This window comes from Rhodopseudomonas palustris (assembly GCF_013415845.1).
Classification (GTDB): Bacteria; Pseudomonadota; Alphaproteobacteria; order Rhizobiales; family Xanthobacteraceae; genus Rhodopseudomonas; species Rhodopseudomonas palustris_F.
Genome location: NZ_CP058907.1, coordinates 3,071,440 through 3,126,660 on the forward strand (window position 1 = coordinate 3,071,440; position 55,221 = coordinate 3,126,660).

Below are 55,221 nucleotides of genomic sequence, written 5' to 3' on the forward strand. Positions count from 1 at the left end.
CCGCGCATGCCCGAGATGAACTCGGACTGAGCGCCCACGTCGTCGCCCGGCCGGTGCAGGCTGCCTTGACGTCAGCCCTGACCTTCTCGGTCGGCGCCGCATTGCCGATCGGAATCGTGCTGCTCGCACCGACCGGATCGACCTCTATGGTCGTGTCCGGCGGATCGCTGATTTGCCTCGCGATCCTCGGCGCCGTCAGCGCCCACATCGGCGGTGCCGGACTGCTGAAACCAACGCTGCGGGTCACGTTCTGGGGGGCTCTGGCGATGGCTGCGAGCGCAGCGATCGGCGCGCTGGTGGGGCACACGATCTAGTATCGTCCTAGCTATTGTCGTCGCCCTGCGCCCTTCCCTTGCCGCCCGGACGATCAGCGGATCTTCTGGGCCGCGGTGAACGAAGGCGGTCGATCACCGCATCTCGAACGATTCCTGATGGAAACGCGACGCCGGCAGTCCTTGCGCCACCATCGCGCGGCGCATCGCATCACCAAATCCGCTTGGGCCGCAAAACCAGACGTCCGCTTGCTTCCATTCGGGCACCAGGGCCGCGAGTTTTTCAAGCGTCAGGCGGTCGCCTTGCGATCCGTCCACGACATGAAAAGCGATCCCCGACTGACGGGCCAGTTGCGCGATCGGAGCGACAAAGCCGGGGTCGGGCGTATCGGTGGCGTAGAACAAATCAACCGGATTGGACTGCCCGCCTCCCACCAGTTGCTTCAGCCGGGCGATGAACGGCGTGACGCCCACGCCGCCGCCGATCCAGATCTGCCGGCCGCTGTCGTCCTCAAAATTGAACCGGCCATACGGCCCCTCCACGACGACGCCCTGCCCCACATGCAGGCTGCCCGCCAGGCTTCGCGTGTAGTCGCCGAGTCCCTTGATCGAGAACATCAACAGCCCGTCATTTTGCCAGGAGGACGAGATCGTGAAGGGATGCGCAGCCTCGGCGTCGTCGAAGTCCACGAAGGCGAACTGACCGGCCTCGTGGCCGCGCCATGCCGTTTCGAGCCGGACGCCGACCTCGAGCATTTGATTGTCGTCGTAAAGCGACAGCGTCGCGATCGTGCCGGATGCCTTTCGCGAACTGCCGATCCGTCGAAACAGCGCAGTCACGGCGGCGACCGTCCCGGCGATCAACAGACACGCCAGCACCAGCCCGAGCGGCTTGGTCCAGTAGCTCTTGTCGATCAGAATGAAGGCGTGAAACACCAGCGCCAGATAGACGAGCGGCATCAACCGATGCGTCCAGAAGAAGTATTTGTAGGGAAACCGTTTCCACAAGGCGATCGCAACCAGGACGACGAGGGCGTAGAGCGCCCACTCACCGACCTCGGCGGCGGGATGCTTCAGATCACGAAACAGATCGAAGCCCAGGGCGGCGTCTTCTTGCGGGTGCGCCGGCTTCGGCGGGAGCGCGACCAGACCGAGCTCCGTGATCCATGACGGCCCCTCGCGCAGCAGCCAGTGCGCCAGCGCAAATCCAAGCGCCGAAATCCCCAGCCATCGATGTAGGCGATAGAACTTGTCGAGGCCTCCCAGCGGCGTTTCGAACCAAACCGGCCGGGCGGCCAGGATCACGCCGACGGACATCAGCCCCAGCGCGAGCACGCCGCAGCCATAAACCAGCGTCGCGCGGGTCTCCCAGAAACCTTGCTGCCATGGGTCGGGGGCCAGGCTGAGGAGCCACAGGCCCGACAGACCACCGATTACCCCGGCGAACGCCACCTTCAATCTCACGGTCTGCATGCTTCGCCTCGATCGCCGCCTCAAAAAGGACGAATAGCGGGCCATCCAGAGGACGCCCGCTATTGCGAAACTGCTCAAGCGATCTTCAGCTCAATCCGAGCGGCGATCGCGATGCCGTTGAAACAACGCCTCGGTGAAGCGCCGCTTCTGCTGATCGTCAAGTGATGCGTACAGCGGCTGAGCGGCATCGGCGAGCTTCTTCAGATTATTGCCGCGTTCGATCTGATCGTCGCCAGTCTTGCGCATCCGCTCGATCAGATCGGTGCTGCCTGTCTCATTGGCGCGCGCGTTCCGCCAGGATTGGCGCTCTTCGGCCTGCTTCCTCCAGACATCGACCAACGCGCCCTGGACGCCCGCCCAGTTCTTGTCCTGCTCCGGCGTGAGACGAAGGTCAGCTTTGAGCTGGGCTGCGCGGGCCGCCGCCTGATCGGTGAGCTGACTTGTGGTCAATTCCACACGGTCGGCGCGGTCAGAGCGATCGCGGGCAATTGCGGGGCCGACGGTCGCCGATCCGATTAGCAAGGCAGCTGTCGCCAGGGATGTGATTGCTTTACGCATAGCGCGTTCCTTTTTTGGAGTTGAGCTTGTATCGATGAGTGCCTGCCGTAGTCTCGGGAAGCGACCAGAGATGTCGCGCCGATCTGCGATCAGAGCTTTCCGAGCAAAAGCAGGATCAGCAGGATGACGATCACGAGCCCAAGCCCCCCGCCTCCGTAATATCCGGTGCCGTAGAAGTGCCCGCCTCCGATCCCCGTGAAGCCACCTAACAGCGCGATGATCAGGATAACGAGAATGATTGTTCCGATTGACATGGTGAGACTCCCCTCTGTGCATTCCGACAGTGTCGGTCGTGGCAGTGCGATCGAGCAGGCGATCAGAACTCACGACCCGTCGACACAGCTCGAATGATCCGATCGAGGATCACTCCTTCACGTCCATGAAGGGCATTACGCGCTCAACAATCAGCACCGTCACTCGCCATGACTCTCGGGGAACCTCATAGTTCCTCAAGGATACGAAATCATCGCAAACGGTATCCGGTTGAATAACTCGGCGACAGCTGCCAGTTGAGGTGCTACCATTCTCGATTAGCGAATGGCGTCCCAACTGAAATGATGGTGGCGATGTCGAGTTTTGCGAACAAGTCCGAACATCAGAGGGTTGCGGAAGCGGAAATCGAGAGCTTTCGGAACGAGCTCGGGCCATTTGTTGTCGCCGCCGAGACGACGCGGATGGCGATGCTCTTCGCTGATGCCGAACGGTCGAATTGTCCGATTATTTTCGCAAACGATAGCCTTCTATCCCTGACGGGCTACGATCGCGACGAAGTCCTTGGACGAAGCTTAGCATCCATGCTGGTGCATGATGCTGATCGCGAGACGCTCGCGCAACTCGCAGGGAAGTTCGGAGGCACCTCCGACAAAGGCGTCGAGTTTCTGTGTCGCCGCAAGGATGACAGCGAGTTCTGGGCCGCCGTCTTCATTAGTCCCGTTCGCGATGAGGCTGGCACCGTCATCCAGTATTTTGCCTCGTTTGTCGATCTGACCAAGCACAAGGAGGACGAAGCCCGCTCCAAAATGCTGATCGACGAGCTGAATCATCGGGTCAAGAACGTTCTGGCGACCGTGCAGGCAATCGTCTGGCAGGCTTTGCGAACGTCGTCCGATCCCAAGACGATTCAGCAAGCAATCGAATCCAGGCTGGTCGCGCTGTCGAGGTCGCACGATCTCCTGACCCGTGAGAATTGGGAAAGCGCGGGCCTCCACGACATCATCGCGAACGCATTGGAGCCATTCGAGAGAGCCGACGGTCTTTCGGGGCGGATTTTCATCGCAGGCGACAACGTACGGTTTCCTCCGAAAGCCGCCTTGGCGCTGGGCATTGTCTTCAACGAACTCGCCACGAACGCCGTCAAGTACGGCGCCTTGTCGACCGACAATGGCGCGCTGCACATCGACTGGAAGACGGTGTCGTCGCCGGAAGGGCAGCGAGTCCTGCTTCAATGGCGGGAAGCCGGCGGTCCGGTCGTGGCAGCGCCCTCGCGCAAAGGTTTCGGTTCGCGCGTCATCGATCGCGTGCTCGCCCATGAGTTGGCTGGTGAGGTTCGGATGGACTTCCTCGCGGACGGATTGATCTGCTCGTGTTCACTTCTGGTCCCGAAGGACGCTGGCTGAACGAGCCGCCCCTGGCGAGCAACTTGGCGTCACCGCGCCATCAGCGCAAACACGCCCCAGCCCAGGTAATCGCGGCCATACCTGGCGTAGCGCTCCGGCGACGAGGTCAGCTCGGCGCGAACATCAGCGGCGAAGTCGTCGTCAGGATTGGCGTCCAGCCATCGGCGCATCGTGAGCCATTTTGCGGCCTCGTACCGGTCCCAACTGTCCTGGCTTGCCAGGACCATTTCGACGACGTCGTAATTCAGAGCGCCGAACGACGCGATCAGGTCTGGCAGCAGCAGGAAGTCGGAAATCGCACGAGCACGGCATCCCTGGGCGACCTCCTCGGTCGTCGGCAATTGCAGCCAGTAGGGCTCGCCGATCAGGATGATCCCTCCGTCTCGGAGGCTACGGGCCAGAAGCTCGATCGTGCCGCTGACGCCTCCGCCGATCCAGGTCGCCCCCACGCAGGCCGCCACCCCGACCGTCTCTCCGGCGACGTAGCCGGCAGCGTTGCCGTGAACGAAGGTGACCCGATCGGCGACGCCAAGCTCACGCGCGCGAAGCTTCGCTTGTTCGGAGAACAGCTGGCTCATATCGATACCAGTGCCAGTGATGCCGTAGTCGCGCGCCCAGGTACACAGCATCTCGCCCGAACCGCTGCCGAGATCGAGGACGCGGGTCCCCGGCTCCATCCGCAGCGATGACCCGAGCGCCGCGAGCTTCTCCGCCGTGAACGGATTGTGGATGCGATGCGCGCTTTCGCTGATGTTGAAGATCCGCGGAATGTCCACGCCAGAAGCTCCTTTGGTCGTTCGGTCTTAGACGCTGGCCCCTCGCCGCTGTCGGCGTCGCGGCACCAAGCCTCCATGTGCAGCGATCCGCGCGTGCGGGTCATTGAGCGACGTCACCGATCAGCAGATCCCGTGGACAGGTAGCAAGACCGAAAGTGGGGTAAAACGTCGCACCGACGACCGGCCGTCACAGCGAGAGATCGCAGGTGCCGTCTTCTTGCTGCCGCCGACGCCGCGAGCACGGGCGTGTCACGGGCTCGATCGCCAAGGGCTTCGTGCGACATTCGGCCCGGCCCTGACCGGCCCGGACTGTTCTTTGAGCGATCGACGCGGCTCATTGGCCTTGCCCCGAGGGCCTTCGAACCCCATAAAATGAATCGTGACGAAGAACGTTGCCGAAAGGGCTGCGGAACGACGAACAGGATTGGAAGGACCGAGGAATGCCGCAGAACGTCTATCTTCTCGCGGTGATCCTTCTCCCGTTCGCCGGCAGCCTGCTTGCGGCGCTGCTGCCGGCTAATGCGCGGAACGCAGAGGCTTGGCTGGCTGCCCTCGTCGCGCTCGGCTGTCTGGCGCTGCTGGTACTGCTGTATCCCGGCACCGAGACTGTGCCGATCCGTTATCAGCTCGAGTGGCTGCCGCAGTTCGGCCTGAACTTCACGTTGCGGCTGGACGGGTTCGCCTGGGCGTTCGCCTGTCTGATCACCGCGATCGGTGCTCTGGTCGTTCTGTACGCCCGCTACTACATGTCGCCGTCCGACCCGGTGCCGCGGTTCTTTTCCTTCCTGCAGGGCTTCATGGGCGCGATGCTGGGCATCGTGCTTTCCGGCAATCTGATCCAGCTGGTGTTCTTCTGGGAGCTCACCAGCCTGTTCTCGTTTCTGCTGATCGGCTACTGGCACCACAACGCCGCGGCGCGTGAGGGCGCGCGCGTGGCGCTGACCATCACCGGCACCGGCGGGCTGTGCCTGTTTGCGGGCGTCGTCGTACTCGGCCATATCGTCGGCAGCTACGACCTCGACGCCGTGCTGTCGGCTGGCGCCGAGGTCCGCGGCGACGCGCTGTACGTGCCGACGCTGATCCTGATCCTGCTCGGCGCGCTGACCAAGAGCGCGCAGTTTCCGTTCCACTTCTGGCTGCCGCGGGCGATGACGGCGCCGACGCCGGTCTCGGCCTATCTGCACTCCGCCACCATGGTGAAGGCCGGCGTATTCCTGCTGGTCCGGCTGTGGCCGGTGCTCGGCGGCACCAATGAATGGCTATGGATCGTCGGCACCACCGGCCTCGCCACTTTCATCGTCGGCGCCTACCTCGCGGTGTTCCAGCGCGACCTGAAGGGCCTTCTCGCCTACTCCACAATCAGCCATCTCGGCCTGATCACGCTGCTGATCGGCCTCGACCGGCCGCTGGCGCTGGTCGCGGCGATCTTCCACATCTTCAACCATGCCACCTTCAAGGCATCGCTGTTCATGGCGGCGGGCATCATCGATCACGAGACCGGTACGCGCGATCTGCGCCGGCTCAGCGGCCTCTGGAAGTTCATGCCGAAGACCGGCGCGCTGGCGATCGTCGCCGCCTCGGCGATGGCCGGCGTGCCGCTGCTGAACGGCTTCTTGTCCAAGGAGATGTTCTTCGCCGAGACGATCGAGACCCATGACGGTTCGATGCTCGACGACGCCTTGCCCTATATCGTCACCCTCGCCAGCATGTTCACGGTGGCGTATTCGCTGCGCTTCATCCGCGAGGTTTTCTTCGGCCCGCCGCCGGTCGATCTGCCCCGCACGCCGCACGAGCCGCCGCGCTGGATGCGGTTTCCGGTCGAGCTGCTGGTGCTGACCTGTCTGGTGGTCGGCATCGTTCCTTCGTTGACGATCGGGCCGTTCCTGCAGCTCGCGGTGCATGCGGTGCTCGGAGCCGCGACGCCGTATTACAGCCTCGCGGTCTGGCACGGCTTCAACTGGCCGCTGCTGATGAGTGTGATCGCGCTCGTCGGCGGTGTGCTGTTGTACCTGATGCTGCGCGAGCCGCTGCAGCAGGGGCTGACGAGCTCGCTGTTCGCCGGCCGGTTCAAGACCCAGCGGGTGTTCGACCTGGTGCTGGTGACCGTGTCGTGGCGCTGGGCGCGCGCGATCGAGCGGGTGTTCGGCACCCGCCGGCTGCAGCCGCAATTGCTGCTGCTGGTCTGCGTTGCGCTGATTGCGGCTGCGGTGCCGGTGCTGACGCGCGGTCTCAGCCTCGCGCCGGTCGCGCTCGGCGGCATCGATCCGGCGCTCGCCGTGGTGTGGTCCGTCGGCATCGCCTGCGCGCTCGGCGGCACCGCAGTCGCCAAATTCCATCGTCTGGCCGCCCTGATCCTGATCGGCGGATCGGGGCTGACGACCTGCCTCACCTTCGTCTGGTTCTCCGCACCCGATCTGGCGCTGACTCAGATCGGCGTCGAGATCGTCACGACCGTGCTGTTGCTGCTCGGGTTGCGCTGGCTGCCGAAGCAGCTCGAGACCGGCGAGATCACCGCCAACCGCAGCGTCCTCAAGCTCGTGCAGCGGATCCGCGACCTCGCGGTCGCTGCAACTGCCGGAATCGGCGTTGCGCTGCTGGCCTATGCGGTGATGACCCGCGCCGCGCCCGACAGCATCGCGCAATTCTTCATGCGCCACGCTTACGCGGACGGCGGCGGCACCAACGTCGTCAACGTCATTCTGGTCGACTTCCGCGGTTTCGATACGCTCGGCGAGATCACCGTGCTGGCGGTGGTGGCATTGACGGTGTTCGCCCTGCTCCGCCGCTTCCGCCCCGCCGCCGACAGCATCGACATCCCCGAGCAGCAGCGGCTGCAGGACGAGCACGACGATGCCGACGCCGATCGCCGCAAGGGCGACACCATCGCCGATTATCTGGCGGTGCCGGCGATGATCATGCAGCTGTTGTTTCCGTTCATCTTCATCGCCGCGATGTATCTGCTGTTGCGCGGCCATGATCAGCCCGGTGGCGGCTTCGTGGCCGGCATCGCGATGGCGGCGGCGCTGATCCTGCAATACATGGCGGGCGGCGCCCGCTGGATCGAAGCGCGGCTGCGCATCCATCCGCTGCGCTGGATCGCCATCGGGTTGCTGCTCGCGCTGTTCACCGGCGCTGCGGCGCTGCCGCTGGCCCGCCCGTTCCTCACCTCCGCCTTCGCCTATGCCGAGATCCCGTGGATCGGCAAGGTGCCGCTCGCCAGCGCGGCGCTGTTCGACCTCGGCGTGTTCTCGCTCGTGGTCGGCGCGACCGCGCTGATGCTGCTGGCCCTGGCGCACCAATCGATCCGCGGCCATCGCCGTCCCTCCGGCGGCCGTGCCGCAACGCCCGAGGTCAGCCGATGGAACTGATCGTCTCACTCGCCATCGCCGTGCTGACCGGCTCCGGGGTCTGGCTATTGCTGCGGCCGCGCACCTTCCAGGTGATCATCGGCTTGGCGCTGCTGTCCTATGCGGTGAACCTGTTCATCTTCAGCATGGGCCGGCTCAAGGTCGGGGCCGCGGCGGTGCTGGAGAAGGGGCAGATCGCCGATCCGCACGCGTTCGCCGATCCGCTGCCGCAGGCACTGGTGCTCACTGCCATCGTGATCAGCTTCGCCACCACGGCGCTGTTCCTGGTGGTGCTGCTTGCATCGCGCGGCCTTACCGGAAATGACCACGTCGACGGCCGGGACCACGAATGACGAGCTGGACCGACCATCTGATCATCCTGCCAATCCTGCTGCCGCTGTTCGTCGGCGCAGTGATGCTGCTGATCGACGAGCGCTATCAGCAGATCAAGGCGTTCGCCAATCTCGCCTCGATCGTGATGATGGGCATCATCGCGCTGCTCTTGATGCGCGCCGCGGATGTCACGACAGCGACCGGCACGGCGCCGATCGCGGTGTACAGGCTCGGCGACTGGCCGGCGCCATTCGCGATCGTGCTGGTGGCGGACCGGCTGTCGGCGCTGATGCTGGCGCTCACCAGCGTACTCGCCTTCGCGTCGACGATCTTCGCGACGGCGCGTTGGCACCGGGGCGGCGCGCATTTTCATTCGCTGATGCAGTTTCTGCTGATGGGTCTGAACGGCGCCTTCCTGACCGGCGACCTGTTCAACCTGTTCGTGTTCTTCGAACTGCTCCTGGCCGCGTCTTACGGCCTGGTGCTGCACGGCTCGGGGCAGGCGCGGGTGCGGGCCGGGCTGCAATACATCGCCATCAACCTCACCGCCTCGGTGCTGTTCCTGATCGGCGTCAGCCTGATCTACGCCGTCACCGGCACGCTCAATATGGCCGATCTGGCAATCCGGATTCCGCAGGTGCTGGCGCAGGACCGAGCTCTGCTGGAAGCAGGTGCTGCCATCCTCGGCGTCGCATTCATGGTCAAGGCCGGGATGTGGCCGCTGTGCTTCTGGCTGCCGACGACCTACGCGGCCGCGGCGGCGCCGGTCGCGGCGATCTTCGCGATCATGAGCAAGGTCGGCATCTACATCCTGCTGCGGCTGTCGCTGTTGTTCTTCGGCGTCGGCAGCGGCGCTTCGGCGCTGTTCGGCAGCGAGTGGCTGGTCGCCGCCGGCATCGCCACCATCCTGTTCGGGTTGATCGGCGCGCTGGCGTCGCAGGAAATCTCGCGGCTCGCCGGCTACGCCGTGCTGGTGTCGTCCGGCACGGTCCTGGCGGTCGCGGCCGCTGCTGGCACAGCCGCCGTGACAGCCTCGGCGCTGTTCTATCTGGTCAGCTCGACGCTGGCGATTGCCGCGTTCTTCATGCTGATCGAGTTGCTCGAACGCGGTCGCGATCCCGGCGCCGACATGCTGGCGGTGACGCGCGAGGCCTATGGCGAGGACATGCCGGACGATCCGGACGCCGAGGAGGTCGGGATGGTCATCCCGGCGTCGATGGCGATCCTCGGCTGGTGCTTCGTCGGCTGTGCGGCGGTGATCGCAGGCCTGCCGCCGGTGTCCGGCTTCATCGCCAAATTCTCGATGCTGACCGCCCTGCTCAGCGGCGACACCGGCAGCAGCATCACGCCGCTGCACTGGACCTTGCTGGCGCTGCTGATGCTGTCGGGGCTGACGATGCTGATCGCCATGACCCGCGCCGGCATTCGCACGCTCTGGTCGCCGACCGAACGCGCCGATCCGCGGATTCGCCTTGCGGAGATCGTTCCGATCGCACTCCTGCTCCTCGGCTGCGCGGCGATGACCGTGCAGCCGCAGGCCGCGATGACCTACATGCAGGGCGCGGCGAAATCGTTGCACACGCCAGCCGCCTATATCGACAGCGTGCTGGCCCCGGCGCAGACGCGGGTGAAGCTCGGAGGCGGCTCATGAGCAGGGTGTTGCCATTCCCGCTGATCTCGCTGTGCCTGCTGGCGATGTGGCTGTGGCTCAGCCAGAGCATCGCGCTCGGGCCCATCCTGCTCGGCAGCCTGTTCGCGCTGATCGGCGGTTGGCTATTGAGCCTGCTGCAATCGGACTCCGACCGCGTGCGCAATCCGGGCGCGATCATCCGGCTGACCGGCCTGGTGCTGATCGACGTGGTGCGGTCGAACATCGCGGTCGCCAGCATCATCCTCGGCGGTCAGCGCGACAACATCACCTCCGGTTTCGTCGACATCCCGCTCCAGCTGCGCAGCCGGCAGGGCCTTGCGGTGCTGGCCTGCATTATCACCTCGACGCCCGGCACGCTGTGGGTGAACTTCACCCGGGAGACCGGCGTGCTGCAGCTCCACGTGCTCGATCTGGTCGACGAGAGCGAGTGGATCGACCGCATCAAGGGCCGCTACGAGCGTCTGCTGTTGGAGATCTTCGAATGAGCAGTGTGGTGCTGACCTGGTCGGTCGTGATTGCGCAGGTGATGCTCGCCCTCGCCATGGCCTGCGCGGCCTATCGAATGCTGGTCGGCCCCCGCGCCCAGGACCGCGTGCTGGGGCTGGACACCCTCTATGTCAACGCCATGCTGCTGATGCTGACCGTCGGTATCCGCACCGGCACCGACGTGTATTTCGAAGCGGCGCTGGTCATCGCCCTGCTCGGCTTCGTCGGGACCGTGGCCCTGTCGAAATTCCTGATGCGCGGCGAGGTGATCGAATGACCCACGCGGCGGATCTTCCGGCCTGGGCGGCATGGATCGTGGCTCTGCTGCTGTTGCTCGGCGCCGGCATCACGCTGATCGGCTCGCTCGGGCTGTTGCGGCTGCGCGGCTTCTACCAGCGCGCCCACGCGCCGACGCTGGGGACCACGCTCGGCACCGCCTTCATCATCGGCGCGTCGATGTTGTGCTTCTCGCTGCTGCAGATGCGCCCGCTGTTGCACGAGGTGCTGATCCTCGGCTTCGTCACCATCACCACCCCGGTGACGCTGATGCTGCTGGTCCGAGCCGCCCTATTCCGCGACACCGCGGAGGGCCGGATTGAGGACCACGGCCCACACGGCGGGCCGCAGCCAAGCAACGACGAGTAGCCCTGACAGATTGATCTTCAGGATCTATCGGTCGACGCTTGCGTGTGGCCAGTAGAACCTGTCGGTGGTCGGCCGAGCGCCAAAGATCGCCTGTCCGACCCGCACCACGGTCGCCCCCTCCTCGATCGCGATCTCGAAATCACCCGACATGCCCATCGACAATTCGGTCAGGTCGGGATGAACCCGTATCGCGCGATCCCGCAGCTCCCGCAGCAGCCGGAAGCAGCCGCGGACGCGTCCGGTCTCGGCACTGAAGATCGCCAGCGTCATCAGACCGCGTGGCTTCAGCCGCGGATAGTCGGACAGACGCTCGATGAAGGGAACGAGGTCGCAGGGAGCAAGACCGTACTTGCTCGCCTCGCCTGAGGTGTTGACCTGCACGAACACGTCGAGATCGCGTCCCTCCGCATCCAGCCGACGATTGAGTTCATCGGCGAGCCGCAGACTGTCGAGTGCATGGAATTCAGCCGCAAACCGAACGAGGTACTTCACCTTATTGGTCTGAAGGTGGCCGATGATCGACCAGCGGATCGGCAGATCCGCCAGGATGTCGCGCTTGTCGCGGGCCTCCTGTAGCTTGTTTTCGCCAAATTCTGAGATCCCGGCCGCATAGGCCCGGCGAAGCACACCGGCCGGCACGGTCTTCGTGACAGGCAAAAGACGCACCTCACCGTCGCTTCGCCCGCAGCGATGGCAAGCGGCCGAGATCTGCTCCCGAACCGACGTCAGGTTCGCCGCAAAGGCCGCGGCGGGATCGGCGCCGAAACGGGCGATCTCGTCCGGCAAGAGGTCGGGACTGGCAGGCATCGTGACACGAATACTCCTGATCAGTAAGGGAGCGGAAAGCTCGCGGCCAGCCGCCGAACGCTCTTGTTGATCTCTTGCCGCGCTGCATCCAGCGTCCCGGCGCGGACGGCGTGGAGCGTTTCGAGGACAAGCCCGGCAATCTCGCGATACTGATCCGCGCCGAAGCCGCGGGACGTGCCGGCAGCCGTTCCCACACGGATGCCCGACGTCACCATTGGCTTCTCCGGATCGTTCGGGATCGCGTTCTTGTTGAGCGTGATCCCCACCGACTCCAAGGCCTGCTCGGCGATATTACCGGTCACTCCGAATGGCCGCAGATCGACAACGGCGAGATGGCAATCGGTGCCGCCCGAGGTGATCGTCAGCCCGCCATCCGCGAGCGCTTGCACCAGCACGCGGCAATTCTCGACGACGGCCTGCGCATAGGCTCCGAACTCCGGTTGCTGCGCCTCGCCAAAAGCGACGGCCTTCGCGGCGATCACATGCATCAGCGGGCCACCCTGAAGCCCGGGGAACGTCGCTGAATTGATCTTCTTGGCGATGTTCGCATCGTTGGTCAGAACGAACCCGCCGCGCGGCCCGCGAAGCGTCTTGTGTGTCGTCGAGGTAACGACATCGGCAAACGGAACAGGCGACGGATAAACGCCTCCGGCCACGAGCCCGGCGAAGTGGGCCATGTCGACCATCAGGATCGCTTCAACCTCGTCGGCGATCTGGCGGAAGCGGCCGAAATCGATGATCCGCGGATAGGCCGACCCGCCAGCAATCAGCAGCCTTGGGCGATGCTGGCGCGCCTGTGCCGCCACCTGATCCATGTCGATGCGATGAGTCTCGGGGTCTACGCCGTAGCTGACGGCCTTGAACCAGCGGCCGGACATGTTGACCGGCGCCCCATGGGTCAGATGGCCGCCGGCCTTCAAATCCAGGCCGAGGATCGTATCGCCGGGTGCGAGCAATGCGAGAAACACCGCCTGATTGGCCTGGCTTCCCGAATGCGGCTGGACGTTGGCGTAGGCGCTGCCGAACAGCTGATTGACACGGGCGATCGCCAGATCCTCGATCGCGTCGACATTCGCGCAACCGCCGTAGTAGCGACGGTGCGGATAGCCTTCGGCATATTTGTTGGTCAGTACCGATCCCTGCGCGTCAAGAACCGCCCGGCTGACAAAATTCTCCGAGGCGATCAGCTCGATCGAGTCACGCTGGCGGGCTTCTTCATCGGCGATCGCGGCCGCGACAGCGTGATCAGCCGCGACTAGGCCGGCGGCGCTCACGCCCGGGTTTGCGATGGTGTGGACGGCGTGCGGCGCAACGGATGGACCCATGGCTGATCTCCTTGATGCCGACGACTTGCCGCGCGCATCAGAAGACACGTGCTGCGTCGGTCACCAGGATCTAGCACGGGCGTGGTCTGGTCATCCCCTCCACTTCCGGCACTAAGACCAAACCAATTGATCGCAGCGGGACGCGGCGCCGGCTTAGGATTTCGCAGCCGCCCGAAGCGCTTTGGCGAGCTTCCTCACGGCGCCTTCGATCTCGAGCGGCGTGTACGCAGCAAAGCCCATCAGGAAGCCGGCCTCCCCGTCGCGCGCGTGATGCAATCCAGACAGACCGAGCAACTCGATCCCGACACGCTGCGCGGCGTCGACAGCGACACGCTCCGCAAGGTCGCAGGTCAGCACGCAGGGAAGTTGTAGGCCGCCGACCGGAACGCGCGGCTCGACGAATCCAGACAGATATTTGCGGACGAGGCGGACGAGGACATCCAGGCGCTGGGCATAGACGCCGCGCATCGTGCGAACATGCGCGCCGAAATGTCCGCCCTCCATGAACCGGGCCAGCGTCAGTTGCGCCATCGAGGCGCTGTGACCATCCAGCAGCGTGCGCGCGACCGTCATCGGCTTCACGAGCTGCGGCGGCAAGACGACGTAGCCGATCCGCAAGCCCGGAAACAGCGATTTGGTGAAGGTGCCGATGTAGACGGTCCGGTCGTGCGGATCGAGACCTTGCACGCAAGCGGTCGGCTTGCCGGCGTAGTGGAATTCGCTGTCGTAATCGTCTTCGATGATCCAGGTCTGATGTCGCGCCGCCCATTCAATCAATGCGAGGCGGCGATCCAGCGCCAGCGTCGCGCCGGTCGGAAACTGGTGAGAGGGCGTGAGGAACACCGCCTTGGCCCGGCGCGGCTGGGCCGTGATCTGGTCGACGACGAGGCCCTGACGGTCGACCGGAATCGGAACGCACTCCAGACCTGCGGCATCGAACGCTTTGCGCGCGCCGTAATAGGCCGGATCTTCGATGAAGACACGATCGCCGGGATCGAGCAGCATATTCGCGCACAGCGACAGCGCCTGCTGCGAACTGGTGAGCACCAGAACCCGATCCGCCGAGGCGCGGGCGCCGCGTTCGAGGTTGACGTAGTCGGCAATGGCGCGGCGTAGCGGCTCGGTGCCCTGCGGATCGCAGTGTAGCAGGGTCTGCGCGCCCAGCTCCTTGCGGACTTGGCGTTCCAGTCGCTCCCACAGCGGAAGCGGAAACGTCCGCGCTTCCGGCACACCGTGGACGAACGGCCTCGGCAACAACTGCTCGCGAATGCCGCCGCTGCCGAACATCGCGGTCCCGCGCTTGCTGAGCTTCGGCGCCTGGCTGCGCAGCAGCGCGTCCCGCTGCGACAGGCGGCGGCCCGGCGCGAACTCCGTCACCTCCGCGACGAAGCTGCCGCTCCCCACACGCCGCTCGATGAAGCCCTCGGCATGCAGTTGGCCATAGGCGACCTCGATCGTATCGCGCGACACGCCAAGCGATTGAGCAAGCGCACGCGAGGCGGGCAGCGGCTTGCCTGCCCCCAGCACACCGTCGACGATCAGTTGACGGATGGCGCGCTGAACCCGTGCGTGCAACGGCATCGCCGCGTGGGCCGGATGCGCCACCCAGGCTTTGACGGATTCGAGCTGCGAGTGTTTGAACAAATGGTCTGCCTTTGGGGCGGATAATGGAGGGGCATATCAGGCCACCGGGCGGCTAAATGTCAATGCATCCATCTCTCGCCTCGCCCCAGCAGAAGATTGTCAGCCGCATGTCGTCCCGCCCTCCGCCGTCCCCGGTCCGCCTCGGCGACCTCACCCACCCGATCATCGCCGGCCTGATTTCTGTGATCGTCAACTACGGCGGCACGTTCATCCTGGTGTTTCAGGCCGCCAAGATCGCCGGCCTCAGTCCTGAGCTCACGGCATCGTGGGTCTGGTCGATTTCGATCGGCGTCGGACTAACCGGACTATTCCTGAGCCTCCGCTATCGCGAGCCGATCATCACCGCGTGGTCGACGCCAGCGGCGGCGTTCCTGGTTACAGCTCTGGCGACGACGCCGTATGCAGAGGCGATCGGCGCCTACACGATTTCGGCGGCGGCGTTCGTGGTGCTCGGCCTGTCCGGCTATTTCGAAAAGGTGATCCGTCTGATCCCGCCCGGGATCGCCTCGGGTTTGCTGGCCGGCATTCTGCTGCAGTTCGGCATCGGAGCTTTCGGCGGTGCCAGCGTCGATCCGTGGCTGGTCGGCCTGCTGATCGCCGCCTATGTCGCGTTGAAGCGATTTTCCGCGCGCTACGCCGTGGTCGGCATTCTGCTGCTCGGACTCGCGTTCCTGCTGACGCAAGGCCGTGTCGATTTGTCAGGCCTCAAGCTGGTCTTCGCGGCCCCGGTGTTCAGCATGCCGGAGTTTTCGCTCAACGCGCTATTGTCGGTGGCGTTGCCGCTGTTCCTGATCACGCTCACCGGTCAATACATGCCGGGAATGCTGGTGCTACGGAACGACGGGTTCAAGACCAGCGCCAATCCGATCGTGACCGTCACCGGTTTGGGTTCGCTCATCATGGCGCCGTTCGGCTCGCATGCTTTCAACATCGCGGCGATCACGGCGGCGATCGCCACCGGCCGGGAGGCTCACGAAGACCCTTCCAAGAGATGGATTGCCGGCATCGCGGCGGGCTGTTTCTATGTGCTGGTCGGCGTGTTCGGCGTCACGCTCGCTGCTGTTTTCATGGCATTTCCAGCCACCTTCATCACCACCCTCGCCGGTCTCGCCCTGCTCGGCACCATCGGCGGCAGCCTTGCCGGGGCGATGGCAGACCCGAGCTCGCGCGAGGCGGCATTGATCACGTTCCTGGCGTCGGCCGCCAACATCAAGCTGCTCGGCATAGGCGGCGCATTCTGGGGCCTGCTGATCGGTGGACTCGCCTATGTTGTGCTCAACGGCCGGATGCCTTATCGCGCGACCACGGATCGCCGAGCGACTGAGGCGGCCGCGAAATGAACCACGAGACAGCGCCGATGACGACTTCTATCATCTCGATCCAAAGCCAGGTCGTGCACGGCCACGTCGGCAACAGCGCTGCCGTGCTGCCGATGCAGGCGCACGGGCTGAACGTGGCGGCGGTGCCGACGACGCTGCTCTCCAATCATCCGGGCCTCGGGAGCACGCGCGGCCGGGTGTTGGACGCCGAACTGGTCGGCGAATTGCTGCGCGGGATCGAAGAACGCGGGCTGATCGAGACCAGCCGCTACATCGTGTCCGGCTATCTTGGCTCCCGCGCCAACGGCGAGGTGGTGGCTGCCTTCGTCAAGCGAGCCCGACAACTCAATCCCGCCATCACCTATATCTGCGATCCGGTGATGGGAGATTCCCATGTCGGGGTGTTCGTGCCCGATCCGGTTGCCGCGTGCATCTGCAACGAACTCGTCCCGCTCGCTGATCTGCTGACGCCCAACCATTTCGAGGCCGGACTGATCGCGGGCCACCCGCTGGCGACATGGCCCGAGCTCGAGGCCGCGGTCGACAAGATGCTGGCTTGGCGGGGCGCCCGTGTCGTCGTCACCAGTTGCAGGCTGGCAGATACGCCCGACGACTCGCTGGAGAACATCGTGGTCGAGGGCGGGACCTCGACCCGACTGCCCTCGCCCCGCCTGGAGCTAGCGGCGGCGGGGACGGGCGATCTCTACACCGGCCTTCTCACCGCTGGGCTCGCCCGCAATCTCCCTCTCGTCGATGCGGCCCGACGCGCCGCCGCCATTGTGCTCGACGTGTTGAAGCGCACCATGGCCGCCGGCGAACGCGAAATGCAGCTTGCCAGCGTCATCGACGCACTGAACCCCGCCCTGGGCCAGCCCACTCGATAACGCCGGATAATCCATCATCGAACGGCACTTCGGGGTGCCGGCGATCGAACACTAAAGCCCCGGCGCGACCCACGCGGTCGAAATCGCACCGCGACCATCGAGGCCTATCCGCCAGTACAGCGGCCGCCGCTCGTGCTGCACCAGATAGACATCAACGCCGCCGTTGCCGACGCCGACAAACCCGACCGAACGAACCGCTCCGGCCTCGCCGATCTCCTCGTGCAACTTTGCCAGTTGCTGTCTGGTGGCGTTGGCCAGCGCTTCCGTCATCTCGTCGTAGCACGGCTGACCACTGCGGATTCCGTCGATAAGTCGGCGCAGCGCGTCTTCCGTGCCGGCGCTCGGCCGATGACTGGTCAGTTTCTCAGCGAGCTGCTGTTCGATGCGCCGAGCCTCGTCCGCATTGATACGCGGCATCGGAATATCGAGGCCGTTCTGATGTAGCACCAGCGATTGTGCCACGCCCGAAGCATCCGTCACGAAGCTGATCTGGGCGTCGACGACCTTGGCAAAGAACCGCGTCGGGCTGTCCGCGAACAGCGGCACGCCCGGCTGCCCGCTCAGTCGCGACACCAGCCGTCCGCTTTCGCGGCTGATCGTCATCACGCCCTGATTGGCGAGCTCGTAGAAGCCGACGTAGCGATCCAGGATTGCGGCATCGAGCCGAACTTCCTCGCGCCCGGAGCTTCGCGTCGGCTCCCCGGCGGACTGAACCGCAGCCGACAGCACATTCCAGTTCTGGCAGCCCAGAACCTTGGCGATCAGCTCCAGACTCTCACTTCGGGTGAGTTCGGCTTTCGGCTTGATGGCCTCGCGCAGCGTCTGCACCATGGCCTTTGCGTCGCGGAAATCGCGCATCATGAACCCTCTGCAGGGCGAACTGATCAGGTCAGATGCTTGCGTTACTGACTCCGTTCGCCTCGGCAAAGGGGGCAAGGGTCGCTCCGATACGTTCACCATTCCCCCGACGGGGCGCAAGCGGCGGGTCGTATCCACCCGCGACAACACTGGCGCGCGCCTGACTCGATGTCAAACGTCGGCGCAGCGTCGCACGATAGCGGCCGCGCGGCGCGATGCCGCGGGCCGGATCGTATCAGCGTTCGGTCAGTTCTTCGGCGCGGCTTCGCCAGCTTCACCCTTCGGGCCGGCGGGGCCGGTGGCGCCTGAGGGACCAGACGGGCCGGCAGGGCCCGCGGGACCGGCAGGACCAGCATCACCCTTCGAACCGGCGGGACCCGCCGGGCCTGCAGGACCAGCGGGGCCGGCCGGGCCAGGGGCGCCTGCAGCGCCCGCTTCACCCTTCGGACCACGCGGTCCGCAATTGGCAACGAGCAGGCCGGTCAAGGTTTCGGTGCCCGACTTCAGGTCGAGCTTGCAAGTCTCGGGGGCGTCCGACAGCGAGAATTTGAAACGGCGCGATGACGAGCTCTTGGCCTTGTCGCCTGTGCCGACGACCTCGACCTCCTGGCCGGCCTTGGTGGTCTTGCCGGTGATCACCAGCTTGCCGCTCTCGATCGCCAGCGTGTCGATCTCCAGCGCCGAGGCTGCGCCGGAGGTCATCGCCAGGATCGCGGCTCCGACCAGAATGGATCGTCTTGCCATCAACTTCTCCCCACCTGTTGCAGTGACGCTTGCGCGTCGTGTCCATCGCCAAGGCGGCCGCCCGCGGTCGCCACAACCGAGGATAGCCGAATGAATGGCGGAGCATAGCCGGGGCAGCGCGACATTTTTGCTACGGAGCGCACAGTCCGCCGTGGACACCGGCGTGCGAACACCAGCGCCACGCCGGGATTGCGAACAAAGCAGGAATCTGGGAGCGTCCATCCTTCACCCGACAGGCGCTGATTCGTGTCCTTGCCCGCTCCGATCCTCGATGGCCTCAATCCCGAGCAGCGCTGCGCCGTCGAGCACGGCGCGGGGCCGGCGCCCTGCCCGCCGCTACTCGTGATCGCCGGCGCCGGCAGCGGTAAGACCAACACGCTGGCGCACCGGGTTGCGCATCTCGTCGTCGGCGGTGCCGACCCGTATCGCATCCTGCTGATGACGTTCTCGCGCCGCGCTGCCGCCGAGATGACCCGCCGGGTCGAGCGGATCGCCCGCAAGGTGCTCGGCGACCGCTCATCGGCGCTGAGCGGCGGCCTGCACTGGGCCGGCACCTTCCACGGCATCGGCGCCCGGCTGCTGCGCGACTATGCCGAGCGGATCGGGCTCGATCCAGGTTTCACCATCCACGATCGGGAAGACTCTGCCGATCTGATGAACCTGGTCCGCCACGACCTCGGCTTCTCCAGGACCGACAGCCGGTTTCCGGCCAAGGCGACTTGCCTGTCGATCTACTCGCGCTGCGTCAATGCCGGCCAGCCGCTCGATGTCGTGCTCGGCGCCAACTACCCGTGGTGCGCCGGCTGGGCCGCCGAGCTGAAGCAACTATTCGCGGCCTATGTCGAAGCCAAGCAACGCCACAACGTGCTCGATTACGACGACCTGCTGCTGTACTGGGCGCAGGTGATGGAGGAGCCGGCTTTCGCCGAAGAGATCAGCGGCCGGTTCGATCACGTGCTGGTGGACGAGTATCAGGACACGAACGCCCTGCAGGCGCGGGTGCTACTGGCGCTCAAGCCCAACGGCGCCGGATTGACCGTGGTCGGCGACGACGCGCAGGCGATCTACTCGTTCCGCGCCGCCACGGTGCGCAACATCCTCGACTTCCCGAAGGCCTTCGATCCGCCCGCTCGCGTCGTCACGCTGGACCGCAACTATCGCTCGACCCAGGCGATCCTGTCGGCCGCCAATGGCGTGATCGATCTGGCACGCGAGCGTTTCACCAAGAACCTATGGACCGATCGGGCCGAAGGTTCGCGGCCGCTGCTGGTCGGCGTCCGCGACGAAGCCGATCAGGCGCGCTACATCGTCGAGCGGGTGCTCGATGCCCGCGAGGGCGGCGCGACGCTGAAGCAGCAGGCGGTGCTGTTCCGCACCTCGTCGCATTCCGCTCCGCTGGAGCTCGAGCTGACCCGGCGCAACATCCCGTTCGTCAAATTCGGCGGGCTGAAGTTTCTCGACGCCGCGCACGTCAAGGACATGCTGGCGCTGCTGCGCTTCGTGCAGAACCCGCGCGACCGCGTCGCCGGATTCCGGGTGATGCTGCTGATGCAGGGCGTCGGCCCGGCGTCGGCGCAGAAGGCGCTGGATGCAATGACGGCCGCGGCCGACCCGCTCGGCGCCCTCACCGCGCTGCCCGCCCCGCCGCGCGCCGCCGCCGACTGGCGCGGCTTCGTCGCGGCGGTACAGGAGCTGCGCAGCGGCGATGCCGGCTGGCCGACCGAACTTGAGCGCGCGCTGATCTGGTACGCGCCGCATCTCGATCGCATCCACGAGGACGCCGAAACCCGCAGGGCCGACCTCGTGCAGCTCGCGCAGATCGCCTCGGGCTATCCGTCGCGCGAGCGCTTCCTCACCGAATTGACGCTCGATCCGCCGGACGCGACGTCCGATCAGGCCGGCGTGCCGACGCTCGACGACGACTATCTGATCCTGTCGACGATCCATTCCGCCAAAGGCCAGGAATGGAAGCAGGTGTTCGTGCTCAACGTCGTCGATGGCTGCATGCCGTCCGACCTCGGCACCGGTACCTCGGCCGAGATCGAGGAAGAGCGCCGCCTGCTCTATGTGGCGATGACGCGGGCGAAAGACGATCTGCACCTGGTGGTGCCACAGCGGTTCTTCACCCACGGCCAGAACGCCCAAGGCGACCGCCACGTCTATGCGGCCCGCACCCGGTTCATTCCCGAGCGGCTGCTGCCGCTGTTCGAACGCACCAGCTGGCCGCGCGTCACGCCCGAAGCCGCAGCGGCGGCGCAGCGCGGTCCGCGTATCGACATCAACTCGCGGATGCGGCGGATGTGGACCTGACCGTGATCACGCCGCCGCGCTGGTGGTGATGGTGCCGCCGTCGGCGTTGTCGACGATCACCGGGCTGTCGAACCAGCTCATCACCGGCTCGGCGCCGTACAATGCTGCGACGCGGGCGCGCCATTCGCCGCCATACACGGCTTCGGCGGCCTCGCGGTTCTCCCACAGATAGATGCCTCCGGCGGTCGTGCCGTCCTCGGAGCGAATGTAATATTTGCGGATCAGGCCCGGCAGCTTCTGGTATTTCGGCGCGCTGCTCTCGAACCGCTTCTTTGCCTCCTCCAGGCTGATCGGCGTCGCCATGTGAAACTGCACGACGGTGGTGATCATCGGAACCTCCTCGGATTTTTCCGGCATCTTAGCGCAATCGGCGCCGCGCTGTCTCTGCCTGGCGCGGCCGGCTATTCGAACGCTTCTGGAAACCGCACCGTGGTGCCGAGCGTGATCCAGCGGGCATTTTCGCCGGTGATGTTGTGGCCGACGATCAGGTCCATCGAAAAGATCTCGTTGGGCCGCCAGCGCACGCCGGCCTGTGCGCGCGGCCGGATCTTGCCGGCACTGTCGTCGGGAGCGCCGGATAGACCGAAGCCCTCCAGCGTCAGTTGCAGCGTGTCGGTGAACTTCCAGTCGAAGCCGACGCCGTAGCTGAGATAGTGCTGGTCGATCACCCGATCCCAGAGCCAGCCGGCGTTGAGGTTGACCCGCATTGTCTCGGACAGCCGGTAGGTCGCCGGCAGCGTCACGAACGCCACCGTGTTGTTGCCGCTGGCCGCATCGTAGGAGCCGCCGGCCTCGATCGCGAGACCGAACCGGCCGATCGCGGTCGGGACCAGTACGGTCTTGAGCTTCGGCGACAGTGTCGTGCTCCAGTCGCCGTCGGCGCGGGCCCGGTTCGCCTGCAGCGTCAGCTCGAACGGGCGGCCGAGATCGACCACGCAGGATGGGTTCGCGACCGCAGAAAAGTCGGTGTTGGTGGCGCGCGACCACCAGCTTTCCAGCTTGCACGAACCGAGCTCGGAAATGTCGGTGGCATCGACCGCATAGGCGCCGTTCGCCGCACAGGCTTCGCCCGACAGCAGAAGGGCGAGCCCAAGCACGGCGAGCAACAGAAAGGTCAGGGCGCGGGCCAACGGAAGCATGGAACCAGCCTTAGCAGACGGCCGGCTCGACAGCTTCCGCGACTTCCGCCTATCCTCAACTTCATGGCCGACCATGAGCATCATCACCACGACCACGATCACGACCATTCCGACTTGTCGGAGACCGAGCTGCGGGTGCGCGCGCTCGAAACCATCCTCACCGAGAAGGGCTATGTCGATCCCGCCGCACTCGATGAGCTGATCGAGACCTACGAGACCAAGGTCGGCCCGCGCAACGGCGCCCAAGTGGTCGCCAAGGCCTGGAGCGATCCGGCGTATCGCGAGCGGCTGCTGCACGACGCCACCGCGGCGATCGCGGAGCTCGGCTACACCGGCCGCCAGGGCGAACACATCGTCGCGGTCGAGAATACGCCGGCCACCCACAACATGGTCGTGTGCACGCTGTGCTCCTGCTACCCGTGGCCGGTGCTCGGCCTACCGCCGGTCTGGTACAAATCGGCGCCGTATCGATCGCGCGTGGTCAAGGAGCCGCGCGCGGTGCTAGCCGAATTCGGCGTGACGCTGCCGCAGGACACGGCGATCCGGGTGTGGGATTCGACCGCCGAGATCCGTTACCTGGTGATTCCGATGCGCCCAGACGGCAGCGACGATCTCAGCGAAGGTCAGCTCGCCGACCTCGTCACTCGCGACAGCATGATCGGCACAGGCCTTGCTCGCACGCCTGCAGAGATCACGGCATGAACGGCGCACACGACATGGGCGGCATGGACGGGTTCGGGCCAATTGTGATTGAGGCCAATGAGCCGTTGTTTCACGCCGCATGGGAGCGCCGCGCCTTCGCGCTGACGCTGGCGATGGGACGGCCCGGTGGCTGGAACATCGACATGTCGCGGTTCGCCCGCGAGAACCGCGCGCCGATCGATTATCTCTCGAAGAGCTACTATCAGCTCTGGCTCGCTGGCCTCGAAGTGCTGATGGCCGAGCGCGGCCTCGTCACCGCCGACGAGATCGCCGCGGGTCGCCCGCTGCATCCGCGCAGGGACGTCCAGGTGCTGACCGCTGCGGACGTTACGCCGATGCTGGCACGCGGCGCACCAACCGAACGCGACGCTGCGGCCCCTGCCCGGTTCGGCGTCGGCGATCGCGTCCGTGCCAAGGACCTGCATCCACGAACCCATATCCGCCTGCCGCGCTACGTGCGCGGCCGGATCGGCACCATCGAACTGGTACACGGCGCGCACGTGTTTCCGGACAGCCACGCGCATGGCGGCGGCGAGCAGCCGCAATGGCTTTACACGGTGGCGTTCGAGGCACGCGAATTGTGGGGCGACGATGCCGACCCGACATCGCGTGTCTCGGTCGATGCCTGGGACTCCTATCTGGAGCGCGCGTGATGAGCAGCCAGTCCGAGGCTGCGGCGATCGCCGCGCACAGCGTGCCGGGCCTGCCGCGCGACGATGACGGCCCGGTATTCCGCGAGCCCTGGGAAGCCCATGCGTTTGCGATGGCGGTGACGCTGCATGGCCGCGGCCTGTTCACCTGGCCAGAATGGGCGGCGGCGCTCTCCGCCGAGATCCGCCGAGCCCAAGCTGACGGCGATCCCGACTGCGGCGACACCTATTATCGCCATTGGCTCGCGACGCTGGAACAGATGGTCGCAACCAAGGGTGTCGCCAGCCTCGAGACCCAGCATCGGTACCGCGACGCCTGGGACCGCGCCGCCGATCGCACGCCGCACGGCCGTCCGATCGAGCTGCAGCCGGGGGATTTTCCACAGTCAGAGGCGTTTTCGGCGGCAGAGTCACCGCCGCGTTAACGCTGATGCGACAAGTTTGGTCGGTGCGTCACTGACGTCAACGAGAACCGAACCGATCGGCGTTAATCTGCAGCCTGCCGACAGATCGCGGATGGCGAGGCTGCGGCGGCAGTGAGTTGGGTGATGGCGCAGATCGATTTTGATCGACCAATGCGATGGACGGCAAATGCCGCCGGCCGCTATCTTGCCGAAGCAACCTGCGACTCCGAACTGTTCCTGCAGCGCGCCGCCGCGCTCGGCCCCTCCGCGGCGATCACCCCGTTTCAGTCTCCCGACTGGCTGAGCACCTGGTTGAAGTTGCTCGGGCCTTCCGTGGCCGCCGAGCCGCTGTTGATTACCGTGCGCGACAGCTTCCGCGACGAGATCGCGATGCTGCTGCCGCTGGTGGTCCGCCGGGTGTGTGGCGTGGCCCTGGTCGAATTCGCCGACCTCTCAGTGTCGGACTACAACGTGCCCCTGCTCGGCCCCGCTGCGCCGTCGACGCCGGAAGCGGCTGCGGCGGCTTTCGAAGCCGCGTTGGCGGCGATGCCAGACGTCGACGTGGTGCGTCTGTGCAACCTGCCGCTGACCGCGGGCGGCAAGGTCAATCCGTTGGCGCTGCTGGCGTCGACCCCGTCCTCAACAGTGCGCAATGTCACCACGCTGCCGCGCTCGTGGGACGATTATCTCGAGTCGCGTCCGCGCAAATTCCGCAAGGCGCTACGCCAGCATCATCGCGCGCTCGACGCGCTCGGCGGCGTGCGGGTTCGGATGATGACCTCGCCGGGCGACGACACCGCACATCTGTTCGGCAAGCTCGATCAGTTTCAGCGCGCGCGGATCGCCGCGCTCGGCAAGCGCTATGTACTCGACCGACCGGCCTATGCGCGGTTCTATCGCGAGGTGTTTTCGCGCGGACAGGCGATGCTGTCGGTGATGGAATCCAGCGACTCTGTGGTTGCGGTCGCCTACAGCCTGCTGCATCGACAGAGCTGCACGACGGTGCGGCTCGCGCACGCCGGCGCAGAATGGAACCGCGGATCGCCCGGAATCGTGCTGGCGAGCGAGATCATCCGCTGGCTGATCGACAGCGGCATCGAACAATTCGATCTCGGCGCCGGAGGCTACGACTACAAGAAGCAGCTCGGCTGCGAGCCGCAGCCGCTTATGGTTTTGGATAAGGCGCTGACGCTGAAAGGCCGAATGGCACTGTCGGCGTGGTCGACCTATACGGGCGGTCGCTCGCTGGTTCAGTCGTTGACGGCGAAGGCGTCGTAAACCAGCTTCTTGAACTCCGGTACCACGCGGCCGCGTTCAGTCTCGGTCTGCTGCATCAGGACGTAAATCATGTCGAGCGACGGATCGACGCCGAAATAGGTGCCACTGCCGCTGTCCCATTTCAGTTCGCCGATCGAGCCAGGCGCGGGCGGGGTTGCCTCCCCCGACTCGACCCGCACTGCTAGACCGTAGCCGTAGCCGAACCCATCGCCGGGAAAATAGAAGTAGTCGCGCTCGACGCCGGAGCCCGGGCCGATCTGGTCGGTGGTCATCGCCTTGAACGCCGCAGCGCTGAGATAACGGCGGCCGTCGAGCACGCCGCCTTCGAGCAGCATCTGGGCGAACCGCGCATAGTCGGTGACGGTCGACAGCAGGCCGCCGCCACCCGATTGCCATTCCGGATGCGCGCCGCGCTGCCGCTCGGCATCGGCCAGTACGGTATCGGTGGGGAACACCGCGGCCATCCGCGCTTGCTCCGCCTCGGTTCGCAGCACAAAGCTGGTGCTGGTCATGCCGAGCGGATCGAACAGCCGCTGCTTGAGGAAATCGTACAGTGGCTCGCCCGACACGATCTCGATGACGCGGCCGAGCACGTCAGTCGAATGGCCGTAGCGCCACAGCGTGCCGGGCTGGCGCGCCAACGGCAAACGGGCGATCCGTTCCGCGAACTCGGCGTTGTCGAATCGGCCGGCGAATAGATTCGCCTGCTGATACGCTGCCATAATCAGTTCGCCGCCGATATATTCGTAAGTAATCCCCGAGGTGTGGCGCAGCAGGTCTTCGATCGTCACCAGCCGATCGGGATCGACCAGCCTCAGTGCCGGCTTACCGTCTTCGACAGTCTCGATCCCAACCTTTACGCGTGCAAACGACGGAATGTACTTCGACAGTGGATCTTGCAATTCCAGTCGCCGCTCGTCGATCAGCATCATCGCCGCGACACTGGTGATCGGCTTGGTCATCGAATGCAGCGCGAAGATCGTGTCCGGCGTCATCCGGTGCTGCCGCGCGGCAGTACGCCAGCCGAAGCACTGCAGGTAAACCGGCCTGCCGTGCTGTTGGATCAGCACTACGGCACCCGGCAGCTTCCCCGCAGCAACTTGATGTTCGAAGAAAGCGCTGAGCCGCGCCAGCTTCTCGGGCTTGGGAGTAGCCGCCGCGCTCGCGGGCGCCGCTGTTGCGGCCCGCACAGCAGGCATCGTCAGCGTCACGCCGATGGCTTGGAGAACTTGACGACGGCTGATCGAAACGAAGGGAGGCGGCATGGCAAGACTGTCCGTAGCGTCGAGACGCCAGCCTTAGCATGCACACCTTGGCGGCTCGATGATACGAAGGAGTGCCGCCGGTCAAATGCCGGAAGCGTATTCGATCCAGCCCTTGGCGCGCAGCCGGCACGCAGGGCATTCGCCGCAGCCGTAGCCCCAATCGTGACGCGCCCCACGTTCGCCAAGATAGCAGGTGTGGGAGTCCTCGCGGATCAGATCGACCAGCGCATCACCGCCGAGGTCTTGAGCGAGTTGCCACGTGGCAGCCTTGTCGCGCCACATCAACGGTGTGTGCAGGGTGATGTCGCGCGCCATGCCGAGCGACAGCGCAGTCTGCAGTGCCTGAATGGTGTCGTTGCGGCAATCCGGATAGCCGGAGTAATCGGTTTCGCACATCCCGCCGACGATGTCGGTGATGCCACGCCGATACGCCAGCGCCGCCGCGAAGTTCAGGAAGATCAGATTACGGCCGGGCACGAAGGTGTTTGGCAGTCCGTCGGCCCCCATCGCAATCGCGACGTCACGGGTCAGTGCGGTGTCGGAGATTTGCGCCAGCGTCGGGATCGTCAGCGTGTGATTGTCGCCGAGCTTGGCGGCCCAGTCGTCGCTGATGGCACGGAAGCCGTCGAGCAGCCGTGCGCGGCACTCCAATTCGATCAGATGCCGCTGGCCGTAGTCGAAGCCGATGGTCTCGACGCGGGCGAAGCGCGCGAGCGCCCAGGCCAGACAGGTCGCGGAGTCCTGCCCGCCGGAGAACAGCACCAGCGCGGTCTTGTCGGAAGAATGGTCGGTCATGGCGCATGGCTGTAGCACCACGCGCTGCGCAGGCCAATCCGGCGCGGTTTTCGCTGGGATGGCGGCGCCGGTTGCGGCATAGGAAACGGGACGTCCTCCTGCCCCGGATCCGCACCATGCCCCCTTCCCGCGATATCGCCCGCCTGATCGAGATCATGGCCGCGCTCCGCACTCCGGTGACCGGCTGTCCGTGGGACCTCGAGCAGGATTTCGCGACGATCGCGCCCTACACCATCGAGGAAGCGTTCGAGGTCGCCGAAGCGATTTCCCGCCACGATCTCGACGATCTGCGCGAAGAGCTCGGAGACCTGCTGCTCCAGGTGGTGTTCCATGCGCGGATCGCCGAAGAGCGTGGCGCGTTCGCGTTCGGCGACGTGGTCGAGGCCATCACCCGCAAGATGATCCGCCGCCATCCGCATGTGTTCGCCGACGCCGACGGCAATCTGACGCCGTCGCATGTCGAGGGCGTCTGGGACCGGATCAAGGCCGAAGAGAAGGCCGAGCGCGCCGCCCGCCGCGGCCTCACCGAACAGCCGTCGAGCTCAGTGCTGGCGGGGGTCAAATCCGGCCAGCCGGCGCTGTCGCGGGCGATGGACCTGCAGCGCAAGGCCGCCAAGGTCGGCTTCGACTGGAACGACCCGCGCGCGGTACTCGCCAAGATCCGCGAAGAGACCGACGAAATCGAGGCCGCGCTGGATCGTGGCGATCAGGCGCACATCACCGAGGAGACCGGCGATCTGCTGTTTGCGCTGGTCAATCTCGCCCGCCACGCCAAGGCCGACCCGGAAATCGCGCTGCGCGGCGCCAATGCCAAGTTCGAACGCCGCTTCGCCTACATCGAACAAGCGCTGGCGGCCCAGGGCCGCACCCCGGACGACGCCACGCTCGCCGAAATGGATGCGCTGTGGAACGAGGCCAAGACGACCGAAGCGACGAAATAACGCCGCCCAGTTCCGATTCCGGGCGCGACTTCCTATCTATACCTGCACGAAAACAATGCAGGGGGTCGCGCGAGCATCATGCTCTCGGTGGAATTGGCAATCGTTGTCGCCTTGATCGTCGTCAACGGTCTGCTGTCGATGTCCGAACTGGCGATCGTCTCGTCACGCCCGGCGCGGCTGTCGATCCTGGCGCAGCGCGGCGTCCGCGGCGCACGCCAGGCGATGAAGCTGAGCGAAGACCCCGGCCGGTTTCTCTCCACCGTCCAGATCGGCATCACCTTGGTCGGCGTGCTGTCCGGAGCGTTCTCCGGCGCGACGCTGGGCCAGCGCCTGAGCGATTGGTTGACCGCGTCCGGCGTGCCGTTCGCCGACATCATCGGCTTCGGCCTGGTGGTGACGCTGATCACCTACGCGACCCTGATCGTCGGCGAACTGGTGCCGAAACAGCTGGCGCTACGCGATCCCGAAGCGGTGGCGGTGAAGGTCGCGCCGGCAATGGCGCTGCTCGCCAAGATCTCGCTGCCAGTCGTGGTCGTGCTCGACATCTCCGGCAAGGCGATGCTGGCACTGCTTGGCCAGAGCGGGGAACCTGAGGACAAAATCTCCGAAGAAGAAATCCATAGCCTGGTGATGGAAGCTGAGACCGCCGGCATACTCGAGCCTGGTGAGCGCCAGATGATTGCAGGCGTGATGCGGCTCGGCGACCGCCCGGTCGGCGCGGTGATGACGCCGCGTCCCGAGGTCGACATGATCGACCTGTCCGATCCGCCCGACCAGATCCGCGCCACTTTCGCGAGCAGTCCGCATTCGCGGTTGCCGGCCACGGATGAAGATCGCGACGATCCGATCGGCATTATCCAATCCAAGGACGTGCTCGAAGTCTATCTGCGCGGGGAGACGCCGGACTTCCGGGCGCTGGTGCGCGACGCGCCGGTGATCCCAGCCTCCGCCGATGCGCGCGACGCACTAATCATGCTGCGCAACGCCTCGGTCCATATGGGGCTGGTGTACGACGAATTCGGCGGCTTCGAAGGCGTGGTCAGCACTGCCGATATTCTGGAGTCGATCGTCGGCGCGTTCAGCTCCGAAGACGGGCCGCCGGAGCCCGCCGCAGTGCGCCGCGACGACGGCTCGTACCTTGTCGCGGGGTGGATGCCGGTCGACGAGTTCGGCGACCTGCTGGGCATGCCGGTGCCGGCGCAGCGCGATTATCACACCGTCGCCGGTCTGGTGCTGTCGCATCTCGGCGCGCTGCCGAGCGTCGGCGACAAGTTCGACTTCCAGGGCTGGCGGTTCGAGATCCTGGACCTTGATCACCGGCGGATCGACAAGATCCTGGCGAGCCGCCTGCCGGACGACCAAGCCTCGCCATGACCGAGCGGCCGCTCCACGCGCGTCGCGACGCGCACGCCCTCGCCGCCATTCGGCTGCTGCACACCGCGATCTGGGCGTTCTTCGCGTCCTCGATCCTGGCAATCCCGGTGACGATCTGGGCCGGGCAGCTCGTCGCCGCGCTATGGCTCAGCGTGTTCGTGTGGGGCGAAGTCGTCGTGCTGGTGCTCAACCGGATGCGCTGTCCGCTGACGACGCTGGCGGCGCGCTATACCGACGACCGCGCCGACAATTTCGATATCTGTCTGCCGCGCTGGCTGGCCCGCCATAACCAGCGGCTTTTCGGGACGTTGTTCGCCCTCACCCAGCTTCAGCTTGGCTGGGCGCTGCTGGTGCGCTGACCGCCTCGCCGGCCCCAAAACGGCGACGGCCGCCGCGATGGGGCGCGGCGGCCGTCGTCTCGTATCCCGTCCCAGCCGGGCGCGGCCGGAAAGGAATGGCTGAGAACCCGTGGGCTCAGAACGGAATGTCGTCGTCCATATCGCTGCGGCCGCCGCCGCTGCTGGCCGGCATCGGCCGCCGTGCGCCGCCGCCACCCGAGGGGCCGCTGGAGCCGAAATCGCCGCCGGAGTTGTCGTCGCCATAGCCGCCGCCACCTCCGCCGCCGCTGCGGCCGTCGAGCATGGTCAGATTCGAGTTGAAGTTCTGCAGCACCACCTCGGTGCTGTAGCGCTCAGCGCCGCTCTGATCGGTCCATTTGCGTGTCTGCAGCTGGCCTTCGATGTAAACCTTCGCGCCTTTTCTCAGGTACTGCTCGGCGACCTTGCACAATCCCTCATTGAAGATCACCACGCGGTGCCACTCGGTCTTTTCCTTGCGCTCGCCGGTGGCGCGATCGCGCCAGGACTCCGAGGTGGCGATCCGCAGGTTCGCAATCGGACGCCCATCCTGGGTCCGCTTGATCTCCGGATCGGCACCGAGATTCCCGACCAGGATCACCTTGTTCACGCTACCCGCCATCGACGTCTCCTCTTAAAACCATACTGACTGCGCGGCGCCCGCGACCCGGCCGGCCATTGCCCGCCTTCCGCTCTGCCGCTGCTCACGCCAAAGCTCGGCGCGGCGCCTGTCCCAGTCCAAGCGAATACGCTGTGGGCGGCGCCTCGCCCATACGTCCGCGAGCGAAAACGCCCGCCTCGTGGGATTTATCCACCGGCGCGAATTCACGCAGTCTGTTCTATTTTTGTTCCAAAGTGAAGTGCAAAGTTGAAACGCGCTGGAGCGTCCGCAATTTCACCCGACCCGCGTGGGGCCTGTGGGGACACCGTGCCGCAACGGTAACCCGCTGCTAGCTGGCAGAATTTCCAAAAATCTATCCACGGTTTTAGGAATCTAACTTCACTCGCGACTGTTGCATTTCCGCGACGGCGCATTGCACGCACTGCGTGTATGGTCGTCACGTGGAATTACAGAGGGGCGCTCGCGCGTCTCGGTCCGCGGCGGGGACACACCGCGGACCAAGAGCCGGAAGAGCACAGACAACCGGGGGAAATTGCGATGAAGAAATTTCTGGTGGGGACTGTCGGCTTGATTGCGTTGGGCACCGCGCCGGCCATGGCTGCCGATCTCGCGGCTCGCCCCTACACCAAAGCGCCGCCGATCATCGCGGCCGCTTACGACTGGTCCGGCTTCTACGTCGGTGCCAACGGCGGCTGGGGCACGAGCCGCAATTGCTGGGATTATCTCGGCACCACAGCAACTCCAGCAGTGGCTCTCGGCGAGGGCTGCCACGACGCCTCGGGCGGCACGGCCGGTGGCCAGGTCGGCTACAATTGGCAGATCAGCACCTGGGTGTTCGGCGTCGAGGCGCAGGGTAACTGGGCTGACTTCAAGGGCTCGAACGTCAACCAGCTCGGCGGCGGTTTGACCACCAACCAGACCAAGGTCGACGCATTCGGCCTGTTCACCGCTCGCGTGGGCTACGCCTGGAGCAACGCTTTGCTCTACGTGAAGGGCGGTGCTGCGGTTACCAGCGACAAGTACACCCGGTTCCGGACCGCGACCGGCGTTTTTAACGACGACGCTAGCGAGACCCGCTGGGGCGCGACCGTCGGCACCGGCCTCGAATACGGCTTCACCCCGAACTGGTCGTTCGCCGTCGAATACGACCACCTGTTCCTGGGCGGCCGCGACCTCACCTTCTCGCCGGTCCTCCCCAACGTCTCCAACGTCTCTCACATCAAGCAGGACGTCGATGTCGTCACCGCCCGCATCAACTATCGCTGGGGCGGCCCGATCGTCGCGCGCTACTGAGCTTCGCGGCGTCTGATTCCAGTCCCGCTTGCGGAAGGCCGGCCTCGCGCCGGCCTTTTCCATTTCGGACCTGGGCCGCAGACTGGCGCTGGCCGCAGCCGACTGCGGCAAGGCCATCGTGCTTGCGTGGGGCCCGGCGCCCCCGCCCCACCCTCCGACGGCCAACAATCCGGTTGATGGACGCGCTCAGCCTCTGGCAATCGCGTCGCGTTCTTCCTATGTTCCAGCTTCAGCCCCAACCGGCGCAAGCCCCGGAAGCTCCGGCGCGCGCCCCAACCGGCGCGTTGTCGCGCGTCTGGACATCCGCATGGACGAAGTGATCAAGGCCAAGCGTCAGACCCCCGCGGCCTCGAGCCGGACCGCCATCACCATTCGCGGCGCCCGCGAGCACAACCTCAAGAACGTTGACGTCACCATCCCGCGCGACAAGCTCGTGGTGTTCACGGGCCTGTCCGGCTCCGGCAAGTCGTCGCTGGCGTTCGACACCATCTACGCCGAAGGCCAGCGCCGCTACGTCGAGTCGCTGTCGGCCTATGCCCGGCAATTCCTCGAGATGATGCAGAAGCCGGATGTCGACCAGATCGATGGCCTGTCGCCTGCGATCTCGATCGAACAGAAGACCACCTCGAAGAACCCGCGCTCGACCGTCGGCACTGTCACCGAGATCTACGACTACATGCGCCTCTTATGGGCGCGCGTCGGCGTGCCCTACTCGCCCGCAACCGGCCTGCCGATCGAGAGCCAGACCGTGTCGCAGATGGTCGACCGCGTGCTGGCGCTGCCGGAAGGCACGCGGCTGTATCTGCTGGCGCCGGTGGTGCGCGGCCGCAAGGGCGAGTACCGCAAAGAACTCGCCGACTGGCTCAAGAAGGGCTTCCAGCGCGTCAAGATCGACGGCGCGTTCCACGAGCTCGCCGAAGCGCCGGTGCTCGACAAGAAATTCCCGCACGACATCGACGTCGTGGTCGACCGCATCGTGGTGCGCCCCGACATCGGCCAGCGTCTCGCCGAGAGTTTTGAAACCGCGCTGAAGCTCGCCGAAGGGCTCGCGGTAATCGAATATGCTGACGCGCCCGCCGCGCCACCGGCAGCCGAGCCCGGTCAGGACGAGCCCGCCGACAAGAAGAAAAAGGCCGACAAGAAGGTCGCCAAGATCCACGACAAGAGCGGCGCCGAACGCATCCTGTTTTCGGAGAAATTCGCCTGCCCGGTGTCCGGCTTCACCATTCCGGAGATCGAACCCAGACTGTTTTCGTTCAACAACCCCTACGGCGCCTGCCCCGAATGCGGCGGCCTCGGCATCGAGCAGCATATCGACGCCGATCTCGTCGTGCCCGACAAGGAGCTCACACTCCGCAAGGGTGCGATCGCGCCGTGGGCGAAATCGTCCTCGCCGTACTATGTGCAGACGCTGACCGCGCTCGGTAAGCACTACAAGTTCACGCTCGACACCAAGTGGAAGGACCTGCCTAAGAAGGTCCAGAACGTCCTACTGCACGGCTCCGGCGACGACGAGATCAAATTCTCCTACGAAGACGGGGTGCGTTCCTACGACACCAAGAAGCCGTTCGAGGGCGTCGTCACCAATATCGAACGCCGCTTCCGTGAGACCGAGAGCGAGTGGGCGCGCGAGGAGCTCGGCAAGTACTTCTCCGACGTGCCGTGCGACGCCTGCCACGGCCATCGCCTCAAGCCCGAGGCGCTGTGCGTCAAGGTCGGCGGCAAGCATATCGGCGAAGTCTCCGAGCTGTCGGTCAAGGCAGCCGGCGATTGGTTCGCCTCCGTGCCGAAGCTGCTCAACACCCAGCAGAACGAGATCGCCGTCCGTATCCTGAAGGAGATCCGCGACCGCCTCAGCTTCCTGCTCGACGTCGGCCTCAACTATCTGACGCTGTCGCGCTCATCCGGCACGCTGTCGGGCGGCGAAAGCCAGCGCATCCGCCTCGCCTCGCAAATCGGCAGCGGCCTCACCGGCGTGCTCTACGTGCTCGACGAGCCGTCGATCGGCCTGCACCAGCGCGACAATGCCCGGCTGCTCGACACCCTGAAGCGGCTGCGCGACCTCGGCAACACCGTGATTGTGGTCGAGCACGACGAGGACGCCATCCTGCTCGCCGACCATGTGCTCGATATCGGCCCCGGCGCCGGCGTCCATGGCGGCCACATCATCGCCCAAGGCACGCCGGCCGAGATCATGCGCAATCCGAAGTCGCTGACCGGCAAATATCTCACCGGCGAATTGTCGGTGCCGGTGCCGGAACGCCGGCCGCCGAACCATCGCCGCACCCTCAAGCTGGTCAACGCCCGCGGCAACAATCTCAAGAACGTCACCGCCGAGATTCCGCTCGGCCTGTTCACCTGCGTCACCGGCGTCTCCGGCGGCGGCAAGTCGACGCTTTTGATCGACACCTTCTACAAGGCGATCGCGCGCAAGCTGAACAACGCCAGCGAGCCGCCGGCACCGTACGACCGGATCGAGGGCCTCGAGCACATCGACAAGATCATCGACATCGACCAGTCGCCGATCGGCCGCACCCCGCGCAGTAACCCCGCGACGTACACCGGCGCGTTCACGCCGATCCGCGAGTGGTTCGCCGGCCTGCCGGAATCCAAAGCGCGCGGCTACGAGCCGGGCCGGTTCTCGTTCAACGTCAAGGGTGGCCGCTGCGAGGCCTGCCAGGGCGATGGCGTCATCAAGATCGAGATGCACTTCCTGCCCGACGTTTACGTCACCTGCGATGTTTGCAAAGGAAAACGCTACAACCGCGAAACGCTCGACGTGCTGTTCAAGGGCAAGTCGATCGCCGATGTGCTCGACATGACGGTCGAGGAAGCCGCCGAGTTCTTCAAGGCGGTGCCGCGCGTCCGCGAGACCTTCAAGACGCTGCAGCGTGTCGGCCTCGACTACATCCATGTCGGCCAGCAGGCGACCACATTGAGCGGCGGCGAAGCCCAGCGCGTCAAGCTTGCCAAGGAGCTGAGCAAGCGCGCCACGGGACGTACCCTCTACATTCTCGACGAGCCGACCACGGGCCTACATTTTCACGACGTCGCCAAGCTGCTCGAAGTGCTGCACGAGCTGGTGGCACAGGGCAATACGGTGGTGGTGATCGAGCACAATCTCGAAGTCATCAAAACCGCCGACTGGGTCATCGACCTCGGCCCCGAAGGCGGCGACGGCGGCGGCGAAATCGTCGCCTGGGGCCCGCCGGAAGATATCGTCAAGGCACCGCGGAGCTACACGGGCAAGTTTCTGAAGCCGGTGTTGGAGAAGAAGGGGCCGGCGAAAGCGACGAAGCGGAAGACGGACGAGGCGGCGGAGTGAGGCTGGCGCAATGAGCAACACCCTGGCTAAGGTTCAGGCGCTCGTTGCGAAAGGAGCCTTTTTCATTTCCAACCACGGATTCGACGAACTTGCAGACGATGATATCTCTGCACGAAGATGTCTTCGTTGGCGCGCAATCGACCGGAGTCGTCGAGGATTATCCGGAGGCCGGGCGCGGACCAAGCGATCTGGTTCTCCAGCGCGACCGGCGAGATTAGCCGATCCACGTTGTTGGGGCATCCCGAAAGGATCGCCGAATCCAGCCCCTATTGATCACTGCGTATCGGCCCGACCCGGCACGATGGTCGCCAGATTTCAGGAGGCGAGTGAATCGATGAGAAGCACCGTCAAGCTCGTCCGCGAGGGACGATACGCCGTGGAGGTCCCCGTCACTTTGATTGATGACGATACCGCCTGGTCACCCTACTTGACGCCCTGAAGTTCGACGCAGTACGGCTCCCGCTGAAGGCTGGCGACATCGACTCTGCGGCCAAGTACGGCCGCGTGTTTGAGCTCACGCCGGTCGCTGCCGGTTAATGCTTGTATCCTGGCCAGGTCGAGATTTAAATGGGAGTCATTGAGTAATCCGATAGCGAAGGGCCACGTTGCATGCTCTCTGTGACAACGGGACGGAGATTACTCCTGACGATCTTGCTGTTAGCCCTTGCACCGCCTTTCTGGTCGGAGCTTGTTCTCTATCTTGCCAAAGACTCTCGGTTAGGCTGCGGACTAGCGGCTTACTCTTCTACTGTATGGCCTTCGCTGAACGAAGAAATAACTGTCGTTAGAACACTTCTGCCTCGCGACGAGTGCGCTTTCGTTCTTTTGAAATCCACCAACCTGTTTCTCTCGGGAGCGATCGCCCTGATATTCGTGGCTATCTTCCTTCGCAGTTTCCATCCGAGCGAAGATCTGCTGTTTTTAAGCATGCAGAAGACGTCTCTATTCCTTATGATTTGCGGCGTGGCTTGTTTTTTCGTGTTTCGCTCGTACGCGATCTTCAATTTGACCGTGGCTGAAGCGACGCCGCTCCGACGTCACATGTTGCTGCGAACGTCGATCATGTCTCCCATCGTCGTAACAGATCTGGTGTTGCTGGGGCTGCTAACTCTGTTGGTGAGGAAGAACATGAAGGACTCTCGTTGAGCGACAAGTCAGGGTCGCCTGAGGAGAGCGAAGCCGCACCCGGCGCTTTGGTGCTTCCCGCATGTCGCTGCGCTCATTTGGGCTACCGCGCGGGACACTAGTCGTCGCACCGGAAATTGAATCGCCCTCCCGCCTATGCCCGTTTACACTCCCCACATGTCCCGCCTCACCTCCCTCACGCTCGCCGTCGCCCTCGCCCTGCTTCCCGTCGCCGCCTCTGCGGCTTCGCACAAGAAGCACGCCAAGCGGGCGCAGGGGTATGGCTTCCTGCCCGGCTATGTGCAGCCGCCGAACAACGCTGTGCCGCTGTACATGCAGAAGCTGTCGCCGGCGCAGCGCGCGCTGCTGCGGCCAAAGCGGCCATGGTACATTGACCCGACACCGGACTATTATCGCTGGAACGGCCCCTGGAGCGGTGAGTGGCGCTATCCTGGCCGCGCCGGATTCTATCGCGGCCGCTATAATGGCGGCAGCTTCGGGCCGTGCTGGACCCAGACGCCGATCGGGCCGGTCTGGAATTGCGGGCGATAGCCCTGTTGGCGCTCTTGTTCATCTCGCGGGCCGCAGCGGCCGCACGCGCATGCGGGCTTCCTCGACCACGACATAGCGACCGAACAGATCGGCGCCGTGACGCGTGATGGCCTCCCTCAAGCGGACCGCCTACAGCTTCGCATTGGTCGGATCTATCCGGAGCAACACCAGGCCAGGGACGGCGCGGCCAAATCGAACGGTCAGTTCGCCGAAATCCTTGTCTTCGGTCAGCAACAACCGGCCATCGGTGGCAGCCATGGTGACGACGTCTGCATCGCTCATTCCTGCGGCCATCTCGGCGACGTACAGCACATCATGGCCATCGGCCCGCAACGCGGCAACCAACGAGGCGGACACGCACTCATCGGCCAGCCATCGCATGGTCAGCCGAAGATGACGTCTTGGTCTGCCAGATAATCGGCCGCGAAGGTCTGCACGGCGAGAATGTCATCGGCCGTCAGCCGCGGATGATCGGCGATGATCTCGGCCGTGGAGAGACCCGCACCGAGCTTGCGCAGGATCATTTCCACCGGGATGCGCGTGCCGCGGACAACCGGCTTGCCGCCCATTACCTCGGGATTGATGTCTATCCGTTCATGTCGCATGGCGCAGACCGCAGCTTGCTCGTGAGTAAGCATAGCATAGTCCACCGCGATTGCCACGGATGCGGGTTTGACCGCCTTCGGCCCGGGCGACCGCCCTGCCGCTCCGTTAACGCCCATTGCCTCCGCTACCCCTCCCAGGCCAATAATCGGCCATGACGCTGCACGATGTCCGATTAGCCGTTCGGCGGCTGTACGACGGCGCGACTCCGCGCGGGGTGGCGTTTCGCTATGGCCTGCTGGTGTTCGACGTCGTCACCATCGTGTTCATCGTCGGCACGTCGTTTCTGCCGCCCAATCCGGTCGTCGAGGCGCTGGATACCGGGTTCGGCGTGCTGATCATGATCGACTTCCTGGCGCGACTGTATGCCAGCCGCGGGCCGATGCGGGAGTTCGGCCGGCTCGCGACTTGGACCGACCTGGTGGCGATCGGCTCGTTCCTGGCGCCGCTCCCCGGCGAGGGCGCCGGATTCCTGCGGATTCTGCGCACGCTACGCGCGTTCCAGGACTATCAGATGCTGACCCGGCTGCGCAGCGACAGCACTTTCTTCCGCCACCACGAGGAGGTGGTGATCGCGGTGGCGCGGCTGGCGGTGTTCATCTTCGTGATGACAGCGATCGTGTTCGAGACCCAGCGGTTCAGCAATCCGCAGATCGCCAACTACGCGGACGCGCTGTACTTCACCGTCACCGCGCTGACCACGACCGGGTTCGGCGACATCACCCTGCCCGGCACCCTGGGGCGGATGATCAGCGTGGTGATCATGATCTTCGGCGTGACGCTATTCTTCAATCTGGCGCGGGCGCTGATCAGCCCGAACAAGGTGCGCTTTCCCTGCCCAACCTGCGGCCTACAGCGCCACGACATCGATGCGGTGCATTGCAAGGCGTGCGGCACCGTGCTGAATATTCCAGACGAGGGCCGTGACTGAGCCTGTGTTGCGATCCTCGCTATCGACAGGATCCGCCATGCTCACCCGCCGCTCCGCCTTCGCTTCACTCGCCTATCTCGCCGCCGCTGTTGCGCTGCCCACTGTCGCGCTTGCGCAGGCGCCGGCCCAGCCGACCGTTGCGGCACCGGCCAAACCGGCGACGACCGATCCCGCGGCGCTGCTGACCAGGCTCTACAAAGCGGCCGCCAAGGACAATGCCGGCGGCGCCTTCGTCAACAACGCCAAGGAGCGCGGCAAGTATCTGTCGAAGTCGCTCGCTGCCCTCTGGACCAAGGCCGAGGCCAAGGTGCCGCAAGGCGAGATCGGACCGATCGATTTCGATCCGGTGAGCAATTCGCAGGATCCGGACATCAAGTCGTTCGTCATCAAGGCCGAGAGCCAGGACGATGCCCACGCCACGCTGGCGGTGGCGCTGATCGGCAGCCAGCCGCGCAAGGTCGCCGGGGATAGCGTGATCCGTTACGAGCTGGTGCGCGACGGCACGTCGTGGCGGATCGACGACATTCGCGGCAGCGTTGATGGTCAGACCTGGTCGGTGCGGCAGATGCTCGAGGCCTCGCTTAAGAACTAGAGGCCTCGCTTAAGAACTAATCGAATCCGCCGGCGTTGCCACTCCGCGCCATGATGATCGTGGTGCGGTGACGCACACGCCTCACGCGCTTAAGGCCGTCGCCTCCGGGATTGTCCGGGTTGCGCGGCGCAGCGCGGTGTGGCCTTACCCTGCACCATCCACAGTGGCCTGCGTCGCAACGACGCCGCGCTTGCCACCTCGCCGTCCCCTTGACATCAACGGGGCCGGCATCACCTGACAGCCAACGGCACACCGGCTCTCGCCGGCGTACCGGACTTTGAAATTGAGGAGACGTCATGAGCGGGACTACGGCCGCAGCCAACGTGCGCGACAACAAGGCGCTGAACCGCTTCGAACTGGACGCCCATGGCGAGATCGCGTTCGCGAATTATCGCCGCACAGGCGGCCGCGTCGTCATCACCCACACCGAGACCCCGCCGCCGCTGCGCGGCCGTGGCATCGCCTCGCGCCTGGTGCGCGGCGCGCTCGATCTGATCCGTGCCGAGGGCGCCAAGGTCAGCGCCGGCTGCGGCTTCGTCGCCGATTTTCTCGACGCGCATCCGGAATACGCCGACCTCACTGCCTGAGATCTCAGCCGGGCCGCTTGCTGCGGTCCGGCAATTGCCCACGGCCGCGGGCTGTGGCATCGGTTCCACTGTGCGCGGCACGCCGGTCCAGCCAGTGACCTCCTGCGGCCGCGCTCCGCAGGAGCCGACAACATGACCGTTTCGCCGCCGCCGGGCTTTCAACCATTCGCCGTTCAGGACGGCTATATCGGTACCAACGGCCCGTATTACTGGCGGCAGAGCGGCGACGGACAGCCGGAATTCGGCTTCCTCAGCGACGACCGCCACGGCAATCCCAACGGCGTGCTGCATGGCGGCGCGCTGCTCGGCTTCCTCGATACCATTCTGGGATTCTCGGTGGTGCTGGCCGGTCAGCGGCGCTGCGCCACGGTGTCGCTCGACAGCCGCTTCATCGCCACCATCGAGCCCGGCGGCTGGATCACCGGCCGCACCACGATGAAGAAGCTGTCCCGGAGCCTCGCCTTCATCGACGCCGAAGCGCTCGCTGGCGACAAGCTGCTGGTGACTACCAGCGCGGTGTTCCGGATTTTCGAGTCGTAGTTCACAGCACCGCTATCAAATCGGGCGCTTTCGCTTCGACTCCTGATGCCGGCCTTGTGCCGGGCACCCGCGTATTGCAGCGGAAACCGCACAAAGGGCGTGAATGGCCGGGACATAGCCCGGCCATCCCGAACTCATCGTCAATTGAACGCCCTAAGGCCCTTCACGCGAGTTCCCGCAATTGGGCACCACATGGCCTTGCGGCGCATGGTTCGAGACGACGCTTCGCGCCTCCTCGCCATGAGGTTCTGCCCGTTGCGAGCAGTCCAAAGAGCGTTTCTTTTTCCTTCAAAGCAGAACTGTTAGTGCTTGATCTCGGGCGGCAGCTTGCCGCCGTTGGCGACCAACTTGCTCATCACCTGCTTGTGCAGCCAGATGTTCATCGACGCCGAGTCGTTCATGTCGCCACTGTAGCCGAGCTCCTTGGCGAGCTCCTTGCGGGCCGACAGGCTGGAGTCGATATCGAGCGCCTTCATCAGATCGACGATCGAGGTGCGCCACTCCAGCTTCTCGCCTTTGGCCTTCACCGCTTTGTCGAGGATCGGCGCCACATCAATCGACGGCGCGGCGGTCGACTGCGGCGCGGTTGGCGCCGTGCCCGCTGCACCGGTTGTCGCGGGCGCTTGCGCGCCGCCCGGTGACGCAGCGGCGCTGTCGCCGAAAATCGCGCTCATGATCTTGCCGAAAATACTCATGCTCACTCCCCCTGTTGCGATGCCATGCATCGTCGGCTTCAACAGCGAGCAGGCCGCATGAGTTCCACGCCGGATCAGCGACTGCCGAGTCTTCTGCACGGCGGCTGGTATCGACTCGTCCCAACCGTCCGCGTCGAAGCTGAACAATGCACACCCCGCACTGCAGCATCTTTACTCACCAAAGCTTGAGCAACGAAGGACGATAAGCGGCGTTAGGATACCATCACAGGTCGCGGCAAGATCAGGTCACAAGACCAGTTCGTTCGTGCTCTCGCGTCTGGCCCCTTCTGATCGTTTCGTTCCGCGCAAGAAGCGCCCGGCCCGCCGTCCTCGGCGTAACGGCCGGTGATCATCATGTCGATCATGGGAGGACGACACGCATGGCCACGACCTATTCATCTGCTCCACCCGCCATCGCTGCGGACGATCCCGCCCCCGTCGTCCATCGCATCGGCTTGGCCGACCTCGGCGCGGCGCTTCGGCAAGGCTGGGACGACTTCAAGGCGGTGCCGAGCCACGCGGTGATGCTGGTCTTGATCTATCCGGTGCTGGGTTTGGTGCTGGCGCGCCTGGTGCACGGCTACGCAGTGCTGCCGCTGCTGTTTCCGCTCGCGGCCGGCTTCGCACTGCTCGGCCCGTTTGCCGCGCTCGGGCTATATGAACTGAGCCGGCGCCGCGAGCTCGGCCAGCCGGCCTCGGCGTCGGACGCCCTGGCAGTGCTGCGGTCGCCGTCGCTCGGCGCGATGCTTGGCCTTGGCGCCATCCTGCTGGCGCTGTTTCTGGTCTGGATCGCGGCCGCGCAGGCGATCTACGTCTCGTTGTTCGGCTACGCGCCGGCTGCCGCGATCCCGGATTTCGTGCGGCGGGTGCTGACCACGCCGGAGGGCTGGAGCCTGATGCTGATCGGCTGCGGCGTCGGCTTCCTGTTCGCGCTGGCGGCGCTGTGCCTCAGCGTGGTGGCGTTCCCGATGATGCTGGATCGGCATGCCGGCATCGGCGATGCGATGGCCACCTCGCTGCGGGTAGTGGCGGTCAATCCGCTGCCGATCGCCGCCTGGGGCGCGATCGTCGCGGTGCTGCTGGTGATTGGGTCGATCCCCGCGTTCCTGGGGCTGGCGGTGGTGGTGCCGCTGCTCGGGCACGCCACCTGGCACCTCTATCGAAAGGTGGTCGAGCCCAATCCCAATCCGCCGCAGATCCCGCCGACCCGCGCCCTCAAGCGATCGGCGGCGGATTTCCCGGCCAACCTGTTCCAGTGGAAGCGCAACGGGACCTGAGCCGACTCATCGGCAAGCTCCCCACCTCGGCCGCCGATCGTTCTCAGAGGTCGGCGGCCGTTTTGTGCATTGCGGCAGATCAAATCCCTCGATCCGGCCTGAATACTCATTCACGACCTCCGTATTTATGCGTATAATGCATGGGAACGGACCAGATTGTCCGAAGGTCTTAACTCGGACGGCGGAGCTGATCGGCACTAGATTTCCGGTGAGACGGCGTGCGAGGCGGAGACCGGAACCAGATTGCGGCGAAAATGCACTATATTTCAGCTCGGAATGCCCCGAGGAGCGAGATCATCTCGTCCTCCGCCCCAAGCTGAGAACAGATCTCGGAGGCGAGCCAGCGCAGAAGGGTTAATCATTCCTTCCCGGCGGTATGCACTGACGGATTAGCTGCGGTGCAGCATTTACGCTGCTGATTTCGCGACTCGTCGCCTATATTCCTTTCGACGCTTCGGTTCTTCCGAAGAACTGAATCGTGGACAAGGAGACCATCCAATGCTGCTTTCGCTTATCCGCGCGATCCGCGCGTTCCGGGACTATCAGCGTAACGTCGCTGAGCTGTCCCAGCTCAGCGATCGCGAACTGGCCGACATCGGACTTGACCGTTCGGACATCCCGCGCGTCGCTTCGGGTCACTACAACGGCTGACCCGTACCGCCTGTTTCTGCCTTCTACGGCCAACGCCCGCCTCCTGGCGGGCGTTGTCGTTTGTGCGAGGCTTTGAGCCGTGCGGCCGGGCCTGAAACGGATTTGACCCGCGGCTGAATCGCGCTAGCTGTAGCCGATGACCAGCAGAACAGCCCCCGCCTCACCCGTCGTTCACGTCATCGGCGCCGGCCTCGCCGGCTCGGAAGCCGCTTGGCAAATCGCCCGCGCCGGTGTGCGGGTTGTGCTGCATGAAATGCGGCCAGTCCGGACCACCGAGGCCCACAAGACCGATGGTCTTGCCGAGTTGGTGTGCTCGAATTCGTTCCGCTCCGACGATGCCGCCAACAACGCGGTGGGGCTGCTGCACGCTGAGATGCGCAGGCTTGGCTCATTGATCATGCAGGCGGCCGACGCCAATCAGGTCCCGGCCGGCGGAGCGCTCGCAGTCGATCGCGACGGCTTTTCAGCCGCAGTCACCAAGGCACTGGCCGAGCACCCCCTGATCGAGATCTGCCGCGAGGAGATCGACGGCTTGCCGCCGCAGGAGTGGACCAACGTCGTGATCGCAACCGGCCCGCTGACCTCAGCACCGCTCGCCGACGCGATCCGAGGCCTCACCGACGAGAGCGCGCTGGCGTTCTTCGACGCGATCGCGCCGATTGTGCACCGCGACTCGATCGATATGTCGGTCGCTTGGTTCCAATCGCGCTACGACAAGGTCGGCCCTGGCGGCACCGGCGCTGATTATCTGAATTGCCCGATGACCCGCGAGCAGTACGACGCCTTCGTCGACGCGCTGATCGAGGGCGAGAAGGTCGACTTCAAGGATTGGGAGAAGGACACGCCGTATTTCGACGGCTGCCTCCCGATCGAAGTGATGGCCGAGCGCGGCCGCGAGACGCTGCGGCACGGCCCGATGAAGCCGGTCGGCCTGACCAATCCGCACAACCCGACGGTGAAGCCCTACGCCATCGTCCAGCTCCGGCAGGACAACAAGCTGGGCACGCTGTACAACATGGTCGGCTTCCAAACCAAGTTGAAGCACGGCGCGCAACTGCGCGTTTTCCGTACTATTCCAGGACTCGAAAACGCTGAATTTGCAAGGCTTGGCGGGCTACATCGCAACACGTTTCTGAACTCGCCTAAATTGCTCGATGAAAGCCTTCGGCTGCGCGCTTCGCCGCGGCTGCGGTTCGCCGGGCAGATGACCGGCTGCGAGGGTTACGTCGAATCCGCGAGCATCGGACTGTTCGCCGGACTGGCCGCTGCGGCCGACCTGGTGGGCCAGTCGCTGGCCCCGCCGCCGCCGACCACGGCGCTCGGCGCCCTGCTCGGCCACATCACCGGCGGCCATATCGAAACAATCGACGCCGGTCCGCGCTCGTTTCAGCCGATGAACATCAACTTCGGCCTGTTCCCGCCACTCGCCAACCCGCCGACAAAGGGGCCGGACGGCAAGCGCCTGCGCGGCCCGGAAAAATCGGTTGCCAAGAAGCAGGCGCTCAGCGCTCGCGCCCTCGCCGACATCGACGCCTGGATCGCCGCGCACCTGAAGCTGCCGAAGGCGGCGTAGCAGCCGGACGTCGCCAGCGATCCGGCCCTAGCGAAAGGGCTTGCTTCGGCTCGCCCGCCACAGCGTCCACAACGTCGCCAGGCGCGAACGCTCGAAGGGAGTGAACGGATCGCGCTCCGGCCCCGCGAGTCTGTTGAGATCGCAGCGTGCGAGCCCAAGCGGCAAAAAGGCTGGGCGGACCGCTGCCGGCAGCTCGATCAGCTCCTGAAACGCCTGATCGAGATGCTTGCGCGCCTCAGCGACCACCTCAGTGAGAGCAGCACGCAGCGCCGCGGTCGACTGGCCGCTGAACACCTGCTCCAAATCGCAGCCGTGCCGCTGCAGCACATCGTTCGGCAGATACAGCTGGCGACGCGCGGAATCATAAGGCAACCGCGCCACGATGCGCGCGACTCCGACCACGACGCCGGCGTGCCGCGCCACGTGCTCGACCGCGTCCGAAGCCTGCCCGGCGCCCTGCGCGAGCACCCGCGCGGTCAGCGAGATCAGCGCGCCCTCGGTCTCGACGAGATGCGGCTCGAGCACCGTCCAGTCCGGCATCGGGTCGTTGTAGAGGTCGAAAATGTGCGCCTCGATCAGCCGCGTCAGCGGTTCGACGGGCAGCGCATGCTCGGCGATCGCGCGCGTCAGTTCGGCCGCGACCGGATTGCCTTCGGCGCCGCCATGCGCGGTGCCGGCGAGCAGATCGGTCCACCACTGCAGCCGGACCTCCCCGGGCAGCGGCTGGCTGACCTGGCTGCGCACGCGCACGATCTCCGCGTTGAAGGCAGCGAGCGCGAGTAGCGAGCGGCGTTTCTCCGGCGGGACGAACAGCGTCGCCGCGTAACGGTCGAAGTTGGCCTCGCGCACCAAGCCGGCGCAGAACGCGGCAGCGCTGGTGCTAGCGGCGGGCTCGCTCATGGCACCGCAATTAGCGCTGCCGCAACGCGCCGCCGTTCGCCGATCATGATGTTGTAGGTCCGGATCGCCGGACCGGTTTGCATGGTGTCGAGTACGACGTTGACACCGCGCAGTGCCTCGCGCAGTTGCCGCGGCGCGATCCAGACGTCGGCGCCGGTGCCGACGATCAACGTGTCGATCGCGTTGGCGTTATCGAACACCCGCTGCAGGCTATAGCGGTCGATCTGCTCCGGCTTGGTCACGTCCCAGCCCCACACCGCATCCGGCAGGAACAGCAGCGATCCCTGATGCGACATGTCGGCGAAGTAGAACCCGCCTTTGCCATAGGCATCGATCGCGGCCGTTCGCGGAAAATGAGGAATCTCTGAGCGCTGCGCCACGAGCTAGCGTCCCTCGTCGAGCGTTGGCGTCATGCGGCGGCACCTTACAGATTTGCGCCGATCGCAACGACCGGCGCCTGCGCGTCAGTGCGGTGGCACTGCAACGGTTCACCCCGCCAGGGCCGGCCACCTTAAACGGCGGCCTGCCCGGCTAAGGTCATTATCGCTTCTTCGGCTTGCCGGCCTTCGCCGGCTTGGATGCCGGCGCGGCCGGTTCAGGCTCGACGAACTGGGCCGGGATCTCTTCGGCAGCAGCGGGCGGCGCCACCGGCTCGGGCTTGGCCGGCTTCTCTGCCGGCTCATCGAGCCGATGGGTGCCGACACCCAGATAGATCAGGATCGGCGCCGCAATGAAGATCGATGTGTAGGTGCCGACCAGCACCACGCCGAACATCATCACCGCGGTAAACGAGTGGATCGCATGGCCGCCGAACAACAGCAGCGCGAGCAGCGCCAGCGTCACCGTGACGTGGGTGATGATCGAGCGCGACAGCGTCGAGTTGATCGACTCGTTCAGGAGCTGCGGCATCGGCATCTTCTTGTAGCGCCGCAGCATCTCGCGGATACGGTCGTAGATCACGACCGTGTCGTTGAGCGAGTAGCCGAGAATAGTCAGCAGCGCCGCGATCGAGGTCAGGTCGAAGTCGACCTGACTGATCGACATGAAGCCGATCGTCAGCACGATGTCGTGGACGTTGGCGATCATCGCGCCGAGCGCGAACTGCCATTCGAAGCGGAACCAGAGATAGACCAGAATGCCCAGGATCGCGACCATCAGGCCGAGCATGCCGAACGCGAGCAGCTCGCTGGAGACGCGCGGGCCGACCACTTCGACGCGGCGATAGTCGACCGAGTCGCCGAGCGCGGCGCGCACCTTCTGAACTGCCACCTGCTGCGCCTGGTCGCCGCCGGGCTGCTCGGCGATACGGATCAGCACTTCGGCCGGACCGCCGAACTGCTGCAACTGCACGTCACCGAGACTGAGCTTGCTCAGCGTATCGCGCATGCCGGCGATATCGGCCGCGCCGGAATGGGCGCGAACTTCGAGCAGCGTGCCGCCGCGGAAGTCGATGCCGAAATTCAGCCCGTGGGTGAAGAACAGCGTGATCGCGGCGATCGACAGCACCGCCGAGATCGGGAAGCTGATGCGGCGGAAGCGGGTGAAATCGAAGTGAGTGTTATCGGGAACGATGCGCAGCGACGGCAGCCAGCCGAAGATGCTGACGACCGTCAGCACCACGATCAGAACGCCCAGCCCGACCAAAATCCAGTGTGTCACGTGTGGCTCTCTCGGATTCGATGCGTCAGATCGGCACGTGGTGCGGCCGCTTCCAGCGCACCCAGGTCGCGACGATCAGTCGGGTCAAAGTGAAGGCGGTGAACACCGTGGTGATGATGCCGATGCCCAGCGTCACCGCGAAACCGCGCACCGGACCGGTGCCGATATAGAACAGCACGGCGGCGGCAATGAAGGTGGTGATGTTGGAATCGAGAATTGTCGCCAGCGCGCGTTTGAAGCCGGCGTCGATCGCCGAGATCGCGTTTCTGCCTGCACGAATCTCCTCGCGGATGCGCTCGTAGATCAGCACGTTACTGTCGACCGCGATGCCGACCGTGAGCACGATGCCGGCGATGCCGGGCAGCGTCAGGGTTGCATTGAGCAGCGACAGGACGCCGAAGATCATCGCAACGTTGACCGCGACCGCGAGGTTGGCGAACACGCCAAACAGCCGATAGGTCAGCAACATGAATACGATCACCAGGATCGAGCCGACATAGGCGGCGCGTTCGCCCTTCTCGATCGAGTCTTGTCCAAGGCCCGGACCGACGGTGCGCTCCTCGATGATCGTCAGCGGTGCCGGCAGCGCGCCGGCGCGCAGCAGGATCGCAAGGTCGTTGGCGCCCTGCACCGTGAAGCTGCCGGAGATCTGGCCGGAGCCGCCGGTGATCGGCTCGCGGATCACGGGCGCGGAAATCACCTCGTTGTCGAGCACGATGGCGAACGGCAGACCGACGTTCTCGGTGGTGGCGCGGGCGAATTTGCGGGCGCCGTTGGTGTTGAAGCGGAACGAGACGATCGGCTCGCCGGTGCGCTGGTCGAAGCCGGGCTGCGCGTCGGTGAGATCGGCGCCGGACACCAGCACCTGCTTCTTGATCACGTAAGGCTGCTTCGGCGACGACGCGCTCATCAGCAGTTCGGAATCCGGCGGGACGTTGCCGCCCATCGCCTGATCGCCCGACACCGAGCTGTCGACCATCCGGAAGTCGAGCTTGGCGGTCTTGCCGAGCAGTTCCTTCAGCCGGGTCGGATCCTGCAGACCGGGCACCTGCACCAGAATGCGGTCGGCGCCCTGACGCTGGATCAGCGGCTCGACGGTGCCGAGTTCGTTGACGCGGCGTTCGACGATCTGAATCGACTGGTCGACCGACTGACGGACACGATCGGCGATCGCGGCTTGCGGCACCGTCAGGCGGATCAAGCCGCCGCCGGCGTCGGAGACTTCAAGGCTGCGCTGGCCGTTGGAGCCGAGCAGACCGCCGAGCGGCTGCGACAGCTCACGGAGCTTGGCGAGTGCGGCCGGAACGTCGGTGTCTTTGCTGATCCGGACTTCGACCGAGTCGCCCTTGGTCGCGAGACCGGTGTAGGCGATGCGGGCTTCGCGCAGCACCCGGCGGGCGTCGTCGCGAACCGAATCGAGCTTGTCCTTCTTCACCGAATTGGCGTCGACCTCGAGCAGGATGTGCGAGCCACCCTGCAGGTCGAGGCCGAGCACCAAGTGACGCTGCGCCCATTTCGGCCAGCTCTTGACGGTGCTCTCGGGGAAAAAATTGGGAACGGCGCAAAGGCACACTGCCAGCGCCGTCAGGATGATCGCCAGCGCCTTCCACCGTGAGATATAAAGCATCGAGTTGTCCCGTCAGAAACCGAAAGAGGCGAAGCGTCCAAGCATCAGCTCGACGCGGTGTCGTCCTTCGCCGGTTCGGTCTTGTCGCCCTCGGTCTTGGCCGGAGCGTCCTTGTCCTTCTTGCCCTTGGCCTTGCCGTTGGCTTCGGGAGCATCCTTGACCGGTTCGCCCTTGGCGCGGACGCCGGTGATCATCTGGCGCATCTGGCGCGCGCGAATCCCGTCGGCGAGTTCGAATTCGACGGTATCGTCATCGATCACCTTGGTCACCTTGCCGACCAGACCGCCCGAGGTGATGATGGTATCGCCGCGGCGAATGTTCTTCACCATCTCGGCGTGCTCTTTGACCTTCTTCTGCTGCGGACGCAGGATCAGGAAATACATGATGACAAAGATCAGCGCGAACGGCAGCAGCGACATGATCATGCTGTTGGCGTCGCCGCCGGCAGCAGCAGCCTGGGCGTAAGCGGGCGTAACGAACATTCGGATTCCCCGTGAAAGCAAGCGAGCCGGCCCGGCGCGGAAAGCGTCGGCCGGGGGGCGCAAATTCGCGCGGACTATAACCGCCGCGGTCCCAATTGCAACGTCGCCACCCCGCTCATTGCGCTCTCATTTCCGTGGGTTGCCGGGGGTGGCACAGCCCGATATGGCTGCGGCATCAGGAAGTGCAAGCATGGCCAAAAAGACAAAATCCCGCCCCGCCAAAGCCGCCCCGAAGTCCGCCGCCCGCAAGCCCGCCCGCGCACCGGCGGCAAAGCGCCGCCCGCCGGCGACGCCTCCCGGCGCATCCCTCGAGGGCGCACTGCTGGAGCGGATCGCCCACGCTCTGGAGGGCATTTCCGCCCACCTGGCGGGCACTTCCGCCGCTCCGGCCGATGCCGCGCTGAATTCGGCCGACGCGTTCATCTGGCAGCCCGAGGGGTGGCTCGCGCCGGTTCCAAAGGTCAGCCGGGTCGATCTGTCGCTACTGCAGGGCGTCGACCGGATGCGCGACACGCTGATCGAAAATACCGAGCGGTTCGCCACCGGCCTGCCCGCCAACAACGCATTGTTGTGGGGCGCGCGGGGGATGGGCAAATCGTCGCTGGTCAAAGCCGCTCACGCGCATGTCAACGCGCGGCCCGACGTCGCCGGCCGGCTGAAGCTGATCGAGATTCACCGCGAAGACATCGAGAGCCTGCCGGCGCTGATGACGCTGCTGCGCGCTTCCGACCTCCGATTCATCGTGTTCTGCGACGATCTGTCGTTCGACGGCAACGACGCCTCATACAAATCGCTCAAGGCCGTGCTCGAAGGCGGCATCGAGGGCCGCCCCGACAACGTCATCCTGTACGCGACGTCGAACCGGCGGCATCTGCTGCCGCGCGACATGATGGAGAACGAGCGCTCGACCGCGATCAATCCCGGCGAAGCGGTCGAAGAGAAGGTGTCGCTGTCCGATCGGTTCGGATTGTGGCTCGGCTTCCACAAATGCAGCCAGGATGAATTCCTGGCGATGGTGCGCGGCTACTGCGCCCACTACGACATCGCGATCGACGACGAACAGCTCGAGCGCGAAGCTCTGGAATGGTCGACCACGCGGGGCTCGCGCTCCGGCCGCGTCGCTTGGCAGTTCGTGCAGGATCTCGCCGGCCGCCTCAAGGTGCGACTCGGAACCAAGTAGTCGCCAGCGCAGCTCCGGTCCGAACAAATTATTCGGACCGGCTCGGAGGTTACCGAGTTCGCAAACTGAACTCCTCGTCCGTAAACTGCAGTCTCGATTCGCGGACACGCGCCGTCACACAGGCGGCCGTGTTGCCGCGTCGGCGATGGCGACTTTGGGGGCAAGGCCGTGCGCACTTCGATCATTTGTGTTTCCGCCGTGCTGGCGGTGAGTTGTGGCGCGGCGGAGGCTGCGGATCTGTCGCGGGCACCGGCGACCAAGGCCATCACCGCCTGGAATTGGACCGGCTTCTATCTCGGCGGCCATCTCGGTGCCGGGTTTGGAACCGCCAAGGTCGACAACCCGTTTGGGCCGTCGATCTACGGCGACACCGTGCGCGCACCTAAAGCCCTCGCCGGCCTGCAGGCCGGCTACAACTGGCAAGTGCACGGCTCGCCCTGGGTGCTCGGCGTCGAAGTCGATGCGTCGGCGATCGATGCCGACGGCACCAACACCTGTCTGGCCTACTCCGGCCAATTCGTCTCAGCGAATTGCCGCGTCCGCGAGCATGTGGTGGGCACCCTCACCGGCCGGCTCGGCCACGCGTTCGGCCCCGACGGCCGCTCGCTGATGTACGTCAAAGGCGGCGGCGCGTTTCTGTTCGGCAACTTCCGGATGACGACCAACGCGCCCGACTATCTCAATCAACCGTCGGCCGAGCTCGACACCACACGCTGGGGCTGGACCGTAGGCGCTGGCATCGAACACGCACTGTCGTCACGCTGGGCAGTGCGCGCCGAATACGACTACGCCAATTTCGGTCACCGCGGAATCGACGGTCCCGGCGGCGGCTTTCTGCAGACACCGTTCAACCCGAGGACCTTGGTCGACACCGCCGGAGCACCAACGCAGATCCGTCAGGACATGCACCTGATCAAGCTCGGGCTGAACTATTACTTCGGCCGCGGCGACGGCGCATTCGACTCGGTCGCGCTGCTACCTGTGAAGGCGCCGGCCGGCACCTCCTGGTCGGCCTGGCAGTTCGATGTCGGGGCGCGCTACTGGTACAGCCACGGCCGCTATCAGAACGACCTGACCCTGAACACCATCAACGCCCAGCAAGAGCATCTGGTGTCGCGGCTCACTTATGAGAGCGAAGGTCATTCCGGCGAAGTATTCTGGCGGATCGACAGCCCACACAGGCTGTTTCTGAAGGGATTTGCCGGCGGCGGCGGACTGGTAGCCGGCAAGATGAACGACGAAGACTGGTTCCCGACCGATCAGCAAAACGCCACGGCGTATTCCAACACGGATCACAACAAGGTCACCGGCACCATCGCTTACGCGACGCTCGATGTCGGCATCGATCTGTTCGGCGACGCGTTCGGCAAGCTCGGCGTGTTCGCCGGCTACAACTTCTATCGCGACCGCAAGGACGCGTTCAATTGCCGCCAGATCGCGCTTGCTATTCCCACGGCATTCTGCGGATCGTCGGAGGGAATCTCGATCAGCCAGTATGAAGACTGGCACTCGCTGCGGATCGGCGCGAACGGCACTCTGGCTGTCGCGCCGAACACCAAGCTGCTGATCGATGCCGCCTACCTGCCCTACACGCATATTTCAGCGCTCGATATCCACCACGCCCGCACCGATGTTGCGAGCAAGGACTCCCCTGCCTGGGGCACGGGCCGCGGCGTTCAGCTCGAAGCGATCCTGACTTACGATATCACGCCGACATTCAATGTCGGCGTCGGCGGCCGCTACTGGGCGATGTGGGCGACCGACGTCGAGACCGCGGGCTTCGGCAGTCCGGTGCCCACCCAGTTGCTGCCGATCCGGGTCGAACGCTACGGCACCTTCGTGCAGGCGTCGTACAAGTTCGATCGCTGACTCCGGTCGGGTCGCCGGCAGTTCGTTCAGCACCTCGCCGGCCGGCTCAGCCTCCGGATGGAGGCGAGGCAGTCGCCCTGCTCTCGTCTGGCACGTCGCCGCCCCGGCCGGCGGCGGTCCGGCGGAGGACACGAGGCAGCAACATCGGAACCCGCTCCCGATACTGCTGGTAGGTCGCGCCGAATTCGGCGATCAGGTCGCGCTCCTCGAATTGCAGCGCGATCAGGATGTAGATCGTGATGACGACCGCGAACAGCAGATGACCCGCCGTCATCTCGGGCGTCGCCCAGAACACGATCAGGAAGCCGAGCATCAGCGGGTGCCGCACCAACCTGTACAGCAAGGGCGTCCGGAACGCTGGGCGCAAAGGCTCGGTGCCGCGCATCGCTGAGAAGCTCTGGCGAAGCCCGAACAGATCGAGGTGATCGATCATGTGGGTCGACGCCAAAACCAGCACCCAGCCCAGCCAATACAGCCCGACCAGCAGCCAAGCGGCGATACCGCTGGTGCTCCAGACCACGACCGGAATCGGCCGCCACTGCCAGAACAGCAACAGAAGCAGCAGGCTCGTCAGCAGCACGTAGGTGCTGCGCTGGCACGGTGCGGGCAGATGCCTCGCCCACCACTGCTTGAAGCGCTGGCGCGCCATGATGCTGTGCTGGATCGCGAACAGACCGATCAGTTGCAGATTGATGAGGACGGCCTGGCCCGGACTGGACGCGGCGCCGACGTCGATGGATTTCGACACCAGCGTGTTGCCGAAAAAGCCGGGCGCGTAGATCATCGAGACGAGGAACACGGCATAGCTCAGGAGACCGTAGGTCGGGATCAGGAGACGTTTGATCATGAGTGCGTTTCCGGTTGGGTCGCCGCCGCCGGCGGCAAGCGATGCGGTAACGACCGCCATTCGACGGCGATCAGGCGCGATTGCTACCGCCTCACCGTCCCCTGCCCGTCCCCTCGGCGCGCTCCGGGGCAGACCGAGGCAGATGTCGTGACCGGGTTTTGGCTCCAGACCTTTGGATTTCCTGAGATCCGCAGCTTCGACGGTCCGGTCAGGCTCAATCTGCGCAAAGGGCTGGCGCTGCTGGTCCAACTCGCGGAGGCGCGCGCAGCGGTGTCCCGGGACGTCGTCGCCACCTTGCTGTGGCCGGACAGCGCCATCGACGTTGCCCGCGCGCGGCTGCGGCGCTTGCTGCATCGCATCGAGCAGGCGCTCGGTCAGCCGGTGTTCGAGACCGACCGGACCAGCCTGCGTTGGTCACCCTCGGTCGAACTCAGCGTCGATGCGCAGCTGTTCGAAACCGCCTGTGAACGCGCGGATTTCGGGCAAGCCTGCGGCTATTATCACGGCGATTTCCTCGCCGGCTTCGCGTTGCCGGACTGTGCCGAGTTCGAGGAGTGGGCGTTCTTCCGCCGCGAGGCGCTGCGAGGACGCTACCTGCACGCACTGGAGCGCTTGGTGCAGGACAGCAACGCCGCCGGCGATCATGCAGCGGCCGCAGTTCGTGCGACGCGTCTGGTGGAATTGGATCCGCTCAGCGAGATCTACGGCCGCCATCTGATCCGCAGTCTGCTGCTGGCAGGCGACCGGCAGGCGGCGGAACGCCATCACGCCGCACTGACCAGGCGGCTGCACGATGAGCTCGGGGTGGCGCCCGAGGCCGAGACCGAGGAGTTGCTGCAAGAGGCGGCGATGCCGACCGCTCTCGCTATCCCGGTGACGCGATATGCCGAGGGCGACAACATCCACTTGGCGTATCAGACCTTCGGCAGCGGCGAGTTCGACATCCTGGTCATGCCGGGGTTCGTCTCGCATGTCGAACGGGTGTGGGAGCATCCGTCGTGCCGGGCGTTTCTCGTTTCGATGATGGCGCTCGGCCGGCTGATTATCTTTGATCGCCGCGGCGTCGGGCTGTCGGACCGGGTCGGCTCGGCTCCGAATGTCGACGTCACCGCCGAGGATATCGGCACCGTGCTGCGGGCTGCGCAGTCGCGCCGCGTCGTGCTGTTTGGCGCATCCGAATGCGGACCGGCCTGCATCAAATTCGCGGTCGATCATCCTCGCCTCGTCGCGGGCCTGATCTTGTTCGGCTCGCTTGCCAAAGGCTGTCGCACCCCGAACTACCCGTACGCCTTGACGGTGGAGCAGTTCGAGATTTGGCGCCGGCAGCTGATCGGCGCATGGGGCAGCGCAGCCGGCATCGAGACCTTCGGCCCCAGTCTGGCACATGACGCCAAATCAAAAGCGTGGTGGGCCGGACTGCTGCGCGCTGCATCCAGTCCCGGCGGCATCTGGGCGGTGCTCGCAGCTTTGCGCGACGCCGACGTCCTGGAGCTGCTGCCCAAACTATCCGTGCCGACCTTGGTGCTGCACCGCCGCGGCGACCGCGCCGTCCGGATCGCGGCGGGACGCGACATGGCCGCTCGGATCGTCGGCGCCGAATTCGTCGAGCTCGACGGCGACGACCACTGGTTCTTCGCGGGGGACCAACGCCCCGTACTCGACGCCATCAGACAGTTCGTAAGCAACCTTCGCCGCCCGAGTCCGACGCGCACGCGGCCACGTACATAGAGTTGTGAGTGCAGCTTCACCGATCGCGGCGTCCAAACAAAAATGCCCGGCCTTTCGGGCCGGGCATTTCTTCTTCCCCAGTATCGCTCAACCGCGTTGCTCAGGCGCCGTTGAGGAACTTCAGCGGGTCGACCGGGGTCGATCCCTTGCGGATCTCGAAGTGCAGCTGCGGTGAAGACACCTCGCCGCTCTGGCCCGACTTGGCGATTACTTGGCCGCGCTTGATGGTCTCGCCGCGCTTCACCATCAGCTCGCTGGCGTGAGCGTAAGCCGAGACGTAACCGTTGGAGTGGCGGATCAGCACCAGATTGCCGTAGCCCTTGAGTTCGCTGCCGGCGTAGGCGACGACGCCGTCTTCGGCGGCCTTCACCGGCGTGCCTTCCGGCACCGACAGGTTGATGCCGTCGTTGGACTTGCCGTTGGTCTTGGCGCCGTAGGCCGCGATCACCCGGCCGCGGGCCGGCCAGCGGAAGCTCGGCAGCGCTCCAGTTGCTTCGGCCGACTTCACCGGCGCAGCTTCGGCCGGCGCAGCAGCTTCGGGAGTCTCGGTCGGCGCCACCATCCGCGCCTTCTGCGGCGGTTCGGCCGGGACCGTCGGAGCGACGTTGGCC

General features: G+C 65.2%; 56 protein-coding genes (2 of these 56 cut by a window edge). 32 read left to right on the forward strand and 24 right to left on the reverse strand.

Annotated features, from left to right (window positions below; translation table 11 throughout):
* Positions 1-314 carry the end of a VIT1/CCC1 transporter family protein gene (locus tag HZF03_RS14030; RefSeq protein WP_119018737.1) on the forward strand. The gene continues 382 nt to the left of window position 1, outside the view, so the window shows 314 of its 696 coding nt (coding positions 383-696); the start codon falls outside the window, past its left edge; it ends in the stop codon at positions 312-314.
* Positions 315-407: 93 nt separating this feature from the next.
* Here the strand turns inward: HZF03_RS14030 and HZF03_RS14035 are convergent, their stop codons facing one another.
* The 3 genes from HZF03_RS14035 to HZF03_RS14045 all read right to left on the reverse strand — a co-directional run bounded on the left by HZF03_RS14035 (position 408) and on the right by HZF03_RS14045 (position 2,557).
* Complete coding sequence (locus HZF03_RS14035) at positions 408-1,745, reverse strand: ferredoxin reductase family protein (RefSeq protein ID WP_119018738.1); 1,338 nt, start codon at positions 1,743-1,745, stop codon at positions 408-410.
* 90 nt (positions 1,746-1,835) lie between these two features.
* Complete coding sequence (locus HZF03_RS14040; RefSeq protein ID WP_119018739.1) at positions 1,836-2,303, reverse strand: Spy/CpxP family protein refolding chaperone; 468 nt, start codon at positions 2,301-2,303, stop codon at positions 1,836-1,838.
* 89 nt (positions 2,304-2,392) lie between these two features.
* The gene (locus HZF03_RS14045) at positions 2,393-2,557 is read right to left on the reverse strand and encodes a DUF3309 family protein (RefSeq protein WP_119018740.1); all 165 of its coding nucleotides are present in this window, start codon (positions 2,555-2,557) and stop codon (positions 2,393-2,395) included.
* A 312-nt stretch (positions 2,558-2,869) separates the two neighbouring features.
* On the opposite strand from HZF03_RS14045, the gene HZF03_RS14050 reads away from it, so the two are divergent.
* Positions 2,870-3,919 carry an HWE histidine kinase domain-containing protein gene (locus HZF03_RS14050; protein ID WP_234832251.1) on the forward strand — a complete coding sequence of 350 codons (1,050 nt, stop codon included), beginning with the start codon at positions 2,870-2,872 and terminating at the stop codon, positions 3,917-3,919.
* A gap of 29 nt (positions 3,920-3,948) precedes the next feature.
* Here the strand turns inward: HZF03_RS14050 and HZF03_RS14055 are convergent, their stop codons facing one another.
* On the reverse strand, positions 3,949-4,695 hold the full coding sequence (locus HZF03_RS14055; protein WP_119018741.1) for an SAM-dependent methyltransferase: 747 nt from the start codon (positions 4,693-4,695) through the stop codon (positions 3,949-3,951).
* A gap of 440 nt (positions 4,696-5,135) precedes the next feature.
* Here HZF03_RS14055 and HZF03_RS14060 point away from each other — a divergent pair, with 440 nt between their 5' ends.
* The 6 genes from HZF03_RS14060 to mnhG are packed head-to-tail and all read left to right on the forward strand — an operon-like array spanning position 5,136 to position 11,157.
* The gene (locus tag HZF03_RS14060) at positions 5,136-8,063 is read left to right on the forward strand and encodes a monovalent cation/H+ antiporter subunit A (protein ID WP_119018742.1); all 2,928 of its coding nucleotides are present in this window, start codon (positions 5,136-5,138) and stop codon (positions 8,061-8,063) included.
* Complete coding sequence (locus HZF03_RS14065; RefSeq protein WP_011158341.1) at positions 8,054-8,395, forward strand: Na+/H+ antiporter subunit C; 342 nt, start codon at positions 8,054-8,056, stop codon at positions 8,393-8,395. The genes HZF03_RS14060 and HZF03_RS14065 overlap by 10 nt, the downstream gene beginning before the upstream one ends.
* A complete protein-coding gene (locus HZF03_RS14070; RefSeq protein ID WP_119018743.1) occupies positions 8,392-10,026 on the forward strand; it encodes a monovalent cation/H+ antiporter subunit D in 1,635 nt (544 codons plus the stop codon). Before HZF03_RS14065 ends, HZF03_RS14070 begins: the two co-directional genes overlap by 4 nt.
* Positions 10,023-10,511, forward strand: coding sequence for a Na+/H+ antiporter subunit E (locus tag HZF03_RS14075; protein WP_119018744.1), 489 nt, complete (start codon positions 10,023-10,025; stop codon positions 10,509-10,511). Before HZF03_RS14070 ends, HZF03_RS14075 begins: the two co-directional genes overlap by 4 nt.
* Positions 10,508-10,789, forward strand: coding sequence for a K+/H+ antiporter subunit F (locus tag HZF03_RS14080; RefSeq protein ID WP_011158344.1), 282 nt, complete (start codon positions 10,508-10,510; stop codon positions 10,787-10,789). Before HZF03_RS14075 ends, HZF03_RS14080 begins: the two co-directional genes overlap by 4 nt.
* Positions 10,786-11,157 carry a monovalent cation/H(+) antiporter subunit G gene (gene mnhG / locus HZF03_RS14085; RefSeq protein ID WP_012496254.1) on the forward strand — a complete coding sequence of 124 codons (372 nt, stop codon included), beginning with the start codon at positions 10,786-10,788 and terminating at the stop codon, positions 11,155-11,157. The genes HZF03_RS14080 and mnhG overlap by 4 nt, the downstream gene beginning before the upstream one ends.
* 24 nt (positions 11,158-11,181) lie before the next feature.
* On the opposite strand, the gene HZF03_RS14090 is transcribed toward mnhG, so the two are convergent.
* From HZF03_RS14090 to pdxR, 3 genes are all read right to left on the reverse strand, one after another.
* Positions 11,182-11,964, reverse strand: a complete 783-nt coding sequence (locus tag HZF03_RS14090; RefSeq protein ID WP_119018745.1) for a YggS family pyridoxal phosphate-dependent enzyme — start codon at positions 11,962-11,964, stop codon at positions 11,182-11,184.
* Positions 11,965-11,984: 20 nt separating this feature from the next.
* Positions 11,985-13,289: a serine hydroxymethyltransferase gene (locus tag HZF03_RS14095; RefSeq protein WP_119018746.1), complete on the reverse strand. Its 1,305-nt coding sequence runs from the start codon at positions 13,287-13,289 to the stop codon at positions 11,985-11,987.
* Positions 13,290-13,442: 153 nt separating this feature from the next.
* Positions 13,443-14,933: a MocR-like pyridoxine biosynthesis transcription factor PdxR gene (pdxR, locus tag HZF03_RS14100; RefSeq protein ID WP_119018747.1), complete on the reverse strand. Its 1,491-nt coding sequence runs from the start codon at positions 14,931-14,933 to the stop codon at positions 13,443-13,445.
* A gap of 107 nt (positions 14,934-15,040) precedes the next feature.
* Here pdxR and HZF03_RS14105 point away from each other — a divergent pair, with 107 nt between their 5' ends.
* Both HZF03_RS14105 and pdxY read left to right on the forward strand, forming a co-directional pair.
* The gene (locus HZF03_RS14105) at positions 15,041-16,273 is read left to right on the forward strand and encodes a benzoate/H(+) symporter BenE family transporter (protein WP_119018748.1); all 1,233 of its coding nucleotides are present in this window, start codon (positions 15,041-15,043) and stop codon (positions 16,271-16,273) included.
* Positions 16,270-17,136, forward strand: coding sequence for a pyridoxal kinase (gene pdxY / locus HZF03_RS14110; RefSeq protein WP_119018749.1), 867 nt, complete (start codon positions 16,270-16,272; stop codon positions 17,134-17,136). Before HZF03_RS14105 ends, pdxY begins: the two co-directional genes overlap by 4 nt.
* 51 nt (positions 17,137-17,187) lie before the next feature.
* Here the strand turns inward: pdxY and HZF03_RS14115 are convergent, their stop codons facing one another.
* Both HZF03_RS14115 and HZF03_RS14120 read right to left on the reverse strand, forming a co-directional pair.
* On the reverse strand, positions 17,188-18,096 hold the full coding sequence (locus tag HZF03_RS14115; RefSeq protein ID WP_237683288.1) for a DUF3471 domain-containing protein: 909 nt from the start codon (positions 18,094-18,096) through the stop codon (positions 17,188-17,190).
* A 144-nt stretch (positions 18,097-18,240) separates the two neighbouring features.
* Positions 18,241-18,738 carry a collagen-like protein gene (locus HZF03_RS14120; protein ID WP_119018751.1) on the reverse strand — a complete coding sequence of 166 codons (498 nt, stop codon included), beginning with the start codon at positions 18,736-18,738 and terminating at the stop codon, positions 18,241-18,243.
* Positions 18,739-18,984: 246 nt separating this feature from the next.
* Between HZF03_RS14120 and HZF03_RS14125 the strand changes: the two genes are divergently transcribed.
* Complete coding sequence (locus HZF03_RS14125) at positions 18,985-21,048, forward strand: ATP-dependent helicase (protein WP_119018752.1); 2,064 nt, start codon at positions 18,985-18,987, stop codon at positions 21,046-21,048.
* Between the two features lie 6 nt (positions 21,049-21,054).
* Here the strand turns inward: HZF03_RS14125 and HZF03_RS14130 are convergent, their stop codons facing one another.
* Entirely contained in the window at positions 21,055-21,378 is a 324-nt protein-coding gene (locus tag HZF03_RS14130) for a YdhR family protein (protein WP_012496262.1), read from the reverse strand.
* A gap of 71 nt (positions 21,379-21,449) precedes the next feature.
* Entirely contained in the window at positions 21,450-22,187 is a 738-nt protein-coding gene (locus tag HZF03_RS14135) for a hypothetical protein (protein WP_119018753.1), read from the reverse strand.
* A 63-nt stretch (positions 22,188-22,250) separates the two neighbouring features.
* Between HZF03_RS14135 and nthA the strand changes: the two genes are divergently transcribed.
* The 4 genes from nthA to HZF03_RS14155 all read left to right on the forward strand — a co-directional run bounded on the left by nthA (position 22,251) and on the right by HZF03_RS14155 (position 25,221).
* Positions 22,251-22,889 carry a nitrile hydratase subunit alpha gene (nthA, locus tag HZF03_RS14140; RefSeq protein WP_119018754.1) on the forward strand — a complete coding sequence of 213 codons (639 nt, stop codon included), beginning with the start codon at positions 22,251-22,253 and terminating at the stop codon, positions 22,887-22,889.
* Entirely contained in the window at positions 22,886-23,542 is a 657-nt protein-coding gene (nthB, locus tag HZF03_RS14145) for a nitrile hydratase subunit beta (protein WP_119018755.1), read from the forward strand. The genes nthA and nthB overlap by 4 nt, the downstream gene beginning before the upstream one ends.
* Positions 23,542-23,964 carry a nitrile hydratase accessory protein gene (locus HZF03_RS14150; protein WP_165858135.1) on the forward strand — a complete coding sequence of 141 codons (423 nt, stop codon included), beginning with the start codon at positions 23,542-23,544 and terminating at the stop codon, positions 23,962-23,964. The genes nthB and HZF03_RS14150 overlap by 1 nt, the downstream gene beginning before the upstream one ends.
* Positions 23,965-24,114: 150 nt before the next feature.
* Positions 24,115-25,221 (forward strand): GNAT family N-acetyltransferase, encoded by a 1,107-nt coding sequence (locus tag HZF03_RS14155; protein WP_234832253.1) that lies wholly within the window; start codon positions 24,115-24,117, stop codon positions 25,219-25,221.
* Here HZF03_RS14155 and HZF03_RS14160 read toward each other — a convergent pair.
* Positions 25,194-26,486 (reverse strand): serine hydrolase domain-containing protein, encoded by a 1,293-nt coding sequence (locus tag HZF03_RS14160; protein WP_119018758.1) that lies wholly within the window; start codon positions 26,484-26,486, stop codon positions 25,194-25,196. The two genes, HZF03_RS14155 and HZF03_RS14160, sit on opposite strands and share 28 nt — an antisense overlap.
* A gap of 81 nt (positions 26,487-26,567) precedes the next feature.
* Positions 26,568-27,281, reverse strand: coding sequence for a 7-cyano-7-deazaguanine synthase QueC (gene queC, locus HZF03_RS14165; RefSeq protein WP_119018759.1), 714 nt, complete (start codon positions 27,279-27,281; stop codon positions 26,568-26,570).
* A gap of 116 nt (positions 27,282-27,397) precedes the next feature.
* Here queC and mazG point away from each other — a divergent pair, with 116 nt between their 5' ends.
* The 3 genes from mazG to HZF03_RS14180 all read left to right on the forward strand — a co-directional run bounded on the left by mazG (position 27,398) and on the right by HZF03_RS14180 (position 29,955).
* On the forward strand, positions 27,398-28,222 hold the full coding sequence (gene mazG, locus HZF03_RS14170) for a nucleoside triphosphate pyrophosphohydrolase (RefSeq protein WP_119018760.1): 825 nt from the start codon (positions 27,398-27,400) through the stop codon (positions 28,220-28,222).
* A 78-nt stretch (positions 28,223-28,300) separates the two neighbouring features.
* Complete coding sequence (locus tag HZF03_RS14175; protein ID WP_119018761.1) at positions 28,301-29,596, forward strand: hemolysin family protein; 1,296 nt, start codon at positions 28,301-28,303, stop codon at positions 29,594-29,596.
* Positions 29,593-29,955 (forward strand): hypothetical protein, encoded by a 363-nt coding sequence (locus HZF03_RS14180; RefSeq protein WP_119018762.1) that lies wholly within the window; start codon positions 29,593-29,595, stop codon positions 29,953-29,955. Before HZF03_RS14175 ends, HZF03_RS14180 begins: the two co-directional genes overlap by 4 nt.
* A 115-nt stretch (positions 29,956-30,070) precedes the next feature.
* On the opposite strand, the gene HZF03_RS14185 is transcribed toward HZF03_RS14180, so the two are convergent.
* Entirely contained in the window at positions 30,071-30,574 is a 504-nt protein-coding gene (locus HZF03_RS14185; RefSeq protein WP_011158365.1) for a single-stranded DNA-binding protein, read from the reverse strand.
* Between the two features lie 537 nt (positions 30,575-31,111).
* On the opposite strand from HZF03_RS14185, the gene HZF03_RS14190 reads away from it, so the two are divergent.
* The 4 genes from HZF03_RS14190 (at position 31,112) to HZF03_RS14205 (ending at position 36,869) form a co-directional block, all read left to right on the forward strand.
* The gene (locus HZF03_RS14190; protein ID WP_119017206.1) at positions 31,112-31,867 is read left to right on the forward strand and encodes an outer membrane protein; all 756 of its coding nucleotides are present in this window, start codon (positions 31,112-31,114) and stop codon (positions 31,865-31,867) included.
* Between the two features lie 307 nt (positions 31,868-32,174).
* On the forward strand, positions 32,175-35,192 hold the full coding sequence (uvrA, locus tag HZF03_RS14195) for an excinuclease ABC subunit UvrA (protein WP_119017205.1): 3,018 nt from the start codon (positions 32,175-32,177) through the stop codon (positions 35,190-35,192).
* 609 nt (positions 35,193-35,801) lie between these two features.
* Positions 35,802-36,338, forward strand: a complete 537-nt coding sequence (locus HZF03_RS14200; protein WP_133303219.1) for a hypothetical protein — start codon at positions 35,802-35,804, stop codon at positions 36,336-36,338.
* 156 nt (positions 36,339-36,494) lie between these two features.
* Entirely contained in the window at positions 36,495-36,869 is a 375-nt protein-coding gene (locus HZF03_RS14205; RefSeq protein ID WP_119017203.1) for a hypothetical protein, read from the forward strand.
* Between the two features lie 129 nt (positions 36,870-36,998).
* Here the strand turns inward: HZF03_RS14205 and HZF03_RS14210 are convergent, their stop codons facing one another.
* Both HZF03_RS14210 and HZF03_RS14215 read right to left on the reverse strand, forming a co-directional pair.
* Entirely contained in the window at positions 36,999-37,250 is a 252-nt protein-coding gene (locus HZF03_RS14210; RefSeq protein ID WP_234832161.1) for a DUF5615 family PIN-like protein, read from the reverse strand.
* Positions 37,251-37,252: 2 nt separating this feature from the next.
* Positions 37,253-37,507: a DUF433 domain-containing protein gene (locus tag HZF03_RS14215; protein WP_234803376.1), complete on the reverse strand. Its 255-nt coding sequence runs from the start codon at positions 37,505-37,507 to the stop codon at positions 37,253-37,255.
* Positions 37,508-37,626: 119 nt separating this feature from the next.
* Between HZF03_RS14215 and HZF03_RS14220 the strand changes: the two genes are divergently transcribed.
* The 4 genes from HZF03_RS14220 to HZF03_RS14235 all read left to right on the forward strand — a co-directional run bounded on the left by HZF03_RS14220 (position 37,627) and on the right by HZF03_RS14235 (position 40,122).
* Positions 37,627-38,403, forward strand: a complete 777-nt coding sequence (locus HZF03_RS14220) for a potassium channel family protein (protein WP_119017202.1) — start codon at positions 37,627-37,629, stop codon at positions 38,401-38,403.
* A gap of 37 nt (positions 38,404-38,440) precedes the next feature.
* Complete coding sequence (locus tag HZF03_RS14225) at positions 38,441-38,995, forward strand: DUF3828 domain-containing protein (protein ID WP_119017201.1); 555 nt, start codon at positions 38,441-38,443, stop codon at positions 38,993-38,995.
* A 296-nt stretch (positions 38,996-39,291) separates the two neighbouring features.
* Entirely contained in the window at positions 39,292-39,582 is a 291-nt protein-coding gene (locus HZF03_RS14230) for a GNAT family N-acetyltransferase (RefSeq protein ID WP_011158374.1), read from the forward strand.
* A 132-nt stretch (positions 39,583-39,714) separates the two neighbouring features.
* Positions 39,715-40,122, forward strand: a complete 408-nt coding sequence (locus HZF03_RS14235; protein WP_011158375.1) for a PaaI family thioesterase — start codon at positions 39,715-39,717, stop codon at positions 40,120-40,122.
* Between the two features lie 302 nt (positions 40,123-40,424).
* Here the strand turns inward: HZF03_RS14235 and HZF03_RS14240 are convergent, their stop codons facing one another.
* Complete coding sequence (locus tag HZF03_RS14240; RefSeq protein ID WP_119017200.1) at positions 40,425-40,817, reverse strand: DUF3597 domain-containing protein; 393 nt, start codon at positions 40,815-40,817, stop codon at positions 40,425-40,427.
* A 380-nt stretch (positions 40,818-41,197) separates the two neighbouring features.
* Here HZF03_RS14240 and HZF03_RS14245 point away from each other — a divergent pair, with 380 nt between their 5' ends.
* The 3 genes from HZF03_RS14245 to trmFO all read left to right on the forward strand — a co-directional run bounded on the left by HZF03_RS14245 (position 41,198) and on the right by trmFO (position 44,318).
* Positions 41,198-42,094 (forward strand): DUF2189 domain-containing protein, encoded by an 897-nt coding sequence (locus HZF03_RS14245; protein ID WP_119017199.1) that lies wholly within the window; start codon positions 41,198-41,200, stop codon positions 42,092-42,094.
* A gap of 498 nt (positions 42,095-42,592) precedes the next feature.
* Positions 42,593-42,745 (forward strand): DUF1127 domain-containing protein, encoded by a 153-nt coding sequence (locus HZF03_RS14250; RefSeq protein ID WP_012496279.1) that lies wholly within the window; start codon positions 42,593-42,595, stop codon positions 42,743-42,745.
* A 136-nt stretch (positions 42,746-42,881) separates the two neighbouring features.
* Complete coding sequence (gene trmFO, locus HZF03_RS14255) at positions 42,882-44,318, forward strand: methylenetetrahydrofolate--tRNA-(uracil(54)-C(5))-methyltransferase (FADH(2)-oxidizing) TrmFO (protein WP_011158378.1); 1,437 nt, start codon at positions 42,882-42,884, stop codon at positions 44,316-44,318.
* A gap of 27 nt (positions 44,319-44,345) precedes the next feature.
* Here trmFO and HZF03_RS14260 read toward each other — a convergent pair whose 3' ends face one another.
* The 5 genes from HZF03_RS14260 to yajC all read right to left on the reverse strand — a co-directional run bounded on the left by HZF03_RS14260 (position 44,346) and on the right by yajC (position 48,986).
* Complete coding sequence (locus tag HZF03_RS14260) at positions 44,346-45,218, reverse strand: phytoene/squalene synthase family protein (RefSeq protein ID WP_119017198.1); 873 nt, start codon at positions 45,216-45,218, stop codon at positions 44,346-44,348.
* The gene (locus HZF03_RS14265; RefSeq protein WP_011158380.1) at positions 45,215-45,598 is read right to left on the reverse strand and encodes an Mth938-like domain-containing protein; all 384 of its coding nucleotides are present in this window, start codon (positions 45,596-45,598) and stop codon (positions 45,215-45,217) included. The genes HZF03_RS14260 and HZF03_RS14265 overlap by 4 nt, the downstream gene beginning before the upstream one ends.
* Positions 45,599-45,758: 160 nt before the next feature.
* Positions 45,759-46,877 carry a protein translocase subunit SecF gene (gene secF, locus HZF03_RS14270; RefSeq protein ID WP_119017197.1) on the reverse strand — a complete coding sequence of 373 codons (1,119 nt, stop codon included), beginning with the start codon at positions 46,875-46,877 and terminating at the stop codon, positions 45,759-45,761.
* A 25-nt stretch (positions 46,878-46,902) separates the two neighbouring features.
* Entirely contained in the window at positions 46,903-48,504 is a 1,602-nt protein-coding gene (gene secD / locus HZF03_RS14275) for a protein translocase subunit SecD (protein ID WP_012496283.1), read from the reverse strand.
* Between the two features lie 44 nt (positions 48,505-48,548).
* Entirely contained in the window at positions 48,549-48,986 is a 438-nt protein-coding gene (gene yajC, locus HZF03_RS14280; protein ID WP_011158383.1) for a preprotein translocase subunit YajC, read from the reverse strand.
* Positions 48,987-49,176: 190 nt separating this feature from the next.
* Here yajC and HZF03_RS14285 point away from each other — a divergent pair, with 190 nt between their 5' ends.
* Positions 49,177-50,166 carry an ATP-binding protein gene (locus HZF03_RS14285; protein ID WP_119017196.1) on the forward strand — a complete coding sequence of 330 codons (990 nt, stop codon included), beginning with the start codon at positions 49,177-49,179 and terminating at the stop codon, positions 50,164-50,166.
* A 168-nt stretch (positions 50,167-50,334) separates the two neighbouring features.
* A complete protein-coding gene (locus tag HZF03_RS14290) occupies positions 50,335-52,035 on the forward strand; it encodes an outer membrane protein (RefSeq protein ID WP_119017195.1) in 1,701 nt (566 codons plus the stop codon).
* A 46-nt stretch (positions 52,036-52,081) separates the two neighbouring features.
* Here the strand turns inward: HZF03_RS14290 and mddA are convergent, their stop codons facing one another.
* Entirely contained in the window at positions 52,082-52,882 is an 801-nt protein-coding gene (mddA, locus tag HZF03_RS14295) for a methanethiol S-methyltransferase (protein WP_119017211.1), read from the reverse strand.
* A gap of 147 nt (positions 52,883-53,029) precedes the next feature.
* On the opposite strand from mddA, the gene HZF03_RS14300 reads away from it, so the two are divergent.
* Positions 53,030-54,610 (forward strand): bifunctional AfsR/SARP family transcriptional regulator/alpha/beta hydrolase, encoded by a 1,581-nt coding sequence (locus tag HZF03_RS14300; protein WP_119017194.1) that lies wholly within the window; start codon positions 53,030-53,032, stop codon positions 54,608-54,610.
* Between the two features lie 100 nt (positions 54,611-54,710).
* On the opposite strand, the gene HZF03_RS14305 is transcribed toward HZF03_RS14300, so the two are convergent.
* Positions 54,711-55,221 carry the 3' end of a peptidoglycan DD-metalloendopeptidase family protein gene (locus HZF03_RS14305; RefSeq protein WP_119017193.1) on the reverse strand. The gene runs 905 nt beyond the window's last position, so only the last 511 of its 1,416 coding nucleotides appear in the window; its start codon lies beyond the right edge, outside the window — the gene reads right to left on this strand; it ends in the stop codon at positions 54,711-54,713.

Bases quoted from the DNA above. Each gene is read 5' to 3' on its own strand.
- HZF03_RS14035 (WP_119018738.1), bottom strand. From the start codon at position 1,745: ATGCAGACCGTGAGATTGAAGGTGGCGTTCGCCGGGGTAATCGGTGGT.
- HZF03_RS14040 (WP_119018739.1), bottom strand. From the start codon at position 2,303: ATGCGTAAAGCAATCACATCCCTGGCGACAGCTGCCTTGCTAATCGGA.
- HZF03_RS14045 (WP_119018740.1), bottom strand. From the start codon at position 2,557: ATGTCAATCGGAACAATCATTCTCGTTATCCTGATCATCGCGCTGTTA.
- HZF03_RS14050 (WP_234832251.1), top strand. From the start codon at position 2,870: ATGTCGAGTTTTGCGAACAAGTCCGAACATCAGAGGGTTGCGGAAGCG.
- HZF03_RS14060 (WP_119018742.1), top strand. From the start codon at position 5,136: ATGCCGCAGAACGTCTATCTTCTCGCGGTGATCCTTCTCCCGTTCGCC.
- HZF03_RS14065 (WP_011158341.1), top strand. From the start codon at position 8,054: ATGGAACTGATCGTCTCACTCGCCATCGCCGTGCTGACCGGCTCCGGG.
- HZF03_RS14070 (WP_119018743.1), top strand. From the start codon at position 8,392: ATGACGAGCTGGACCGACCATCTGATCATCCTGCCAATCCTGCTGCCG.
- HZF03_RS14075 (WP_119018744.1), top strand. From the start codon at position 10,023: ATGAGCAGGGTGTTGCCATTCCCGCTGATCTCGCTGTGCCTGCTGGCG.
- HZF03_RS14080 (WP_011158344.1), top strand. From the start codon at position 10,508: ATGAGCAGTGTGGTGCTGACCTGGTCGGTCGTGATTGCGCAGGTGATG.
- mnhG (WP_012496254.1), top strand. From the start codon at position 10,786: ATGACCCACGCGGCGGATCTTCCGGCCTGGGCGGCATGGATCGTGGCT.
- HZF03_RS14090 (WP_119018745.1), bottom strand. From the start codon at position 11,964: ATGCCTGCCAGTCCCGACCTCTTGCCGGACGAGATCGCCCGTTTCGGC.
- HZF03_RS14095 (WP_119018746.1), bottom strand. From the start codon at position 13,289: ATGGGTCCATCCGTTGCGCCGCACGCCGTCCACACCATCGCAAACCCG.
- HZF03_RS14105 (WP_119018748.1), top strand. From the start codon at position 15,041: ATGTCGTCCCGCCCTCCGCCGTCCCCGGTCCGCCTCGGCGACCTCACC.
- pdxY (WP_119018749.1), top strand. From the start codon at position 16,270: ATGAACCACGAGACAGCGCCGATGACGACTTCTATCATCTCGATCCAA.
- HZF03_RS14115 (WP_237683288.1), bottom strand. From the start codon at position 18,096: ATGGTGAACGTATCGGAGCGACCCTTGCCCCCTTTGCCGAGGCGAACG.
- HZF03_RS14120 (WP_119018751.1), bottom strand. From the start codon at position 18,738: ATGGCAAGACGATCCATTCTGGTCGGAGCCGCGATCCTGGCGATGACC.
- HZF03_RS14130 (WP_012496262.1), bottom strand. From the start codon at position 21,378: ATGATCACCACCGTCGTGCAGTTTCACATGGCGACGCCGATCAGCCTG.
- HZF03_RS14135 (WP_119018753.1), bottom strand. From the start codon at position 22,187: ATGCTTCCGTTGGCCCGCGCCCTGACCTTTCTGTTGCTCGCCGTGCTT.
- nthA (WP_119018754.1), top strand. From the start codon at position 22,251: ATGGCCGACCATGAGCATCATCACCACGACCACGATCACGACCATTCC.
- nthB (WP_119018755.1), top strand. From the start codon at position 22,886: ATGAACGGCGCACACGACATGGGCGGCATGGACGGGTTCGGGCCAATT.
- HZF03_RS14150 (WP_165858135.1), top strand. From the start codon at position 23,542: ATGAGCAGCCAGTCCGAGGCTGCGGCGATCGCCGCGCACAGCGTGCCG.
- HZF03_RS14155 (WP_234832253.1), top strand. From the start codon at position 24,115: ATGCGATGGACGGCAAATGCCGCCGGCCGCTATCTTGCCGAAGCAACC.
- HZF03_RS14160 (WP_119018758.1), bottom strand. From the start codon at position 26,486: ATGCCGCCTCCCTTCGTTTCGATCAGCCGTCGTCAAGTTCTCCAAGCC.
- queC (WP_119018759.1), bottom strand. From the start codon at position 27,281: ATGACCGACCATTCTTCCGACAAGACCGCGCTGGTGCTGTTCTCCGGC.
- mazG (WP_119018760.1), top strand. From the start codon at position 27,398: ATGCCCCCTTCCCGCGATATCGCCCGCCTGATCGAGATCATGGCCGCG.
- HZF03_RS14175 (WP_119018761.1), top strand. From the start codon at position 28,301: ATGCTCTCGGTGGAATTGGCAATCGTTGTCGCCTTGATCGTCGTCAAC.
- HZF03_RS14180 (WP_119018762.1), top strand. From the start codon at position 29,593: ATGACCGAGCGGCCGCTCCACGCGCGTCGCGACGCGCACGCCCTCGCC.
- HZF03_RS14185 (WP_011158365.1), bottom strand. From the start codon at position 30,574: ATGGCGGGTAGCGTGAACAAGGTGATCCTGGTCGGGAATCTCGGTGCC.
- HZF03_RS14190 (WP_119017206.1), top strand. From the start codon at position 31,112: ATGAAGAAATTTCTGGTGGGGACTGTCGGCTTGATTGCGTTGGGCACC.
- uvrA (WP_119017205.1), top strand. From the start codon at position 32,175: ATGGACGAAGTGATCAAGGCCAAGCGTCAGACCCCCGCGGCCTCGAGC.
- HZF03_RS14200 (WP_133303219.1), top strand. From the start codon at position 35,802: ATGCTCTCTGTGACAACGGGACGGAGATTACTCCTGACGATCTTGCTG.
- HZF03_RS14205 (WP_119017203.1), top strand. From the start codon at position 36,495: ATGTCCCGCCTCACCTCCCTCACGCTCGCCGTCGCCCTCGCCCTGCTT.
- HZF03_RS14210 (WP_234832161.1), bottom strand. From the start codon at position 37,250: ATGCGATGGCTGGCCGATGAGTGCGTGTCCGCCTCGTTGGTTGCCGCG.
- HZF03_RS14215 (WP_234803376.1), bottom strand. From the start codon at position 37,507: ATGCTTACTCACGAGCAAGCTGCGGTCTGCGCCATGCGACATGAACGG.
- HZF03_RS14220 (WP_119017202.1), top strand. From the start codon at position 37,627: ATGACGCTGCACGATGTCCGATTAGCCGTTCGGCGGCTGTACGACGGC.
- HZF03_RS14225 (WP_119017201.1), top strand. From the start codon at position 38,441: ATGCTCACCCGCCGCTCCGCCTTCGCTTCACTCGCCTATCTCGCCGCC.
- HZF03_RS14230 (WP_011158374.1), top strand. From the start codon at position 39,292: ATGAGCGGGACTACGGCCGCAGCCAACGTGCGCGACAACAAGGCGCTG.
- HZF03_RS14235 (WP_011158375.1), top strand. From the start codon at position 39,715: ATGACCGTTTCGCCGCCGCCGGGCTTTCAACCATTCGCCGTTCAGGAC.
- HZF03_RS14240 (WP_119017200.1), bottom strand. From the start codon at position 40,817: ATGAGTATTTTCGGCAAGATCATGAGCGCGATTTTCGGCGACAGCGCC.
- HZF03_RS14245 (WP_119017199.1), top strand. From the start codon at position 41,198: ATGGCCACGACCTATTCATCTGCTCCACCCGCCATCGCTGCGGACGAT.
- HZF03_RS14250 (WP_012496279.1), top strand. From the start codon at position 42,593: ATGCTGCTTTCGCTTATCCGCGCGATCCGCGCGTTCCGGGACTATCAG.
- trmFO (WP_011158378.1), top strand. From the start codon at position 42,882: ATGACCAGCAGAACAGCCCCCGCCTCACCCGTCGTTCACGTCATCGGC.
- HZF03_RS14260 (WP_119017198.1), bottom strand. From the start codon at position 45,218: ATGAGCGAGCCCGCCGCTAGCACCAGCGCTGCCGCGTTCTGCGCCGGC.
- secD (WP_012496283.1), bottom strand. From the start codon at position 48,504: ATGCTTTATATCTCACGGTGGAAGGCGCTGGCGATCATCCTGACGGCG.
- yajC (WP_011158383.1), bottom strand. From the start codon at position 48,986: ATGTTCGTTACGCCCGCTTACGCCCAGGCTGCTGCTGCCGGCGGCGAC.
- HZF03_RS14285 (WP_119017196.1), top strand. From the start codon at position 49,177: ATGGCCAAAAAGACAAAATCCCGCCCCGCCAAAGCCGCCCCGAAGTCC.
- mddA (WP_119017211.1), bottom strand. From the start codon at position 52,882: ATGATCAAACGTCTCCTGATCCCGACCTACGGTCTCCTGAGCTATGCC.